Raw genomic sequence first — 55,578 nt, forward strand, 5'->3', positions numbered from 1 at the left:
GGACGTCCCGGTGCGGCTCGCGTAGACGTCGTGGTGGCTGGTCCAGCGCCACTCGCCGCTGCCGTTCTTGAACCAGTACTTCGACCCGTCCCAGCCCTGCTTCCCCGCCGCGGCGTGCGCGGATCCGGCGCCGGCCGTCAGGCCGACGACGCCGGCGCCCGCCAGCACGGTGGTGGCCAGACAGGTGCTCCGCACGGCCCGGTGTATTCGGCCGCCGCCGGCCGCCGCCGCGGAGCCGGCGGGGCGCGGCCGGACGGCGCAGTTCGGGCAGCCGCAGCCCGCGATCGCGGGGATGCTGCCCAGGCGCTCCTCGAAACCGATCAGACCGGGATCGCCGTCGGGGCCGCCTGAGCCGGTGGTGACGGCGGGTTCGGCGTACGCGCCGGTGGCTATCCTCATGCGGGTCGTCCTTCCTTCCGCCCGGCACGGGCGGCCGGGGACGGTACCGAGGCGGCCACTCCGGCCGGGGCGACGAACGCGACCAGCAGCTGCTCCATCAGCGCGCTGCGGGCGGACTCGTCCAGTTCGTGCGCGGTCGCCCGCTCCAGCCGGCGGACGGCGAGCGCCGCCGCCTCCACCGCGTCGTCCACCAGCACCGTGCGCAGGCCCGCGTCCAGGTCGGCCAGCCGGCGCCGGCGCATCGACTCGGCCACCTCGGGCGCGTAGTCCAGGGCCAGCGGCTGCACCGAGTAGACCTCCAGGCCGGCCGGGACGACCTCGGCGGCCAGCGCCCTGGTCATCTCGTCGGCGAACCACTGCCCGTCGCGCAGCGCGGGACCGGGGGCCGCGTTGCTGTCGCAGGGGAGGGTGGACGCGGTGCGGGTGAGCACCGCCTGGACCTGCTCGCGCAGGTAGCCCTCGTGGTCCTCGATCGCCAGCAGCGCCCGCGCGGTGTCCTTGACCCGCCAGACGATCAGCAGCCGGACCACGATCGGCGTGCCGGTGCGGTCCACCACCTTGACCGGCTCGCTGCGCCAGTGCCGCAGCCGCACGTCCACCCGCCGGCGGCGCAGCAGCGGGTTGACCCAGACCAGGCCGGTCCGGCGGACGGTGCCCCGGTAGCGGCCCCAGCGGGTCAGCACCCGGGTCTCGCCGCCCGCGTTGGCCAGCAGCCCGGCGAGCGCGACCACCACCAGCAGGCCGGCCGCGGCCGCCGCGCCGATCCACCGGGCGTCCACCTCCACCTGGCCGCTCTCCCGGGCGGCGGTGCCGCGCAGGTCGGGCAGCGCGTCCCAGTACGGGATGACGCCGGTGCGCAGCAGCACGAACAGCACGCCGGCCACGCCGGTCAGCACGGCCAGCAGGGCGATCCAGCCGGGCAGCGCGGCGGCGCGCTGCTCGCGCAGCGCCTGGTCGGCGCGCGGCGGGCGCCGGGAGGTGGTGGCGGTCGGGGCGTCGGCCGCCGTGGGGTCCGGCAGTTCGACGGTCTCCGGGGCGGCGGTCTCCACCGGGTCGCGCAGGTCCGCCGGGTCGACGTGTGCCGGGCTCGGGACGACGGCCAGCGGGGTGGTCGCCGGCCCGCTGTCGGCGGGGCCGCCCGGCTTGACGGTCCGGACGGTGGTGGCCCTGGCCAGCGGACTGGAACCGAAGGCGGAACGTTCCGGCAGTGCCGGCGGAAGCGCCTTGGGCAGGTTGTCGGGTCGCTGCGAAGAATCGCGGGTGACGTCCATGCACGGATCCTCTGGGTCGGTGTGTCGCGCAACGGGCGGCCCGGATCTGACGGGCAGTGCCAGGGTCAGGCTAAGTTCATACGTCATCAAATGCGACATTTGACCGAGGTGTGTCGACATTTACTGACGAATCATCCAAAGCCGACCTGACGCGCAGGCACATGAGCGGACGGTCAGGACAGTTCGGCGCTGGTCAGCGCCGAGAAGCACCGGCCCTGCGGGCGACCACCCGACGGGTGATCAGTCCGAGACCGGTGAGCACCAGCAGGACTCCGGCGAGTCCGCCGCGCCAGCCGGCCTCCCCGGGCCGCCCGGACGCGTTCCGCACCGCCTCCGCCGGCGGAGCCGCCAACGGCCGGGCCGCACCCTGGACGGACTCGGCGGACTCGGCGGACTCGGCGGGCGCGGCGGGCGCGGCGGGCGCGGCGGCCTGGGCCGCGTCGGCGGGCCCGGCGGATCCGGCCGGCGAGGACGGGGACTTCCCCGCGGGGACGGCGGCCGGCGAGGTGCCGACACCGGTGGCCGGGGCCGGGGAGGAGGTGACGGTCGCGGTGGTCGAAGGGATCGGGGGAGCGGACCTGGTGGAAGCGACGGACCCGCTGGTCACCTGGGCCGTCGCCAGGGTCGAAGCGATCGGACGCGCCTTCGGAGCCCCCGACGCCGCCGCCGACGGACCGGCCGCCGCCGAGGCCGTCGTCACCGGATCCACCGTCATCGTCCGGGCTCCGGCGGGCGGACCCGCGATCGGGTCCGCCGCGACGGACCGACTCGCCGAGGCCACCGCCGAACGGAGAGCGCTCGGGCGCGGTTCGGCGGGCTTCGACGGCTCCGCCAGCGAACTGGGCGCCACCGGGCTCGGCGGCGCCGGACTGGGGGCCGCGTGGCTCGCCGCGGGGCTCGCCGCCGGACCGGACGCCGTCGACGGCGTCGACGCCGTCGGACTGGACTGGGCCGTGGCCGGCCGTGTCGGGCTCCCGGCCACCGGGCTCGACAGCCCCGAGGCCGCAGCCGAGGCGGTCGAACCGACGGCCGGCGGGCTCTGCACCACCGGGCCCGGCACCGCCGGCCCCTGCGGCACAGGGCCGGGCACCGCCGGACTCTGCGCCACCGCCGGACTCTGCGGCACCGAGCTCGGCGGCACCGCGCCTGGCGGCACCGGGCTCGGCACCGTCGGATCAGGCACCGCCCCCGCGGTGGCGACCCGCACCGGCACCGGTTCCGCCGAGACCACGTTCCCCGCCGGGTCCGTCGCCGTGACGAGCAGCCACTGGTCCCCGTCCGCCAGGTCCCGGTTGGCCGTGCAGCTCCAGCTCCCGTCGAACGCCGCCGTGGCACCGCACAGCACCGTCCGCCGTTCCGCCTCCGAGTCCGCCCCGCCCTGCACCGTGACCAGCACGTTCGAGCCCGGGCCCGCCCGGCCGGCCAGCTTCGGCCGGCTGCCCCGCACCGTCTCCCCCGGGGCCGGCGAGACCAGCACCGGCCGCTCCGGCAGGCCGGTGTCGACGACCAGCTCCACCGCCGGCCCGGGCGTCCGGTTCCCCGTCACGTCGACCGCGACCGGGCTGAGCAGGTGCTTCCCCTCCGTCAGGTTCTCGACCGGCAGGCAGGACCACCGGCCGTCCGCCGGCACCCCGATGATGCACAGGTCGTCGCCCGAGGCCTGGTCGACCACCCAGACGGTGCTGCCCGCCTCGCCGGTGCCGGTGAGCCGGAGCCCCGGGTCGTTGGTGTACGCGGGGACGGTGAGCGCGGGGGTGCCCGGCGGCACGGTCTTCACGCTGACCCTGACCGGCTCGCCGCGCAGCACCACGCCGCCGCTGGTGGTCTCCACCGGGGTGAGGGCGTGCGGACCGGCGGCCAGCGCGCTGCCGGGGCGGCAGGACCAGTCGCCGCCCTGCCGGACCACGGCCTCGCAGAGCGGGGTGTCGCCCTCCCGGACCTCCACCGTGGCACCGGACACCGCACCCCCGCCGCTGATCCGCGGGCGGGCGTCGGCGAGGACGGCGCCCTCGACCGGCTCGGCGATCTCGGGCCGGGCGGCGCCGACGGTCAGCGCGATCCGCTGGTCGGAGACCTGTCCGGAGTCGGCGAACCCGCCGGAGGAGACGAGCTGCCCGGCGTCGCGGCCGATCCGCAGCCGGGCCCAGGTCTCGCCCGAGGCCGCACCGGACGGGACGGTCCACTCCAGGGTGGCGGTGGCGGCGCCGGGCGGGACCTCGGTCTGCACCCGCTCGGCGGGGTCGAACCTGCCGGTGTGGCCGAAGTCGATCCAGCCGGCCAGGGTCGCGGGCTGGTCGCCGACCGCGACCGGGACGGTGAGCCGGTAGTAGCGGCCGATCGCGGCCTCGGCGGGGAAGGCGATCGACGGGTCGGCGCCCTGGTACTCGGCGCGGCCGGGCCGGGGCATGGACTGCGGGTCGGCGAACGGGCTGCGCCGGCCCGCCCCGTGGTCGAGCCGGACCAGCGGCCCGCTGCCCGGGGCCTCGACGGCACGGCCGCGGTCGGCGCCGCGCGCCCCGCCGGCCGCGTCGGAGCCCTGGGCCGCGCCGGAGCCCTGGAACCTGTCGGCGCCCTGGGCCGCGCCGGAGCCCAGGAAGAGGTCGGAGACCACGTGCGAGGCGTTGCCGTAGTCCTGCGGGGCGGTGCCGAGGCCCTCGTCGACGGTGACGGTGTAGGCCTGGTGCAGGACGGGCGGGGCGGTGGTGCTGCCGGCCCGGGCGACGGAGCGCTGCTCGACCCGGAACACCGCGGTGCGGACCGTCCCGGCCAGCTCCAGCGAGCCCTCCGCCGCGGAGCCGGGATCGCCGTCGGTGGCTCCGTCCGGGCTCGCGGGGGCGAGGGCGTTGCCGTCGAGCGTCCAGCCGGGCCAGTCGGTGCGGTCGACCAGGACGGGGGCGGCCGGCGAGCCGCCGGTGAGGGTCAGTCGGGTCGCCGTGCTGGTGGTGCCGGAGTCCCCGGTGGCGAGCGCGGCCAGACCGCTGAGGTGCAGCCGGGGATTGCGGACCGGCCGGGAGAAGTCCAGCCGGAGCGTTCCCACGGTGCGCCAGGAGCCGTCCGCCTGCGGACGGTCGGGGGTGATGCCGAAGGTCTGCGCGGGATCTCCCGCCCGCATGCCGTCGGTATAGCGGACGGCGGGGCGCCCCGCATCGGAGCGGTCCGCGAGTTCGCCCGGCTCGGCGGTGACGCCCGTGCCGGGGGCGGCGTCGAAATCGAACCGGACCGAGAGTCCGGAGGGCAGCACCGCCCGGTGCTCGGCGGACCAGGCGTCGGGGGACTGCCGGGCCATCGAGAGCGGGGCGTTCCACATGGTCAGCAGCCCGGTCGCGAGGACGGCCAGGGCGCCGGCCGTACGGGAAAACTGTCGGCTCATCCGGCTCTCCTTCGCGGTCGGCTGCCGGGGTGGTGGGCAGGCTGCACAGATCCGACAAAAAGGAACCACGGCCCTGAGCCGGGCATACTGCGACACCTGTGCTTTTGGCCGAGTCCCACCCGATCGGCGGTCATCCGGGCGGCAGGACGGGATGTACCCGAAACAGCTGCATTTCATCCATTAGGCGGCAATCGACACCACCCGAACGGACGCGGGATCGGGACGTCCGGACCCATCCGGGAGACTCCGGCCCCCGGGACGGCACCATCCACCGGAGAGCCCTGTTCGCATCACGTCCCGGGCACCCCGGGAAATGCGAGAAGCCCCCGGCCGGTGGCCGGGGGCTTCTCGATGGTGCGCTCAGCAGGATTCGAACCTGCAACCTCTTGATCCGTAGTCAAGTGCTCTATCCGTTGAGCTATGAGCGCAAGGAACGGGCGAACCCGATCTTGCGGAGATTGGTGCGCTCAGCAGGATTCGAACCTGCAACCTCTTGATCCGTAGTCAAGTGCTCTATCCGTTGAGCTATGAGCGCTCGCCCTGGTGAACGTTGTCTCCGGGGCGTTGCGGGGACAACATTACATGACCTGCGGCGTAGGACGAAATCGGTTGATCCGGGCCCCCGCCGGGCCGCTGCCGACCCCCTCCGACCCCTCCGGGCCGCTGCCGACCCCCTCCGACCCCTCCGGCGACGTCCGCCCCGCCTTCCGCTCCCGCCCGGCGGCCCGGCGGCCCGGCCCGAACCGTGCCCGGGAACGCGAAGAGCCCCCGTCGACGAGATCGTCGACGGGGGCTCCCGACTGGCGGAGGCTGAGGGATTTGAACCCTCGATCAGGAATAACCCCGAAACCGCATTAGCAGTGCGGCGCCATAGACCGGACTAGGCGAAGCCTCCCCACATGGAGCGTACCCGCGCGAGCGGAGCCGTTCCGTGTGTCAGTGATGATGCCACAACCGTGGGGCTCGGCACCAACCACCGCCAACGTTACTAGGCGGGTCGACCCCGCCGCAAAGAAGAATGAGATACTGCCGTCTCCGAAGGAGCTGCCCCGAGCCGAGGAGACCTGTCGACGTGAGCAGCAGGCCGATCCGAGGCGCTGCTCGCCTCGCCGCCATACTCGACGCCCTGCCCGACGCGTTGCTGCTGGTGAACAGCAACGGCACCGTCGTGGACGCCAACAGCGCGGCGGTCCAGGCGTTGCAGGCGCCGGGCACCTCACTGGTCGGCATGGGCGTGCTGGGTCTGCTGCCCGAGTTCGACCCCAGCCGCATCCCCGGCTCGATGCGCCCGGCCACCCGCGACGACGAGGCCCTCGACCGCCCGGTCCGGATGACCGCCCACCGCACCGACGGCACCACCTTCCCGGTCGAGGTCTCCGGCAACGACTTCGCCGACGACGGCGACGGCCGCGGCTACGCGCGCTCCCCGTACGACTCGTACCGCGAGAACTCGCCCTCCTCCTCCGACCTGCTCCTGCTGCTGGTCCGGGACCTCTCCGGCCGGCTCGGCGTCGAGGCCGAGCTGCGCCGCCAGCACAAGCAGACCGAGATGATCCTGCGCGCCGCCGCCGAGGGCGTGCTCGGCGTGGACCTCGAAGGCCGCTGCGTGCTGGTCAACCCGGCCGCCGCGCACATCCTGGAGTACCGGGCGAGCGAGCTGGGCGGGCGCGAACTGCACCCGCTGATCCAGCACTCCCGGGCCGACGGCACCCCGCTGGCGCTGGAGGAGTCGGCGCTGCTGGACACCCTGACCTCCGGACGCAAGCACCGGGTGCGCGGCACCGTGCTGTGGCGCAAGGACGGCCGCCCGGTCACCGTCGACCTCACCACCGCTCCGGTCCGGGACGGCGACCAGCTGGTCGGCGCGGTGATGACCTTCACCGACCGCAGCCGCGAACTCGCCCTGGTCGCCCGCAACGAGCACCTCACCGCCGTCCTGGAGAGCGAGCTGGGCGGCGCGCTGAACGCGCTGAACCAGCGGCTCGACGCGCTCGCCGCCGACCCGGCCGGCCAGCTCTGGCCGGAGGCCAACTGGACGCTGCGCCGGCTGGCCGCCGAGTGCCGCCGGTTCGGGAAGCTGATCGACGGGGTGCTCGACCACCAACGCTGCGAGGCCGGCGAGGGCGCCGACGGCGAGGCCAAGGACGGCAGGGACGCCAAGGACGGCAAGGAGCCCAAGGCCGGCAAGGACGGCAAGGACGGGCGGAAGGCCGCGCCCCGGGTGCCGGTCGGCCTGGACAAGGTAGTCCGCCGGGCCGTCGAGGAGGCCGGCGAACTGGTCGGACCCGGCCGGGTGCGGTTCTCGGTGCACACCGCCGCGGTCGAGGTGATCGCCGACGAGCGGCGGCTGGCCCAGGCGCTGGCCCACCTGGTCGCCGACGTCAGCGGCATCGGGCTGGCCCTGGAAACCCCTGACGCCCCCTCCCCCGGACTGGCCGTGCCCGGGCTGAACGGCACCGCCGCACCCGCGCAGCCGCCCGCGCCCGAGCCGCCGACCGTCGTGCTGGCCGCCGCCCAGCGCGGCGAGGTCGCCCGGGTCGAGATCCGCGGCCCCGGCGTCGGCGGCAGCCCCGTCCACCTGCCGATAGCCCGCGCGGTGGTCGAGCGCCACGGCGGCGTGCTCCAGCCGCACGAGCTGCCCGGCAAGGCCGGCACCACGTACGTCGTCGAGCTGCCGCTGGACCCGGCCGCCGCGAAGGCGGCCGCTGAACGCGCCGCCGCAGAGGGCCGCTCCGACCGGCCCAAGGAGACCGACAGCGCCGTCCTGCCCGAACTTCCGGGCATCCCGCAGCTGCCCAGCAGCGGCGAGACCGCCGAGCCCGCTGCGGCCGGCGACCAGCCCGGCGCCGAGGCCCCCGAAGCGCCCGCCGCGGAGCGGACCCCGGCCGAGGAGCCGCCCGCCGAGCGGCGCGGCCGCCGTGGCCGCCCGGCCGCCGAGACCCCGGAGTCCGGCACCCCCGGCGCCCCCGGCATCCCCGGCACTCCTGGCACCCCCGGCACCCCGGATGTTCCGGCCGACCAGTGGCCGAACGCCCCTGCCCGGGTCGAGCGGGCCGTCCCCGAGCAGTGGAACGGCACCGGCAACGACCCGGTGTACGGCCGCCAGGGCCTGCCCGGGCCGGACGGCGCCCAGAGCGACCCGTGGGGCAAGGACGACGGCCGTTCCGGCCCCGCCTACGCCGTGCCCGTCGAGGGCCACCGCGCGGCGTCGAACCGCCCCGCCGGGCGCGAACCGCTCGCCCTCGGTCCGGCCCCCACGCCCGCCACCCCGGATGGCACCCCGCCCGCCGACGCCCCGGCGGCCGAGGCCGCCCAGGAGCAGGCCCCGGGCGAGACCAAGCACCGGCGCCGCCGCGCGCTGCCCTCCACCGAGGAGTCCTCCGGCGGCTTCGCCCTTCCCGGAACGGCCGACACCCCGGTCTACCCCGGCCTGGAGCACGCCCTGCCGGCCGGCCCCGCGCCCGCGCTGCCCGAACCGGCCGCCGCCGCGCCGACCGGACGCCGCCGCCGACTGGCCGTCCCTCCCGGCCCCGGCCCGGACGCCCTGGTGAACGCCTCCGGTCCGGCGGGCCAGGTCGGCCAGGTCGGCCAGGCGCAGCCCTCCCCCGGCACCGCGCTGGCGCCCGCCCGCGCCGCACTGCCCGCCGCCGAGGAGCCCGCCGGCCCGCGCCCGGTCGGCACCGGCCTGGGCGAACTCGCCCCGCCTCGCCAGCTCGGCCCCGCACCGCTGCCGGCCGCCGCGCCGCAGCCGCCCGTACCGGCCGAGGCCGCCCGGACCGCGCCGCGCCCGATGGCCGAACTCCCGCCCGCCGACGAGCGGCCCGCCGCCGAGCAGCCGCCCGCCACCGCCGGCGAGCTGGCCAACACCCGTCGGCTGCTGGTCTGGCCCGAGCCCGACCCGGCCACCAAGCAGGCCCTCCAGGCGCGCGGCTACCTGCCGGTGATCGTCCGCTCCCGCGAGGAGGTGGACGCCCAGGTCCCCGGCTTCCCCGCCGCCCTCTTCGTCGACCCGCTGACCGGCCCGATCACCCGCACCGCACTCCAGTCGCTGCGCACCGCGGCGCTCAACCGCCGGGTCCCGGTGCTGGTCACCGCCGGCCTCGGCCAGGCCACCCGGGACGCCGCGTACGGGGCCGACCCGGCCGTCCTGCTGCGCGCCCTCGCACCGCGCGACGGCGAGCACCACGCCCCGCGGGTCCTGCTGGTCGAGGGCGACCCGGACATCGCCGCCGCCATGATCAGCAGCCTGGAGCGGCGCGGCATGCACGTCGAACACGCGGTGGACGAGAACGACGCGGTGGCCCGGGCCAGCAGCGTCCAGCCCAACCTGGTGGTGATGGACCTGCTGCAGATCCGCCGCCGGCGGGTCGGCCTGCTGGACTGGCTGCGCGCCAACGACCGGCTGCACCGCACCCCGCTGGTCGTCTACACCTCCGTGGACCTCGACCCGCGCGAACTGCCCCGGCTGCGCACCGGCGAGACCGTGCTGTTCCTCGCCGAACGCTCGACCAGCGAGGACGTCCAGTCGCGGATCGTCGACCTGCTCGGGCGGATCGGCACGATGGGCGAGGCGGGCGTCGCCGCCGCGGGCTGACCCCGTCGCGGACCGGCTCTCCGGTACGCACGCGCAAGGGCCGGCCCCGTTCCGTACGGGGGCGGCCGGCCCTCTCACGCGGTCACTCCTTGCCGAGCACCGTGACGTCCAGCTCCTGCGCCGCGTAGCCGGCCCGGATCACCTTCTTGTCGAACTTGCCGACCGAGGTCTTCGGCACCGACTCCACGATCGACCAGCGCTCCGGCAGCTGCCAGGAGGCGATCCGCTCGCCCAGGAAGGCCCGCAGCTCCTTCAGGCCGACGGTCGCGCCCGGGCGCAGCACCACGGTGGCCAGCGGGCGCTCGCCCCACTTCTCGTCCGGGACGGCGACCACGGCGGCCTCGGCCACGTCGGGGTGGGCCATCAGCGCGTTCTCCAGCTCGACCGAGGAGATCCACTCGCCGCCGGACTTGATGACGTCCTTGGCCCGGTCGGTGAGGGTCAGGTAGCCGTCGGCGGTGATCGTGCCGACGTCGCCGGTGCGCAGCCAGCCGTCCTCGGAGAACTTGTCGTCCGGGCGGACCGGGTCCTGGTCCGCCCCGCCGTAGTACGCGCCGGCGATCCACGGGCCGCGCACCTCCAACTCGCCCGCCGAGACGCCGTCGTGCGGCATCCGCTCGCCGCCCGGGCCGATCAGCCGGGCCTCGACGGAGGCCGGGAAGACGCCCTGGGTGATCCGGTACGGCCACTCCTGCTCGGGGGTGAGGCCGCCCGGCGGCTGGGCGAAGGAGCCGAGCGGGGAGGTCTCGGTCATGCCCCAGGCGTGCAGCACCCGGATGCCGTGGCGCTCCTGGTAGGCCTCCATCAGCGACGGCGGGCAGGCGCTCCCGCCGATGACCACCATGCGCAGGCTGGAGGTGTCGTAGTCACCCGCGTCGAGTTCGTCCAGCAGACCGGCCCAGATGGTGGGGACGGCGGCGCTGACGGTCGGGCGGACGGCGGCGATCATCTCGGCCATCGGCTTGGGCTGGAGGAAACGGTCCGGCATGAGCAGGTTGGCGCCGGACATGAAGGCCGCGTGCGGGATGCCCCACGCCTGGACGTGGAACATCGGCACCACCGGCAGCGCGGTGTCGCGCGGGGTGAAGGCGAAGTTGTCGCCGGTGTTGACCTGGAGGCAGTGCAGGTAGACCGAGCGGTGGCTGTAGAGCACGCCCTTCGGGTCCCCGGTGGTGCCGGAGGTGTAGCAGAGCACGGCGGCCCGGCGCTCGTCGATGTCGCGCTGCCACGGGTACTCGGTGGGCCGCCCGGCGATCAGCTCCTCGTAGTCGTGCACGCCGCCCGCGAAGCCGGCCAGCACCGAGCGGTCGCCGGGGCCGCTCACCACGATGTGCTTGAGGGTCGGCGCGAGGTCCGGGAGCACGGCGGCGAGCAGCGGCAGGACGGAGCCGTTGACGACGATCACGCGGTCGGCGGCGTGGTTGATGATGAACGACAGCTGCTGGGAGGGCAGTCGCAGGTTCAGCGTGTGCAGCACGGACCCCATCGAGGGGACGGCGAGGTACGCCTCCAGGTGCTCGGTGTTGTTCCACATCAACGTTCCTATAACACTCGCATCGGTGCACCCGAGCTCGTCGCGCAGCGCGTGCGCAAGCTGTGCGGCGCGAGCGCCCACCTCTGCGTAGGTCCGGACTACCGGGCCGGTGCCGTCCCACGTGGTCACGGTCGACCGGCCGTGGATCGTGGACCCGTGCTCAAGGATTCGAGCGACGGTGAGCGGAACGTCTTGCATCGTGCTGTACACGGGTCCTCCTTGACCGGCCGGCAGGCGCCGAGATCACTACTAGCTAGTAGCTCGATCCCATGGCCTGATTCTGGCGCGCCGTGGCGGCACTGTCAGCAGGCCGGGCCCGAATGAGACCCGTTTCTCTGTTTCGCCCGCTACGCGGCGAGATCGTGCGTAACCGTGCCGTCCGGGGCCGCGGCCCACGGGTCCGGAAGCCAGATCGGATGCACCTCGACAACGACCTCATCCGCAGACTTTCGGACGAGCGCAACTCGCCGTACAAGCTTTCGGATGATCGCGTTGCGCTCGGCGACGAGCAGCGTGTCCCACTCGGCCATCAGACCAACGACCATGGGGCGGAAGTCGCTGAACGTCGGCTGTTCCACGACCACGGCAGTCCGTTCCAGCTCGCGCGTGTTCTTCTCCCGAGCCTTCTTGAGGTCCGCGACTGCTAGATCGTAAACGTCGTCCGGGTAGTTCTCAGGGTTCATGTTCTTGTCGACCGCAATGCGGGTGAGTGCCGCTGTCAGCCGCTTGCCTTCCCTTTCGAGTTCCGCACGCCGATCGCTTGCGCGCTTGCGCGCGACTTCCGATTCCCTCGCGCGGCGAACCTGCGACTCTGGCGATTCGTCAATTCCCTTGGCGTGCTTACCAAGGAACTCCATCACCTCTCCCTCAACTATCGGCCGCATCAGGTAAACGCCCTTGCAGGCATGCCCCGCAGACTTCGCCCGACGTCCGCACCGGTAGGCCCATCCCGGAATGGATATCTTCTTGCGCGTAGCAGAGTTGAGCGTGCAGCCGAGGCGGCATCCACCACACGCCATGGTGCCGGTCAGCATGTAGATGCCGTCTCGCGAACGCGGCGTCGTCTCCTTGACGAGCTTCCGTCGCTCGACGTACTGCTGCCAGATTTCCGGGCCGATGAGCTCCTCGTGTGCACCCTCGATGAACTGGTAATTCGGGCAACTCCCGTTCGTCTTGCGCCCGTTGCACTGGCACTTCGGGTCATGCACGCGGAGCAGGCCGGCCGCGAAGCCTGAGTCCATGTACCGCTTGACCGTCTCCGCCGACCACAGTGCCCCCCGAGTGCTGCGGTACCCAAGGGAGTTGAGCCAACCGGCGAGCTTGGTGAACCCCTTGCCGGCCACGTACCGCAGGTACAGCTCGACGACGTCGGGGCCCACGTCGACGTCTGGCTCGTAGCGTTCCTGTTGGAGCTGCTCAGTCTTGGGGTTGTACCGGCGGTGCCAGATGTACCCGAAGCGCGGACGGCCGGTTGCAGGCAGGCCGGCCGCCCGACGCAGTGCGTGTGTTTCGCTCCACTGCTCGCCCGCCCGGTCGCTCTCGTAGGCGGAGAACTCGAAGATGATGCCGCGGTAGAGCCGCCCGATTGCGGTTCGGGCATCGATGGGCTCCGTGGCGGAGACCAGTTCTCCGCCGGTGTTCTCAACTCGCTTCAGGTTGACGGCCACGCCGTCGCGGGTCCGGCCGAAACGTGAGAACTTCCAGACCGCAATGCCTACGGCCTCTTTGCGTTCAACGGCCTCGATGCCCTGCATGATCTTGCGCTTGAAGTTGCGGCCGGTTGCGTCGAGATCGGTGATCCACCGAACGATGCGCTTCCGGTGCCGGCGGGCCCAATCAAGGATTGCGGCCTGCTGGATCTCGGGGGAGATCTTCTCCTCTTTCCACGTCGATACGCGGATGTACCCGATGAATGGTTCGAGATCGTTCTCGATGAACGTCTCTGCGGCGACGAGCGGCGTCAACGTGCCGCCCTCCCTCCCTGGTTTGCGCCGCGGGTCGGTGGTGCGTCTGTGACCCGCGGCAGGTACACGACGTTGTCGGCCGGCTCATGCGTGCCCGGCCGGGGATCGGATGGCTGAGGTGGGGTCAGTAGCCCTTGGGCAATGTGTTCGAGCGCCAAGCGGTACCCGTCGTTGTGGATCTCGGCCCGCTCGTCCTCGCGCAGTTCGGTTGCGCGCTTCTGCTGAGTGATGATGACGGCCGGCAGCGCGAGCAGCATGAGCCCGAGTCCGACCCATGCAATGTCGCGGTTCTCGCCTGGCAAGCACAGTGCAACGCCCGCCAGCAGCATCCCGGCAGCCTTAACTGCCAGGGCCCCCACGGCTCCCATCGTCCATCGCTGGCGCTCGAACACGCCTTCCCCCTCGTTCACACGTTCTCTTCTACGGCTCCATGCGGCGCACCTCCTGTTGGCGGTGCATCGCTTCCTGCTCCTGCATCGTCCGGACCATCGAGACGAACAGCGCGACGGCGGTTTCGCTCTGGATGCCCAGTTCTGCGGCGGCGTCCTGTGGGGTCATGCGCGGGCCGTCCGGCTGCGGGTTCGTTGCTCTGCCGATCGCATCGGCAGTGACGATTCCGGCCCGGACCATGAGCTCGCTTAGCTCCACGCGCAGTACGGGAGCGATCTTCGCGAGCAGCGCGGCCTCGTACTTGCCGCGCCCGGCCAAGAGGCGCGAGACCGATGATGCGGAGATACCGGCGTCAGCTGCGAACTTGGTCCGCCCGCCACCGCGGGCGCCGAGGTCATACCCAAGGTCGCGAAGGCGCCTGTCTAGCCACTGGGGGAAGTGGTCTTCCGCCTCGGGGGTGGCGTTGGTGCGTTGCTGCATGCGTGAAATCTACCGCGCTCGGCAGGTACGCGGCGAACCGGTGGCCTGTTTTCACGCATGAAAAGTTCCTGTTCAGACGGTGCGCGATCCATCCCTGCAGCTTAGACGCTGTGCTCGAACATGCATCCGATTATGTGCGGCGCGCCACACGGTGGCCTAAACCTCCTTCCATGACAGAAAGATCCCTGTTAGCTTCCAGATGCGGCAGATCATCTACCGCTTGTGACAGATAGGGGGTCCGTCATGTCGTACAGGCACGAGCAACTCGTCGCCGCGGCGCGAGCTGCAGGTGACCACACCGACTCAGACATTGCAGACCGGTTGAAGGTTGCACGAACCACGGCATGGCGTCTTCGCACGGGCAAGACCACGCCCGGGGCCTCGACCCTTGCCAAGATCGAGCAGGCTTACGGGCTCACGGCCGCCGCCCTGCTCCGGACGGAGGCCGCATGAATGAGGCCCCGATCAGCCGAGAGCAGGCGTACGCCGCGGCTCGGCTCATCCTCGACACGGCGCGCGCACGCCGCGACGCGCTGCCCATCCGGGCCGCCGCCCAGGCCGCAGCCACTCCCGACCGCTCCGCCGACGAGATCGAGCTGATTCTGCGTCGCCTGCACGCGCGAGCAGGCTCGACGCTGCCGGCCCGGATTGCGGCCTGAGAGGTGCCCGATGATCCGCGCTGAACTTCACCCGGACGGGTACACCGTCCGCCTGGACGTCACGGACGGCGCCGAGTGCCTGCTCGACCGGGTCGCGCTCGCCTACGCGGCCGACGAGCAGCTCGTCGGCGAGCTGCTGCGCGAGCTCGCCGCGGCCGCCGCCCACCACCGCACCCGGAAGACCGACCCCCGCGGCGACGACGTCGCCCTCGACTGGTCCGGCGCCGCGCTGGATGCGTCCCGGGCCCGGGCTCGGGCGGGGGTGCGCCGCGCGCTGCTGCGGTGGGCCCACCGGCGCCGCCCGGCCGGGGTGCTCCGGCGCCGCCGGGCCGCGCTCGTCGACGAGCTTCCGCGCGACGGCCTGCTCGCCGCCGACCTGTCCTACCGCGCCGCGGCCGAGCTCGGCCGACAGCTGCAGCAGCTCGCCGAGCACACGGTCGCCGGGCGACACCTACTCGAACTGGAGTCCGGTTCATGACCGGGCGGTGGTGGTTGGCCGCCGCCAGCAGCGCGCCGGACGTCGACCAGGTCCGCGACCTGTGGCGCGCGGCGCGGGCGGCGGGTGAGCCGCGGTGGTACCTCTCTCTGATCGCGCGCATCGGCCGGCAGGCCGCCGCCGGGACGTCGAGGGGCCGCTCGTGAGCCGCCGGCGGCCGGCCGTCGAGGGACGGATCGAGCGTCCGGTGCAGCTCGCCCTCGACGGCAGCGCGCAGCCGTACCCGACCACCCCGCCGCCGGTGCGCCGGCGGCCGCGGCGCCGGCCGGTGGTCGAGGACGTCGTCGACCCGGTGCCCGGGCAGCTCGACGCGCTCGACACCGACGGCTCGTGAGCCCGTTCTGCGGCGCCGGCCCGGGCCCCTGTGGTCGGCCGGCCCGCCCGTACCCGTGTGGGCCGCGCTGCGCCGCCCACTCCCCCGCCGCCATCTCCGGCCGCACCGATCCACCGTCCACGCCCAACACCCAAGGGAGGGAACACCGTTGAGCCATCTTGCCCGTGAGTGGGTGTGGGAGTGCTCGGACACGCGCGGCACGGCCCGCCTGGTCCTGCTCGCCCTGGCCGAGCGCGCCGGCGAGTCCTGCGTCGCGTTCGGCTCGACCCGCGCCCTGTCCGAGCGCGTCAACTCCTCCGAGCGAGCCGTGAGCGACGCGATCAAGGCCGCGATCCGGCTCGGCGAGCTGCAACTCGTCGAGGGGCGGCGCGGCCCCTACGGCGCGCGCGTCTACCGCCTGCCCAAGGCCGTCGGCTGGACCCCCGGCACGCCCACCGAGGGGGGTGAAGATTCTTCCGCTCCCGCCGATGGGGGGTGCGAGAACTGCACCCCTGGGGGTGCAGATTCTTCGGGGCGGGGGTGCAGTTCCTGCGGGGCCACCCCCGAAGATTCTGCCCCCCAGAACCAGAGGGAACGAGAAGTAACGGGAGGGAACCAGAGGAGCACGCGCCCGCGCGCGGGCTCTGCGCCTGTGGGTGGTGCTGTTGCGGTCTCTCTGCCTGCCGACTGGCAGCCCGACGACGAACTGCTCGGCTGGGCCGCGGTCGCCGGCCACCTGCAGCGGCTCGGCCCCGACGGCCTCGACCACGCCACGGCGAAGTGGGCGCGGCACCGGGCGACTGCGCCCGCGCGGACCCCCGCGCAGTGGCGCGCCGACTGGCAGCAGTGGATCAGCCGGGAACGCCCGACGAGCCGGCCGCCGTTGCGGGCCGTGCCCGGGGGCGCCTCCCGCCCCTCACAGCCGGCCAACCGGAACGCCGCGCTGTTGCAGGCCGCGCTTGACGACCTGCAGGCCCGCGGGGGTGCCCGATGAACCCCGCCGAGGTGGCCGCGCTGCTCGCCTACGCCGGCGAACTCGACCCCCGCACCGCCAACGCCGACGCCGAGGAAGCCGCGGCGCAGCTGCGCCGGTGGTGCGAGCTGCTGCAGGACGTGCCGGCCGTCGCCGTCGAAGGGTGGGACGCGTCCGCGGTCGTGCGCCGACACATCGCGTCGTCGCCATGGCCGATCATCGCGGCGGACGTCGCCCGGCCGTGGGCTGCGCACCGCCGGGCCCTGCTCGCCCGGCACACCGACCCCCGCCCGGCCGTCGACCCCGACGACGACCGCGCCTACCGGGACGCGATCCGGGAGCAGCGCGCAGCGGTGGCGACGGGGCAGGCCGCGCCGAACAGCACGCGGCAGCTGACCGGCGGGCCGGCCGCTTCGGTGGCCGCCCGGATCGGCCGGGCGTTGCCCGCGGCCGCCGCCGAGCAGCTCGCCGAGTACCGGCCGGTGCGGGCGGCGCGGGAGGCCGCGGCCGCCGCCGGGCGCCCGGATGCGCTGGCCGTCGGGTGCGACTGGTGCCACGCGCCGGCCGGTGAGCCGTGCCGGCGGCGCACCCTCGCGCCCGGCGCACAGGCCGGTACCTGGTCGAGGCGCCGGACCGTCCACCCGACCCGCACCGACAAGGCCGCCGCCGGCCGCCGACAGGAGAGTGCCGCATGAGGTCCCGCCACCGCCCCGGCGCCCGCCACCCGATCCCGACCGCCGCCTACCGGCTCACCGCCACGTGGCCGGGCCGCGACCAACGGCCGGCCCTGTTCGAGACGTCCGACCGCGCTGCCTTCCGGCGGGTGGCGCGCACGCACGCCGCCGCCGGCGCCGTCGTGCTCTGCGAGGAGTCCCTCGGGTACGGCCGGTGGCGCGTGGTCGACCGCCTCGACGGGCCGGCCCTGCTGCGGGCGCAGCGTGAGGCCGAGCTCGCCGCCCGCCGGGTCGAGGCCGAGCAGCTCGCCGAGCGGCGCCGCGAGGAGCAGCGGGCCGTCGAGCTCGCCGCCGTCGAGGCCCTCATGGTGCAGCCACCGATCCCCCGTGACGGCGGCCGCCCGCGGGCCCGAACTGTCGCTCGCGGTAAGGGAATTCGATGATCCTTCCGCCGCGACCGGTCGATGCGCCCCCCATGCGCGCGGGTGTCCGCACCTGCCCTTCCGAAAGGTCACTACCCGTGTCCGTCCTGCCCTCCCGCTACCTCGTGCACGAGACCCGCGCCGAGCGTGCCCTGCCCTTCCCCGTGTCCCTGCCCGTCGTCGCCGAGCTGCTCGACACGGTGCGCGCCGAGCTGCGCGCCGCCGGCCGTCCCGCGTCGGACGCCGAACTGTTCCTCGACCCCATCGAGGGCCGGCTCGTCGTCGCCTACGTCCTCGACCCGCGGGACATCCCGTGAGCGCGGCCCCCGCCGACCGGGCGGACGTCGAGCAGCTGCTGCACCTGGTCGACCGTGCCGCGCGTGGCGCCCTGCCGCCCGGTGAGGCCGAGCTGCTGCGCGAGGGGATCGGCGAACTCGCCCGCTACCGGGAGTGGTGCGCCGAGTGGAGCAGCCGACACCTGCGACTGCGCCGCACCGCCCGGCAGCGCCTGCTCGCCCTGCGCCGCGCGCTGGCCCGGGCGCAGCGCGGCCGGCTCGTCGAGGCCGAGCTCGCCCGCCTGCAGGCCCGCCTCGACGCCGCGGCGCAGCCGGCCGTCGTCGAGCAGGCCGAGTACGAGCAGCTGCTCGCCGCCGAGCTGCTCGGCGGGTGGGCACTCGCCCGTGGCCGCGCCGCCGTCGAGCTCGCCGCGGCCGGCCTGCAGGTCGCCCCCGGCCCCCGCTCCGCCGCCGCGCCCGCCGGCCGACCGGCCACCTAGACCGGGCCCGGGCGCCCCCGTACCACGACAGAGGGGCGCCCGGCCCCACCAACTCACCACCGCACCAACCGACTTGGGAGCGCAACGTGTACCCGTCCACCCGCATCCGTCACGCGGTAGAGCAACTGCGCACCGTGCGCGCACACTGGGGGGCGCTGCTCGTCGCGATCGAGACCGCGCCGGCCCCCGCGTGGCCGCCCGCCCAGCTGTCCACCCACCTCGCCCGGCAGGCCGCCGACGACGTCGAGCTGCTCGTCGACGACCGGGTGCCGCTCACCCTTCGCCAGCACCCCGCCCCCGCCAACCTGCACGCCCTCGACGCCGCGGTGCGCGTCGAGCGGCTCGTGTTCGACACCGCCGACACGCTCGCCGCCGCGGTGCAGCGCCCGATCGAGCGCCGGCCCATCTCCACCCCCGGCCGGCCGGTCGTGTGGGCCCTCGACGAGGCGGACGCGGGCGACCCGCGCCGGTGGCACTACGCGAGCCCGACTGACCCCGGGAGCCGCCGGCACGGCCTGCACTGGGCCGCGCTCTACGTCGAGGGGCGCCTGCTCGACGAGGACACCGAGCCGGAGCAGCGGGCCGGCGCCCACACCCGAGGGCCGGCCCTGTTCGGTCTGCTGCCCGAGCAGCGCGCGCACGAGGTGGTGCGCGTTGCCGGGCAGGCCGAGCGCCTCGTGCTCGGCGCGCTCGGCCTCGACCGCAGCGAGACCCCGGTCGAGGGCCGGCCCTGCCCGTGGTGCGGCGGCGAGCTCACCCTGCACACCGACCCGCGCACCGCCCCGAGCGTCACCTGCTCCACCGGCCGCACCTGCCCCGCCCCCGTCGACCTCGACCGCCGCGGCCGGCGCGCGTGGCATGCGGCCGAGCTCGTCGAGCTGCTCGCCGCCCTCGACCGCCCCGCCACCGGCCGGGCTGCGTGACCCCGGGGGCACGCCCCCGACGGCGGGCCCGGGCTGCTGCCCGGGCCCGCTTTCGTCGCCCCCTTGCCACGATGGACTGTAATCATTACAGTAACCATTACTGCAGCGATTGCAGGGCCGGCCGCTACCCGGCGCCCCACCACCACCAGGGAGAGCACCCCATGCGCTACGCAACCACCCAGCCCGGTGCGGAAGTTCTGCACATTCAGAACGAGAGCGTCACCCGCACCTACTGCAAGCGGACCGCGCTGCACGTCGTCCACCCAGAGACCGCGAACAAGGGGCTGTCCACCGGCGCCCTGCGCGTGTGCAAGAACTGCGACCGCATGCTCGGCGACCGCCGGCGCGCCGCTCGGTCGCTCGCCGATCAGCCCCTGCTCAACCCCCCGGCCGCCCCCGCCCGCAAGCGCCCGGCCGTCGAGCCGACCCTCTTCGACACCCCGACCACGCCCGCGCCGGCCGCCGCCGAGCAGGCGCCCGCCAAGCCGCGCCGTCGTCGACTGGCGCAGCCGGCCGCCCTGCCGGTGGCCGCCAACGCGTTCGAGCAGGCCGTGCTCGGCGTGCACGAGCAGCGCCCGGACCGGTACGCCCTGCAGGTCTGCGAGGACCCGCGCAGCGTCTGCGAGCGCGGCGCCTGCAGCCTGCACTCGACCCGCGCCGTTGGCCGCCTCGACGAGGTGCGCCTCGCCGGTGGCATGTTCCGCCACGCGTGGGCCGCCGCCGAGGACGGGACCCGCATCCCGATCACCGGTCAGCCCGTGCCCGCGGCGGCCGAGCAGGCGCCCGTCGAGGCCCTGCCCGACGGCCCCATGCGCGTCCGGGTGCGGATGGGTATCCCGCGGGCCGAGCTCGACCGGATCAAGGCGCAGGCGGACGCCGCCCGCGCGAAGTTCGAGGCGGAGTCCGCCGCGCGGCGCGCCGCGGAGTGGGCGAAGTACGGCCCGAAGGACGAGGCGCAGCAGGCGCCCGTCGAGGGCACGGTCGTCCTACACCGTGGGGAGGCCCTCGGGGAGGCCCGCGGGTGCCTGCCCAAGCACGCGGACCACCCGGACGTGCGGGCCGCGCTCGACGTCCTCACCAACCACGGCAAGCGGCAGACGCTGCGGCTGGCGGCACTCCGGGGCGACGACGTCGAGGACAACCCGCACGCCGCCGGCGTCGTGGTCGAGCCGCGCGGGGGCGGCCGGGTCGCGCTGTACTGGTACATCGACGGCAAGCACCGCGACGACCAGGGCGAACCGTGGCGGGTGTCGCTGGAGATTCTCCGCGACCGCATGGCGGCCGGCGGGTGGCTGATCGAGGCCGGCACCGTCTACGCCGTGATGGCATGGCGGCCGGACGAGCAGCCCGTCGTCGAGGAGCCGGAGGAGATCGAGCAGGCGCCGCGGTGCCGCGACTGCTCCGGCCGCGGGTGCCACTGGTGCTACTGGACCGGCGAGAACCACCTCAGCTAGGGCCGCGCGCGACCGCCGGCGCCACGGTGCGCCGGCGGATCGGCGAGAGTAGGCAGTGACAGCACGCCGGCCGGTCGAGCAGCAGCTCGGCCGGCCCCACGGAAGGAAGCCGGAGCCGATGCCCGAGCAGGCCGCGCCCCAGTTCAGCTACGAGGACGCCGAGCGCATCCGGCGCGAGTCGGAGCAGCTCGACGAGCAGCTCGCCCGGATCATCGGGGAGGCCCGGGACGCGGGCCGGTCGGCGGCGCAGATCGCGCGCGATCTCCGCTACACCGAAGGCCGGATCTACCAGATTCTCCGCAATCTCCGCACCGCGGCCGAGCAGGCGTGACCGCAGGTCGGCCGGCGCCGCTACAACGCCGACCGACCCCGCGGCCCCAAGGGGCCGCACACCCGACAGAGAGCACCTGTCAGGGGCGCCACCTACCCTACGGCGGTAGGGCCCGGCGCCCGCACCGAGCGCTAGGGAGGCGCCCACCATGACCGAGAAGCCCGACCCCGTCGTCTACGTCAAACGACCGGCCGGGGCACCGATGACCGAGCAGGAGCAGCGGGCCAGCGCCCGCACCTTCGCCGAGAAGCTTGGCGCACTGCTCGACGACCACGACGCCGAGACGGCACTCGCCCGGCTGCGCACGGCACGGGAGCACGCCGCGGCGGGCCGCCCGATCGAGGGGCATCTCGCCGCCCTGGTGATCGAGGCGGCCGTCGACGGCCGCCTGCCCGCCCGGGTGATCGCGGCCGAGCTGGACGTCGCCGAGGACCGGGTGCGCGCGGTGATCGACGGGCACATGCTGTTCGCGTACCGGGTCGACCTGCAAACCGCGGACGGGTGGGATAAGGCGGACTACTCCGAGCTCGTACCCGTCGAGATCGTCGACGCTGACCCGGAGCGCAACGCGCAGCGGTTCGCCGAGGCGACCGTCGAGGAGGTGCTCGCGGACTACGCCGCGGACGAGGACGTGACGGCCGCGCGCGTGCTGGTCTGGCCCGGCCGCCCCGGGCGCGACGCGGACGCCGCCGCGGTCGTCGAGCGGACCCGCAGCTAACCCCTTGCGCCGTTATCGATCTGTGACCTAGAGTTGGAGGCGCTTCCGGCGTGCCCGGAAGCGAACTCCAGACCAGCGGCCCGCCACCATCCCCCCGGTGGCGGGCCGTTCTGCGTGCCCGGGAGGTGATGCCCCGTGCGCGAGCCCATCACCGACCAGGACCGCGAGCAAGTGCGCCGCCTGCACGCCGACGGCCTGTCCCGCAACGCCATCGCGCAGGCCATCGGGCGCAGCAGCTCGACCGTGTCGAAGATCGCCGGCGAGGAAGGGCTCGCCTTCACGGGCGGCGCCCGGACGGCCGCGGCTACCGCGGCCCGGCAGGAAGACCTCGCGGCCCTGCGTCGGGACCTGACGGCCCGGTTGTACCGGCGGGCCGCGGCGAACTTGGACCGGGTCGAGGCCGGCGAGTATGTACGGGTCGAGGTGCTGCCGACCGGCGACACAGTCGACGTCGTCACCGAGCACCCGCCGGCGCAGGACGAGCGCCACCACTCGCAGGCCATCGGCTCCTATCTGACCAGCGCGGCCCGGCTCGCAGAGATCGACGCCGGCACGTCCGGCCACGAGGTCCGTTCGATGCTCGGTGATCTCGCCCGGGGCCTGCGTGCCGCCTTCGCCGACGAGGACGAGGCAGCCGCCGGCGGGGGGTGAGCCATGTCCGCCCCCGCCACCGATCTCCCCCTCTCCCGCAAGCAACTGCGGTCGGTCGCCCGGGCCACCGCCCGCATCAACGTGTGGCACGGCGCGGTGCGCTCCGGCAAGACCGTGGCGAGCCTTCTCGCCCTACTTCTGGCGATTGCAGAGGCGCCGCCGTCCGGCCTGATCATCATCTGCGGCAGGTCACTGCAGACGATCGAACGTAACTGCCTTGAACCGTTGAGCGATCCGGCGCTGTTCGGGCCGGTCGCTGGGCAGGTGCGCCACACCCGCGGCGCCACCACCGCCGTCATCCTCGGGCGCACCGTGCATCTGATCGGCGCGGCGGATTCCCGGGCCGAGGGCCGGCTGCGCGGGCTCACGGCCTACTTGGCGTATGTCGACGAGGCAACGCTGATTCCCGAACCGTTCTGGGTGCAGTTGCTCGCACGACTCAGCGTGGACGGCGCGCGCGTGCTGGCCACCACCAACCCCGACAGCCCGCGGCATTGGCTCAAGGTCGGATACCTCGACCGGGCGGCCGAACTCGACTTGCGCGCTTGGCACTTCGGGCTGCACGACAACCCCTCGTTGCCACCGGCCTACGTCCGGTCGCTGAATGCGGAATATGTCGGCTTGTGGCGCAAACGGATGATCGACGGCGCGTGGGTGATCGCTGAGGGATCGATTTACGACTGCTGGGACGAGCAGCAGCACGTCGTCGACGAGCTGCCGCCCATGGTCCGGTACTGGCTCGGCGTGGACTACGGCACGTCGAATGCCTTCGCCGCGATCCTGCTCGGGTTGGGCGAGGACGGCCGGCTGTACGCGTGCGCGGAGTGGCGATACGACAGTCGACAGAAGCGCCGGCAGATGACCGATGCCCAGTACAGCGCGGCCCTTCGTGGCTGGCTGGCCGGGCTCGGCGTCGACCCCGAGTGGACGTTCGTCGACCCCTCCGCCGCTTCCTTCCTCGCGCAGCTCTGGGAGGACGGGCACCCCGGAGTCGCCCGGGCCAAGAACGAAGTTGTGGACGGCATCCGGTCGACGTCGACCGCGCTCGCGGCCGGTCTGCTGCTCGTGCACCGCTCGTGCGAGGGCCTGCGCGCCGAGCTGCCGGGGTACGTCTGGGACCCGGCCGCAACCGCCGCCGGCGAAGACCGCCCGCTCAAGGTGGCCGATCACAGCTGTGACGCACTGCGGTACGTCGTGCACTCCACCGCCGCCGAGTGGCGCCACCTGGTCCCCGATCTGCTGGTGGAGGAGGTGAGCCCCGATGCCGCTTCCTGAGCCCAACTCTGTTTGGCCGCCTCGCCGTTGGGTGCCCGAGCTCGCCGAGATCGCGATCGATGACGCGTGGTACTCGGGCGACCCGAAGCGGCTCGCCGCGGTCTACCAGGGGCAGACCCGTCGGCGCGACGGCCGGCGCCGCCTGTGGGGGCGCGACCGAGCGTCCACCCCCGACCGGCGCGAGTCCCGCCTGCACATCCCCATGCCGGCCGACGTCGCCCGCCGCTCCGCCGGCCTGCTGATGGGCGAGCCCCCGCGGGTGACCGTCACCGACACCGCCCTACAGGCCCGCCTCGACGAGTTGCTCGGACCGCGCGCCGAGCGGACCCTGCTGGAGGCCGCCGAAGTGTCCGCCGCGCTCGGCGGGGTCTACCTGGTGGCCGCGTGGGACGCCGAGATCGGCCCCCGCCCGCTGCTCACCACCGTGCACCACGACGCCGCCCTGCCCGAGGTCCGATACGGGCACCTGGTCGCCTTGACGTGCTGGGAGGAACTGGAGCGACGCGGCTCGACCGTGCTGCGCCGGCTGGAGAGGCACGAGCGCGGCCGGATCGAGCACGCCCTCTACGAAGGCACCACCGACAACATCGGCCGCCGCGTGCCCCTCACGGACCACCCGACCACGGCCGCGGTCGTCGACAGTCTCGGCCCGTCCGGCGCGATTGAGACCGGCATCCCCGCTCTCACCGCGGCCTACTGGCCCAACATCGGCCCCAACCGTAGCCACCGCGGGTCACCGCTCGGCCGATCCGACCTGCAGGGCCCGGCACGCGACATGTGCGACGCGCTCGACGAGGTGTGGTCGAGCTGGATGCGCGACATCCGGCTCGCCCGCGCCCGCCTCATCGTCCCCGCCGGCTACCTGCGCAACCGCGGCCCCGGCCAAGGCGCAGCGTTCGACGACGACCAGGAAGTCTGGTCGACGCTGGACATCCCGCCGACCGACACGGGCGCCGGCATCACCATGAGCCAGTTCGCCATCCGGGTGGCCGAGCACAAGTCGACGTCCGACGCGCTCGTGCGACAGATCGTCGAGGCCGCCGGCTACAGCCCGAGCACGTTCGGGCTCGACGGCGGTCCACCGGTCACCGCGACGGAGACCCTGGCCCGCGGACACGACAGCATGGTGACCCGCAGGACGAAGATCGGCTACGCGGCCCCGGCCGTCGCCGACATCGTCGAGGCGCTGCTGCAGCTCGACCGCGCGCTCGGCTGGTCCCGCCTCGCCCCGGAACGGCCAGTCGTCGTCTTCGGGGCGGCGGTCGCCCCGGATGCCCAGACACAGGCGCAGACCCTCTCCCTGCTGGGCCAGGCACAGGCCGTCAGCACCGAGACCAAGGTCCGCATGGTCAACCCGGAGTGGGATGCCGATGCGGTCGCCGCCGAGGTGGCCCGCATCCACATGGAGACAGGGCAGGCCGTGCCCGACCCGGCGCCCAGCTTCGGCGGGTAGATGGTCGAGGGGGTGATCGCGCCATGCCGGTCTCCCCCTGGATGGCCGAGGATCTCGCGGACCGTGTGCGGGCCCTGTACGAAGACGCCGAGCAGCGCCTGCTCGGCATCGTCGCCCGGCAGATCGCCGACGGCCTCGAAGCCCCCGGCTGGGCCGTCACCAAACTCGCCGACGTGCAGCCCCTGCGCCGCGCCGCGCAGGGCGTCGTCGACGCGCTCGGCACCGCCATAACCACCGAGGTGCACGACGTCGTCGCCGAGGCTTGGAACAGGGGCGCCCGGTCGGGCCTGGCCGAACTCGGCGCCCTGGCCGACGTCGACGCCGCGCGCATCGCGGAGTCGACCCCGGCCGGCCGCGCGGTCGACCGGCTTGCCATGGAGACGATCGAGCTCGTTACCGCCACCCATCGCGGCATTCTGCGCGGCGTCGAGGACGGATATCGGCAGGTCGTCTCCGAGGTGGCCGCTACGCCGTTGCTCGGCATCGACACCCGCCGCCAGGCAACCCAGCGGGCTATGGAACGCTTCGCCGACCGCGGCCTACGAAGCTTCGTCGACAAGTCCGGCCGGCCCTGGCAGATGACCAGCTACACCGAGATGGCCGTCCGGACGGCCGTGGGCCGGGCCGCCGTCGAGGGGCAGGCCGACCGGCTGCGCGCCGCCGGCGTCGACCTGGTCAAGGTCTCGACCGCGCCGCGCGAGTGCCCGCTCTGCCGTCCCTGGGAGGGCAGAGTGCTCTCGCTCGACGGCCCGGACGGGCCGCGCGAGATCGAGGTCGAGCACGCCGTCGACGACGGCCGCACCGTCCGCGTGCGGGTGGCCGGCAGCGTCGAGCAGGCCCGCCGCGCAGGGCTCCAACACCCCAACTGTCGCCACTCGTTGAGCGCCTACACCCCGGGCGTCACCACCGCGGAGCCGCCGGAGCCGTCCGACGGCACCGGGTACGAGGCAGGCCAGCGGCAGCGCGCGATTGAACGGCAGATCCGCAAGCACAAGCGCCGGGCCGCGGCGGCCGCGACGCCCGAGGCCCGGCAGGTTGCCGAGCAGCGCGTGCGTGACTGGCAGCAGCGGATGCGCGAACACCTCACCGCCCACCCCGACTTGAAGCGGCTCCGCTACCGCGAGGCACCGGGGGCGGGGAACCTTCCCGACCCGCGCCGGCCGCTCAACCCGGATGCGGTCGAGGCCGCCCGGGTGCGCGCCGGCGACCACGTCAGCCCGCGCGAGATGAGCGACGAGCAGCTCGGCGCCGCCCTGCGGCACGGCAGCCTCGACGAGCGCGACCGCGCCCGCATCGAGGCCGAAGCGAACCGCCGCGACGAGCAGGCCCTGCTCGACCGCGTGCGGCCCGGCGGCCGGATGGCCGAGCACCTGGTCGAGTTCAGCGACGACGAGCTCGCCCGCGCGCTGCCGCTACTCAGCGACGCCGACGTGCTGCGGGTGGCGGCCGAGCTGGACCGGCGCGATCTTGACGCCGCCCTGCCCGGAGCCCGCCGCGACTTGATCGCGCTGTCCGAGCGGCAGCTCGCCGAGCGTGCCCGGCACGCTACCGGCGACGAGCTCGCCGCCCTGGCCGCCGAGGCTGACCGGCGGGCCCTGCTCGCCGAGTTGTTCCCAGGCGGCCGGCTGCTGGCGGACCTCTCGCAGGTCGCCGACGACCGCCTCGGGTGGGCGCTGCGCTACGTCGACCCCGCCGGGGCCGAGCGCATCGCCGCCGAGCTCGACCGCCGCTACCCCGCCACCCCGCCGCCGGCCGCCGCCGGACACGGTGTCGAGGCGCAGCTCGCCGACCGGGCCGCCCTCGACGATGCGCTGCGCCCGGGCTCCCGGGTGGACGACTGGTCGTGGGTCGACCAGGCGCCCGACGAACACCCGTGGGACCGCCTTCCGGCGGCCGAGCGGTGGCTCGCCGAACGGGAGTGGGCCGAGACCGGACGAAGGGGCGCGTTCACGGCCAAGCAGGTCCGGCAGATGTACGACGAGTACGTCTATGCGCAGTGGCTCGACGCCGAGGAGTGGTGCCGGGGCGTGTTGTTGACCAAGCGGGCCGAACTCGACGGCGTCGACCCCCTGAGCCTGTTCTCTGGGCCGGCGCACGTCGCCTACGCCCGGGCGTCCGAGGAACTGCGCCGCTACTGGTCCGAAGTGGCGCCCAGAATCACCCTCGCCGAGTACACCGAGCAGCTCACCGGCGTACGGTCCGCCGCCGCCGACACCGCCCGCAAGACCAGTTCGGACGTCTCCAACAAGTTCTAGGGGGTGACGAGTTGGGGTTCCGCGCCGACGTCGTGCGCGCCGCCGCCGCCGGCCGCGATGCGGCCCGCTCCGGACGACCGATCACCGTCTGTCCCCACCCGCATGAGTCCCTGCTGCGCGCGGCGTGGGTGCGCGGCTACGCCGCCGCGCGCCCGATCAGCCGCCCCCTGTCCGATCCTGCATGACCTCATCCCGAAGGGAACCGACGTGAACCTCGCCAACCGTCACTCCGGCACCGTCCACCTGGGCCGGCAGTTCCGGTTCGACCACCTGCCCGAGCACCTGCAGGCCGTCAGCCGACCGTGTCACGAGCTCGCTGCCGACATGATCGCCACGCTTCCCGACGGGCCCGAGCTGACCGCGGGTCTGCGTCTGCTGCTGCAGGCCAAGGACTCGTTCGTTCGGGCCGCCGTCGACGCCGCGTAGGCCACCACACCACATCCAGCAGGGCCCGCACCCGTCCCGGGAGCGGGCCCTTTCCCATGTCCGGAGGGACCCACCCCATGACCACCGCACCCGCCGGCGCCCCCGACACCGGCACGCCGAACAGCGACCCGACCGCCCCGCCCGCTGCCCCGGTCCCCACCGACCCGCCGGCCGCACCGCCCGCAGCACCGCCCGCCCCGGCTGGCCCGACCGCTGAGCAGCTCGCCGACGCCCAGCGCCAGGCGACCGAAGCCGCCGAGCAGCGCGACACGCTGCAGGCCGCCCTCGACGCGATCAACAAGGCCATCAACCCCGACTCCGGCGGCACTGACTCCGACCCGGCACAGCTCGCCGCCGCCGTCGCGGACCGCGACCGGCAGCTCGCCGAGCTCGGCGCCCAGCTCCGCACCGCGCACGTCGAGCTCGCCGCCCACCAGGCCGCCGAGGCAGCCGGCGCCCGCCCCGACCGCCTGCTCAACTCCCGCAGCTTCGCGGCCGCGGTCGCCGACCTCGACCCCACCGACCCGAAGTTCGGCGAGCAGCTCACCACCGCCATCACGGCGGCGGTCGAGGCCGACCCCGAGCTCTACCGCGCCGCCGGCGCCCCTCCGGCCCGCTCCGGCGGCGAGTTCCGCGGCGCCCCCACCACCCGTACCGAACCCGCGTCGCTGCTCGAAGCGATCTCGGCGCGGCTCGCCAAGTAAGGAGGCCGCCCCGTGGCTATCACCCTGGCTGACGCCAAGCTCAACACACAGGACGCCGTCGACCTGCAGGTTATCGACGAGTTCGCCAAGTCGAGTTGGCTGCTCGACAACATGCTCTGGGACACCGCCGTCAACCCCGCCGGCGGCGGCGCGACCCTCAGCTACGGCTACACCCGGCTCGTCGCCGAGCGCGGCGCCGCCTTCCGCCCGCTGAACACCGAGTACGCCAAGGGCCAGGCCAAGCGCCAGCGGTTCAGCGTCGACCTGTCCCCGCTCGGCGGCGCGTTCGAGATCGACCGCACGATCGCCGAGCTCGGCCCGGCCGCATCTGCTGAGGTCAACTTTCAGATGCTGCAGACCATCAAGGCGGCGAACGCGTTCTTCTCCGAACAGGTGATCACCGGGAAGCGGGTCAACACCCCGGGCGCCGAGCAGGGGTTCGACGGCCTCGACCGCGCGCTCGCCGGCTCCGTGACCGAGATGGGCGCCGGCGCCTCCCTGGACTGGACCGGCACCACCCTGGGCGCCGACACGGCCAAGGTGCACGCCGCGCTCGACATCCTCGACGAGTTCCTCGGGCTGCTCGACGGCGTTCCGTCCGCGCTGCTCGGCAACAAGAAGACCATCGCGCGCGTGCGCTCGCTCGCCCGCCGGGCCGGCTACTACAGCCGCACTGAGAACTCGTTCGGGCAGACCGTCGAGGCGTACAACGGGATTCCGTTCGTCGACCTGGGCGCGGTCGCCGGCAGCAACAACCCCGTCATCCCGATCGAGTCGCGCGACGTCGACGGCGCCGGCCCCGGCGGACAGATCACCGGCCTTACCGACATCTACGCCATCCGGCTCGGGATCGACGGATTCCACGGCGTGACGACCACGTCCGGCCGGCTCGTCCGGCAGTGGCTGCCCGACTTCGACCGGGCCGGCGCGGTCAAGGTCGGCGAGGTGGAGCTCGGGCCGGTGGCCACCGTGCTCAAGGCGACCCGGGCGGCCGCTGTACTGCGGAACGTGAAGGTGCAGTGATGCCGTACGCGATCACGTCCCCCGACGGGGACCACGACGAGACGATCGCCGGCGTCCACTTCACCGCCGGCCGGGCGACGGCCGACGAGCTATCGCCCGGTGCGCTGCTGTACTTCCGCCGCCACGGCTACGACGTCGAGCAGCTCGACGACGCCGACGAGCAGGGCCCGACCGGCAACGACCCGTCGGCCCCGCCCACCACCACGAAGGGGCGCAGCCGCGCCAAGGAAGAGACGACGCCGCCCGCGCCGTCCCGGTGATCGGGGGTGGGCATCGTGGCACTCACCTACGCCACCCCCGCACAGCTCGCCGCATGGCTGGGCGCTCCCGCGCCGGCGGACGCCGAGCGGCTGCTCGCCCGCGCGTCCGCCGATGTCGACGCCGCACTGCTCACCGCCTGCTACCCGGTCGACTCCGCCGGCGCCCCCACACGCCCCGAGCACGTCGCCGCGCTGGCCGATGCCGCGTGCGCGCAAGTCGAGTACCAACTCGCCGCGGGAGAGGACGGGACCGGCGCGGCCGCGCGCTGGTCGAGCGTGAGCGCCGGTGTGATCAGCCTCTCGGCGAGCAGCTCGGCACCGGCCGGCGCGCTCGATCTGGCGCCCCGGGCACTGCGGGCTCTGCAGCAGGCCGGGCTCACCGGTCACGGGGTGGGCGCCCCATGGTGACCCGCGTCCCCCGGTGGCTGCTGCGCCACCGCATCGTGATCGAGCCGTACGTCGGAGAGTCCGCGTACGGGCCCGTCTACGGCCCGCCCCACGACGTGCCGGCCCTGGTGTCCGAGGCGGCGCGGCTCGTGCGCGCCCCGGACGGCCGGCAGGTCGTCAGCTCGGCGCAGGTCGTGCTCGACCTCGATACCGACGTGCCGGCCGGCTCCCGGATCACCCTGCCGACCGGCCGCGCAACGGTCCCGATCACCGTCTCGACCGTCGACGCGCCGGGCCTGCCGGTGCCCGCGCACAAGGAGGTGACCTGCGAATGAGTCGCCCCCGTGCCCGGATCGAGTGGACCGGTGACGCTGTCCTGCGGGCCGAGCGCGCCGGCGCCGCGCGCGGCCTGCTCGCCGCCGCCGAGCATGTGCTGCAGAAGTCGCGTGAGGTGGTGCCGATCGAAGAGGGCACGCTCGCGCGCTCCGGCGTCGCCAGCGTCGACGAGCAGCAGCTCGTCGCCGGAGTGTCCTACGACACCCCCTACGCCAGCCGGGTTCACGAGGACCTCAACGCCCGCCACGACGCCGGCCGGACGGCGAAGTACCTCGAACGCCCGGCCGCCGAAGAAGCCGCAGCGGTCGAACAGATCATCGCGGCCGCGGTCCGGCGGGCGCTGCGTGGCTGACGTCCTCGACTCCCTCGCCCGCTACCTGCAGGCCGCCGGCCTGCTCACCTACGACCCCACCGGCGTCAAGGGCGACTGCTTCATCGAGCTCATGCCACCCGCGCCCGACCGCGCGGTGCAGCTCTCCCTCTACGGCGCCGGGGTCCCCGACCCGCTCAACGGATGGGACGAGCGAAGCCTGCAGGTGCGCGTACGGGGCACCGCCGATCCCCGGGTGTCCCGCGCCCGCGCCGAAGCGATCCTCTCCGCGCTGCACGGGCTCGCCGGCATCGAACTGCCCGACGGGCTCTGGCTCGTGCTGTGCATCGCGCAGCAGACCCCCGCCCCGCTCGGCGTCGACGCCGCGGGCCGGCACGAGCACGTCGTGAACTTCCGCCTCGACGTCGAGGCGCTCAACCCCCGACCTACTTAGGAGGTGACCCCATGGCGACTCCCGGAACCCCCCGCCCGATCGACGCCCGCGGCTGGCTCTTCGAGGTGCAGGACCTGACGGCCAGCACCGAGACATGGCTGCGCGTGGGCCTGCTGACGTCCTTCTCTCACTCGCCGGGCGAGAACGAGGAAACCGAGGACATCACCACGTTCGACGACGACGGCCACTACTCGCAGGACATCATGCAGCGCGGCGCGTCCATCTCCCTGGAGTCCAAGTTCGCCGCCGACAAGAGCGGCGCGCGCGACGCCGGGCAGGCGTACGTCGACGAGAAGTGGGTGCCCCGTCTCGGCGCCGAGTCGCACAACCCGGTGCGCTGGCGCCACCGCACCCAAACCGCATGGGTGGTCTGGGACGCCACAGTCAGCCCGGGCGAGCAGGGCGGCGGAACCACCGAGAAGACCAGTTGGAGCGCGACGATCACCCGGTGTGGCAAGCCGTCGACCACCGCGGTTACCCCGCCGCCGGCCGGGGGTGGCTCGTGACCGACGACGAGCTCGACCTCGACCACCAGGACCAGCCCGGCGGGGGGTTCGCGGACTTCGATGCGTTCTTCGCCGAGCAGGCCGCTACCGGGCCTGCAGAAACGTTTCAGCTCTACGGCCGGACCTACCGGCTCCCCGATGCCCTGCCGCTGATGTTCACGCTGCAGATGGAGCGGCTGCAGGCGTCCGACGACCCGGACGACGTGCGCGCGATGCTGCGGACCCTGGTGGGCGAGGATGCCCTCGACCACTGGGCAGCGGCCGGCATGACCGACAAGCAGCTCGGCATCGTGCTCATCTACGCGGCCGCGACCGTGCGCCGGCCCGGCAGCATCACCCTGCAGCGCGCCGCCGAGCTCTACGACCAGCAGAACGCGACCGCGGGAAAAGCCCCGACGCCGCCGGCCCCGAACCGGGCGACCCGCCGGGCGAAGACAGGGCGGCGGCGGGCGGGCTCTGGTCGGCGGTCCTGACGCACTGGGCCGCCGTCGAGGCAGACCTCACCCGCACCTACCACCTCACCGCCGAGCAGATCGTCGCCCTGTCCGAGCGACGGTTCGTGGTCCTGCTCGGCGGGCTCGGCGAAGACTCCCGGTTCCGGGAGCTGTGGGCACGCACCCCCCGCACCGTCTCGACGGCGGCGGAGATCGCCGCGATCACGGGCCTACCCGCCGAGGGCTGAGCGTGGGCTGCAACTGATCGAACACGACGACCTTCCGGCAGCGGATCATCCGCAGTTGGTTGCGCTCGGCGAGGGGGTGAGCCGAGTTGGCGCTCACCGTCGGCGAGCTGCTCGCCACCATCACCGTCGACGACGCCCCGGCCGAGGCTGGGCTGCGCCGCACCGAGCAGGGCATCCGCCGTACCGCGCAGGTCATCGAGGACGAAGCCAGCCGCGCCGGCCAGGCCGCCGGGCGCGAGCTCGGCGAGCAGCTCGCCGAGGAGTCCGAGCGCGGCGCCGAGCGCGCCGGCTCCGGCATCACCAACGCGCTCGGGGCCGTCAAGGGCGCCTTGATCGGCGGCGCGATCGGCGCCGCCCTGATGGCCGGGCTGTCCGAGGCCGTCGAGCAGGACAAGGGAACTGACCTCCTTGCGGCTCGGCTCGGCGCCACCCCGGAGCAGTCCGAGCGGCTCGGCAAGGCGGCCGGGAAGCTGTTCACCGGCGGATACACCGAGTCCGTCGAGGCCGCCAACGAAGCTCTCCAACACCTGTGGCAGCAAGGGCTCGTGCCGGCCGACGCGACGGCCGAGCAGCTGCAGCAAGTCGGCGGCCGCGCGCAGCAGGTCGCCGACATTCTCGGCGAGGAAGTCGGCCCCGTCGCCAAATCCGTTGGGCAAATGCTCAAAACGGGAATGGCCAAGGATGCCAACGAAGCTTTCGACATTCTCGTAAGGGGAACTCAGCTCGGCGCAAATAAAGCCGAAGACCTGCTAGACACTTTCAACGAATACCCGACTCAGTTTCGGGATCTGGGCATTGATGGAAAACAGGCCATGGGCCTTATCCATCAGGGCCTGGAAGCGGGCGCGCGTGATGCCGATGTCGTCGCGGACGCTTTCAAAGAACTAAATATTCGGGTCAAGGATGGCAGCGCTGCCGATGGACTCAAGTCCATTGGCTTGAACGCGGACAAGATGGCCGCCGCTTTCAACAAGGGCGGGCCGGAGGCGAATGCCGCGCTTGATCAGATCATGGATCGGCTGCGGCAGGTCAAGGACCCGTCCGAACGGTCCAAGCTCGCTTTCTCGCTTCTGGGAACTCAGGCCGAGGACCTTTCGAAGGCGCTTTTCTCGCTCGACCCGTCGAGCGCGGTTGCAGGGCTCGGGGCCGTCGACGGCGCGGCCGCCAAGGCGGGCGACACCATGCGGGACAACGCGTCCACCCGGTGGACGCAGTTCACGCGCGGTCTGCAGCAGGGCGCCGTCGAGGTGCTCGGGTCCAAGGTGGTGCCGGCCCTCATGGCGGCCGCCGACTGGGTCGGCACGCTCGGCCAGAAGTACGAGGCCGGCAAGCGGTTCGTGAGCGAGCACAGTCTCGCGTTCAGCATCGCAGCCGGCATCGTGACGGCAGTCCTGCTGCCGACGCTCATCGCGCTTGCGGTGCAGGCCACCGTCACCACCGCTACGACGGTGGCCGGTTGGGCGGCTCAGGGCGCGGCCGCGGTGCGCACCGGCGCAACCTATCTCCTCACCAACGCGGAGATGATCGCGGGTTGGGCGGCGCAGGGCGTCGCGGCCGTTGCGGCCGGCGTCCGGGTGGTCGGGGCATGGGTGCTCATGGGCACACAGAGCCTGCTGCAGGCCGCCCGCATGGCGGCCGCGTGGGTTCTCGCGCTCGGCCCCGTCGGGTGGATCATCGCCGCCGTAGTCGGCCTGGTCGCCCTGGTGATCAGCAATTGGGATGCCGTCAGCAGCGCGACGGCCGCCGCGTGGAATTGGATCGTCGGCTTTGTGAAGTCGGCGGCCGGCTGGCTCGTCGATGTGTTCCTGAATTGGACTTTGATCGGGCTCCTGATCAAGCATTGGGATTCCATCAAGTCGGGCGCCGTCACGGGCTGGAATGCAACCGTGGATTTCGTCCGCGGCATTCCCGGGCGCATCGTCGAGTTCTTCCTGAACTGGACTCTCGTCGGGCTGCTAATACGGCACTGGGATTCGATCCGCTCGGGCGTGGCCGAGAAGGCGTCCGGACTCGTCTCGGACGTCAAGGCGCTGCCCGGCCGCATCGCCGAAGGGCTCGGTAATCTCGGCTCGCTGCTGGTCGACAAGGGGCGCGACATCGTGCGCGGCCTGTGGTCCGGCATTCAGTCCATGGGCGGCTGGCTCAAGGACACCTTGATGGGCTGGGCCAAGAATCTCATTCCGGGCCCGATCGCGAAGGCGTTGGGTATCCACTCGCCGTCGCGCGTGATGGCCCAACGGGTTGGCCGCTGGATTCCCGCCGGCATCGTCTCGGGGATCGAGGGCGCGCAGCCCGAACTCGCCGCCGCTATGCGGGACTTGGTCGAGGTACCGGACACCCCCGCCCTCGCGGCGGCCGCGCGCACGCCGCACCCCGCGGTGGCCGCGCAGCTTCCGACCACCGCCTACAGCACGGCCGGCGCCGGGCCGTCCGGCCCGCTGCTGCACATCGAGCAGTTCAACGCCGGTGGCCAGTCGCCCGAGCAGCTCGCGGCCGCGCTCGGGTGGGAGCTCAAGGTGAGGGGGTGATCCGATGGGCGCGGGCGACCGCGTGCTCGCCCCGGGGCACATCCAGTTCGGCGAGTTCCTGCTCGGCCCCGGCACCCCCTACCGGTGGCGGAAGCTGAGCGGCTGGTCCGACTCCCCCGCGTGGGACTCGGGCACCACCAACCGCCCGGCCGGCCACGGCGCCTACCCGGGTGCCCTCTGGGCGCAGCCGCGCACGATCACGGTCGACGACATCGTGATCCGGGCGCCGGCCGCCCGGATCGGCGCCGTCGTCGGCGCGTTCGAAGCGGGCGCAGCGTCGATCGACGACGAGCTGCCGCTCGTCGTGTGCGTCGACGAGCGCGGCCCGCTGCTGGTGTGGGCGCGGTGCCTGCGGTGGTCGGTGCCCACCGGCCGGGGGTACCGGGTCGGCACCATCACCGGCTGCTCGTTGCAGTTCGAGGCGACCGATCCCCGCCGCTACGGCCTCACCGAGCGGCACGCCGATACCGGCCTGCCGATCGACGAGCAGGGCCTCGACTGGCACCTCGACGCGGCCGCCGAGCGCGGCCTCGACTGGCACCTCGCCACCCCGCCCGGCGGCGTCCCGCCGTCCGAGGACGGGATCACCTTCGGGTCCGGCGGGTCCACCGGCATCATCACCACCACCAACGCCGGTCGGGCCCCCGCGCCCGCGGTGCTGGTGTTCACCGGGCCCGTGGAGCTGCCTTCGCTCGTCGACCTGCGCACCGGCCGGCGGTGGGAGTACGACATCACGCTCGGCCCGGGCGAGCAGCTCGTCGTCGACGGCGCGGCCGGCACGGTCACCCTGTCCGGCTCGTCCCGCATCCACACCGTGACCGACCGCTCGGCCCCCGAGCAGTTCCTCGTCGTCCCCCCAGGCGTCTGCGACTTCGCGTTCGCCGGCGCCCTCGACACCGTCCCGCACTCCGCCGCCCGCGCCGAACTGCGTTGGCGTGACGCCCACTGGTAAGGAGGCACACCGCATGCCCGTGCGCGCCGCGTGGCTCCCGCCCACCGGGCAGACCCGCACCGACACCCGACTCGCCCCCGTCGGCACCATGACCCCGTCCGGGGCGACGACCACCGCCCCCGGGGTGATCCCCGGCGGCACCCCTCTCTCGCTCACCCCTGCCGCCCCGATGCAGGCGCAGCTCGGCGCCGGCCGGGCCGTCCTGCAGGGCACCTCCCTGCAGGGTGCCTACCCGGTGACGCTCACCCTGCCCGAGACGCTCACCTTCGCCCCGGGCCATACGCAGTGGGACCGGGTCGACGTCGTGCTGCTGCACGTCTACGACGGGCTCTACGACCAGAGCGGCAAGGCGCTGGCCGTGGTCGAGGTCCTGCAGGGCACCCCGGCCGCCGATCCCGCGCCGGCGCCGCTTCCCGCGTGCTCGCTGCCGTTGTGGGCGGTGCGGGTGCCGGTGGCTGCGTCCGCCGGTACCGGCGGCATCCCTTGGGCCACGGCCGTTACCGACCTGCGCGTCTACACCGTGGCCGCTGGCGGCGTCCGGCCCGACGCGAGCAGCGACCCGGGCGCCTACGTCGGGCAGCTGCGCGACACCGGCACGCGGGTCGAGCGGTGGTCCGGCGCCGGATGGGTGCCTTACCCGTCCGCGCTCGGCGGCATCGTGCCCAACACCGGTCCTGCTATGGGCAGTTACGTCGGACAGTGGCGCGACGGACCCAACGGGCTGGACCGCTGGGACGGTACGCAGTGGGCGCCGCTTGGCCGTTGGGTGCCGTACACCCCGTTCTGGTCGGGCCTGGACGTTCACGGCGAGGTGACGGCCGGCGGCCGGTACTGCCGGATCGGCCGGCACGTCGACGTCGTCGCGTGGCTCAAGTGGGGCCCTGGCAGCTCGCTCGGGTTCGGGAACATCCGGGTGTCGCTCCCGGTGGCGTCCGCGGACGTCGGGGCGCCGCACGGGTGGCAGGGCACCGGCCGCCACATCGACGCAGAAACGTACTGGCGCGAGCTGATCCCTGTGTTGGACGCCGGCGACGGCGGGGCCCAGGTGCTCGCGGCCGCGTCCGACGGGCAGTGGATGAACCCCGGACAGCTCGGCTACCGGTGGAACCGCGACGGCGCGTCCATGCGCGTGCAGTTCAGCTACGAGACCGCCTAGGGCCGCCGGCCCCGGGCCCCCCGGGGGTGGTCGAGCTGCCGCCTCTCGCCACCCTCTACACCCCGTACCGCGTGCTGATCTGCGACCTTCGCAGCGATCAGCTTCTCGACGTCCTGCCGCTCTGGGGTGTCTCGTTCGACGAGTTCCTCGGGAAGACCGGGTCGCTCCGGGCGACGGTGCACCTGGTCACGGCCGAGCTCGCCGCCCGCGCCCGCGCCGCGCTCATCCCTGGCCGCACCGGGCTGTGGGTCGAGCGCGCCGGCGCGATCTGGTGGGGCGGCATCCTGTGGACCACCAGCCTTGCCAGCGACGAGCACGGCGCGCTCTCGCTCGCCCTGCAGGCCGCCACTTGGGATTCGTACCTCAGTCACAGAATCCTGTTCGACTCCCACCAGGCGACCGCCGTCGATCAGTTCGACATCGTGCGCAACCTCATCTCCTACACAGCGGCGCAGCCCGGGGGCGACATCGGGATCGAGGCCGGCACCGAGCTGTCGGGGGTACGCCGCGACCGGACCTACAGCCGGTACGACCAGCCGTTCATCCGCGACCTGGTCGAGCAGCTCTCACGCGTCGAGCGGGGGTTCGAGTGGCGGATCGCCTCGACCCGCGACCCCGACACCGGTCGGCGGATCAAGCGGCTGCAGCTCGGCCACCCGGTGATCCGGGCCGGCGCCGCCGAGGTGGTGCTCACCCGGCCCGGCCCGATCCTCTCGTACACGTGGCCCGTCGACGCCACCGGCAAGGCGAACACGTGGCAGGCCCGCGGCGCCAGCGTGAACCGCAACCAGACGGCCGACTCGCATCCGCTGCTGTCCCCGCTCGTCACCAGTTCGGCGGACATCGCGGCGGGATGGCCGCGGCTCGACGGTTCCGCGGATTACAGCACGGTCGAGCAGCAGGAGACGCTCGACGCGCACGCCCGCGCGGACGCCGCCGCCCACCTCGCCCCGCAGACCGTGCCTTCGATCACCGTGCGCCTTGACGGCCAGATCAGCCCCGCCCTGCTCGGCGCGACCGCGCGCGTCAAGATCACCGATTTGTGGTGGCCCGAGGGCATGACCGCCCGCCACCGGATCATCGGCATCTCTGTGACGCCACCGGAGCGCGGCCGGCCCGAGTCCGCCCAACTTCTCTTGGAGGCAACCTAGTTGGCTGCGATCCCGCAGGATCTCCTCGACCGCATCCGCACCCTCGAACGCCAGGTGCGCGAGCTCTCCGGCCGGGCACAGACCCGGCCCGCGCTTGACCGCATCCAGCACGGCCCCGTCGTGATCGGCGAGGGCGGCACGCTCACCGTGCAGGACGCCGACGGGACCCCCATGGTCTACATCGGCGACCTCGACATGCCGCGCCCGAACGGCGATCCGCAGTACGGCGTGCTGATCAGCAGGGAAGACGGGTCCCTCGCGCTCGCGATGTTCTCCGGCGGCACCGTTCCGCAGGGCCTCGACATCTACGACAGCCGCGGGAACACCATCTTCACCGAGGACCGGGTAAACGGCGGGCTCGCCGTTCCCTACCTGCACACCCCGTTCTACCCCGATGGGGACCTCGACACGTACGCGCGCACGCAGGCCGACAGCCCCTACTCGCTGTGGACCGCCCCGCACGTCCGCTACCACCCCATGCTCACCGTGGCCGCCTACGCCGCGGCTGACGTCGGCACCACCGGCGCCGTGCAGGTCTTCATCGACGGCCAACCCTGGGGCGAGCAGCACAACCTCAACTCCGGCGACTGGATCTACGTCACCGACGGCCCGAAGCTCTGCCCCGGCAAGTACGGCGACATCAGCCGAGTTGAAATCCGGGCATGGCGCACCGGCGGCGCCGGCTACGTCTACACCTGCGCCGCCGGCGCCATCGGCACACAGACCCGCTAGCACCCCAACTCGACTTCTCCCCAACACCGTTCGCCCCGCGGCCCGCCGGCCCCGGGGCTTTCCCATGTCTGGAGACACCCCTATGTCGTGGTACCCCGGCGCAGAGCGCATGGAGCTGCAGCCCGAGAGCGACGCGCAGCCGGCCATCGTCCCCACGCAGCTCATCGTGCACAGCATCGCGGCCGAGTGGACGCCGCGGCGCATCTATGAGTATTGGCACGACAGCACGAATTTGGAGTCGACGTTCGGGCTCGGCTACGACGGTGAACTCGCGCAGTTCATCGGCACTGAGACGCGCGCCGACGCATCCGCCGCGGCCAACCGCCGGCCGGACGGCACCGGCGCCGTGAGCATCGAGACCGAGTCCAACAGCGAGCACACCGACCCGTGGACGCCCGAGCAGGTCGAGCAGCTCGTCGCCCTGGGCGTCTGGCTCCACCACCAGCACGACATCCCCCTGCGCATCTGCCGCACCCCGGACGACCCCGGCTACGGCTACCACCGGCTGTTCCGGTCGTGGTCGACCACCGGCACGGCCTGCCCCGGCGACGCCCGCGTCGCGCAGTTCCACAGCATCGTGTTCCCCGCGATCGTCGCCCGTGCCAACGGCGCCCCGGAGCCGGGACCGGACCCCTCGCCGGCCCCCGACCCGCAGCCGACCGGCCCCGCCCGCTACCGCGTCACCATCGGCGGGCAGGAGTACGGCTACGGCGCCCACGGACCGCAGGTCCGGCAGGTGGGCGAGGCTCTCGTCGCAGCCGGCTACGGCCAGCACTACACCGTCGGTCCGGACGAGGATTGGCGCGACGCCGACACCGAGAACTACGCCGCGTGGCAGCGCTCCCTCGGGTACAGCGGCAGCGCTGCCGACGGCGTCCCGGGCGAGGAATCCCTGCGCCGCCTGTTCGCCGGCGCGCTGCCGGGCGAGCAGGCCGTCGTCGACCTCGACCAGGTGATCGCCGCCGCCCGCCGCGACCCTGGACTCCCGCAGGGCGGGACCACCTACCCCGACGCCGTCCGGCCGGTCGAGGCCGCGCTCGCCGCCGAGGGCCTGCTCGACGGCCGGTGGACCGGCGACGGCTCGTTCGGCTCGCGCACCGTCTCGGCCTACGCCGCGTGGCAGCGCTCCCTCGGATACCGCGGTACCGCGGCCGACGGCATCCCCGGCCGCGCCTCCCTCGAACAGCTCGGCGCCCGGCACGGCTTCACCGTCCGCTAACTGACCCGCCCGGGGCCGGCCGGCCCCGGGCGCCCACCAACAGGAGGCACCCCCTTGACCGACGCCACCCGACGCACCATCCGCACCGGCCTGCAGGCCCTGCTCGGCCTGCTCGCCGCGCTCCCCCTGCTCGTCTCCACCGCCGGCATCCCGCAGACCCTGCCCGGCATCGCCGTCGCGCTCACCGTGGCCGGCGCGATCACGCGCGTGATGGCGCTCGACGTAGTCGAGCAGCTGCTGCCCGCGTGGCTGCGCACCCCGAAGGACGGCACCACCGAGTGAGCGACCCCACCGGCGCCGGCCGCCTCGACGACATCCTGCTGTGGGCCGGCGCGGTGATCACCCTCTCCGCCGCGCTCGGCCTGCTCTGGCGAGCCACCCGAGGCGCGCGCCGCCTCGCGCAACGCGTCGAGGACGTCGTCGACGACTGGACCGGCGTACCCGACCGCCCCGGCGTCCCCGGCCGACCCGGCGTCATGACCCGGCTCGACAAGATCGAGCACCGGATCGCCGCGGTCGAGCACGAGCTGCACCCCAACTCCGGCAGCTCGCTCCGCGACGCCGTCGACCGCGTCGACCAGCGCACCGCCCACCTCGACCCCCCGTAAACAGCACAGCGCCCCCGGTACCGGCATGATGCCGGTACCGGGGGCGCCTTTGTCGTTGGAGAGGTCAGATGGTGCCGAAGTCTCCGGCGCGGACGGCAGTGACGAAGGATTGCCAAGCGGCAGCAGGGAACACCAGGGCAGGGCCCTCGGGGTCCTTTGAGTCGCGCACAGGGACGGCCCCGGGGAGGCTGTCCGAGACCTCGATGCAGTTGCCACCGCTCCCGTTGCTGTAACTACTCTTCCGCCACCGAGCGGCCGCCTTGTCGGACTGCATCGTTGAACTCCTTCAATACCGCTTCGATCATCGCGCAGGAGTCTCTCGGAGATGCCGCCTGCGCCCTCAGCAGATCGTAGAACGCACGCCGGACCTTCACCTCGTCCGGGTCATCGAAGAGGTAGCCCTCCCGGGATGACTCCTCATAGGCGATGACCTCGCCGTCAGGTTGAGTGAGCAGCGAGAGCGACCCGCCCATCTCGGAGTGTTCCCCCGACGAATACGGCAGAACCTGCACGGTGACATGCGCCAACCGGCTGACGTCAAGCAGTCGTTGCAGTTGAGCCGCCATCACCTGTGGGCCACCGATCGGACGACGGATCGCCCCCTCGTCGAGGATGAACCAGTACCGCGCCTCTGGTTGTGCCCGGTTTAGCCGGTCCTGCCGACGCATTCGGGTGTCGAGCCAATCGCCGATCTCTTCGTCTGCGGCGAACGGTTGACCAGCGCGCAGCACGCGCGATGCAACCTCGAAGGTCTGCAGGAGGCCCGGGATGGTGACCGTGTACTCCTCATGCAGAACCGCCACCTCGGCGAGCTCCATGAACTGTCGCCACCTGTCGGGGAACTGCTCCCGGGCCGCAAGGGGGTACAGCCGACCAAAGTGCCCATCGGTCAAGAACGCCTTGTCGAGCAGCTCGGACAAGTTCGGCGGCGGCTTGGAGATCCCACCCTCGATCCGGGACAGGTAGCCCTTAGAGAACTTGACGATGCTCGCGAGGCTGTCAAGCGACATGTTGCCGTTCATCTCGCGATAGCGCCGGATCTCAGAGCCGTAGAAGTGCCGGGGCGAGAGCTCCGGGGTGAGTTCCCTCGGCTGGAAGGCCACTGCGTCCACCTCCGCATGTTTCGAGTCCGGCTGGAAACACGCCGCACCTAGTCAGCGTACCGCCGCCGCGTCACGCTGGAGGCACAGTCGGTGAAGGAAACCGGAGCGCCAAAACAAGGCGGATACAGAGATATGACGCGCAATCAGATCATCCTCTCGGGCGAGATCGACGGGGCGAAACGTGCCCTCGACACTCCGCTCGGAGACGCCCCCGCGGTGGCCGCGGTGGTGCTCTCCCCCCTGTTCACCGTCAGGGTCGACGAGAGCGCACAGATCACCCCGCCCGAGTACGTGCTCGTTTGCGTCGCCGAGGACGAAAAGGGCGTGCGGTGCGGGGCCACATCCCACGTCATGGGACGGGTCGAAGCGTTCAACGCGTGGGTGACGGAGCACGTGGCTGCCACCAGCCCGGACCACATGTCGTACCGGCTGCAGGCGGACTTGCCTATGGAGGCGATGCCGGTGATGGTCTCGCCCTCGGCGAAGTCGCCGTGACGTCCCTGGTGTCCGCCGTGACCGTAGCGGCGGGTGACCGTCCGCTGCCGGCTCAACACGGTGACGGGGCCGACTGGGCGCCGGGGGTCTGCTGGCTGTACTGCAGGCAGGCCGCGCCCGTGGTGTGGATCGGCTGCGTGACCGCCCCGGGCGGAGTGACCGCGCCCATGACCGCGTGCGCCAGCTGTCTGGCCGAGCTCACCGATCGGGCCTGGCAGTACGCCGGACAGCGGGATACCCCTGTCCGCACCGGGGCCCGGCATGCCCGACCCCGACCGCGCCGCCCCTTCTGGCGCCTGCCCACGCTCGACCGAGAGAGGTACCCGTGACGATGAAGTCCCTGCTCCGCCGGCCGGGTTCTGCGGCGAGCCTCACTCGCAACGCCCCCGGATACGCCGCCAACCTCGCCCGGCTGACCTCGCCGGACGGCTGACCCTTAGACCCGCCCACGTAGGTCACGCTCAGATCCGGGATCTACGTGGGCTACCCGGTACGGCGGTTTGAGCATGGCCGCTGTACCGGCGCGCGCAAACGGGGAAGTCGTGCCCCCCAGATGCGCGCAACTGTGCCCCCTGTCCTGTCCCGCAGTCACAGGACAGGGGGCACGGCCCACGACTCCCGGCGGCGGATGCGCAGAGGTGCCGCAGACCACGCCGGGCGCGCTCCGGGGAAACGAGCCCCGTCGAGCGCTACGCCGCCCCTCTGCCCTGTGCGGGTGCTCTCAGGGCAGAGGGATCGGCCCAAGACTCCCGCCCCGGCCATGCCGGCCGTCCACCATTGCTGAGCCGAGCCGGGGCGGGTTCCACCGCTGAATCCGACCGACTGAGGAGAACCATGGACACGACCGCGAACCAGGACGGATGCATGTGCGGTTGCGGTGCGCCCAGCAACGCGCAGTGCTACCGCTGGGTTCGATAGTGCGGACCGCACACGCCGTACTGCTCAGCGTCGGAGCGTTGGCGGGAATCGGCGTCGCCCGCCTGGTGGTCGGCCACCAGGATCTACACCGTCAACTCGTCCTCGAAGCAGCGAACATGCATCAGCGGCTGATGCAGGACGGCGTGAACCACCCCGAGCGGTATGCCGAGCACCCGACCCTCGGACTGCTTCCCGAACAGGAACGCTCCGCCGCCCTGCACATGAACCGGCTGATCGCACTGCTGTGCGCGAAGTACCAGGCCCGGGTCATGACGGACGACGAACTGCTCGACAACTTGGCAGCTCTGACACATGACCCCTCGGCACGCGCCTACTGGCAGCGGGCGGGCGCCCGCTGGACCAGCGAGACGGCCGTAAGCGCCCCGCGCGTCCGCCAGTTCGGCATGTTCCTCGCGAACACCTTCGATCGCGCGGCAGTCAGGCCGTGACCACCCACACCATCATCCAAGGGGAACCTATGGCACACAGCGACAACCCGCACGACCAGGAACCGCGGCGCCGTCTGGGCTGCGTGACGGTGCTCGACCGGGGGGACACCGGTGCCGTCCTCTTCGTGAAGACGACCTACCGCGACGAGCTCATCCTGCCGGGCGGCGCCGCCCACGCCGGCGAGTCGATCACCCTGGCCGCCGCGCGGGAACTGCGCGAGGAGACCGGCCTGCGCATGGAGCCGACGCACTTCCTGGCGCTCGACCAGGTGCCGGAGAACGAGCAGACCGGCGCGAACGAGGGGCTCAACGTCGTGATCGACGGCGGGACGTTGAGCGCCAAGGAAGCCGACGCGCTGTCCATCCCCGCCAAGGCCCTCAAGGAGATCGAAGCTCTGGTTTGGGTGCGCCCGCGCGACTTCGACGAGCTCGCCCCGTACCAGGCCCGGCGCGTCCGGCAGGCCCTCGACGCCCGCGCGTCCGACCGCCGGCTGCCGCTGTTGTTCTTCGGCGAGCCCGTCGCCTCCTAGCCCACAGACCCCCGTCCCGGTGCTGGACCGGGACGGGTCGCGCCACCGCCCGAAGGCTGTTCCGGGTCGGTGTCCTGGCGCGAAACGGTCCCGCCCGTACGCGCACACCCCCGCAGCGGACGGGCGGGACCTCCCCGACAACCTTCCAGCCCGAGGCCGTCGTGCCTCCCCAGACTCCCGCCCTCCCGGGCGGGCCCTGCGCCGGCAGCAGGACACCACCAACACCCGGCCGCGCAACAACGCCCGGCCACAACACGAAGGGAACAACATCATGACCGCTGTGCCCGTCCCGCACTACAACCCCGAGTCCATGCCCGGCCTCAACTGGGTGAAGTCCAGCCGCAGCAACCGGGACAACCTCGACGACTCCATCGGCCTCGCCGTGACCCCCGACGGTGGGATCGCCATCGGTATCACCACCGACCCGGAGCAGGTGCCGCTGATCGGCACCAGGAACAAGCTGCGCGCGTTCGTCGAGGGCGCCAAGGCCGGCGAGTTCGACGACCTCATCGCCTGATCAATCCGTAGTAACGTCGGCTCCCCGCGGCGGCGCGCAGCCGCGGGGAGCCACCCCGATTGCGCGCTGGAGAACTCGAATGTCCGCACTGCGTCGACTGGTTGGCGATCCGGACCAGTTCCTCACCCGGTGGCCCGACCGCCCCACCGTCTACACGGTGAACCGCGACCAGCTCGCCGAGCTGTTCGACCGCAGCGCCGCCCGACGCATCGTCACCGACCCGACCATGCGCCCGTTCGACCTCGGCATGGTTCGAGACGGCGCGCCCACCCCGACACAGCCGGACGCCGACCACCCCACCGACACGTTGGTGCTCAACGGCCTCCACCTCACGTGGCCGCCGCTCCAAAACGCCGCCCGCCAACTCGGTTCGCAACTCGGCCACCCGATCACCGCGAACGTGTACCTCACCCCGCCGGCCTCGACCGGCTACGACTTTCACTGGGACACCCATCACGTCTTCCTCGCCCAAGTCGAGGGGACGAAGGTGTGGAAGCTACATCCCCCGGTGTTCGTCGACCCGCTCGAACAGCACCGATGGACCGCCGTTGGATTCACCCCCGAGGAACTCGACCGGGTCAAACGCGACTCCGAGACGATCGCTCTCACGGCCGGCCAGACCCTGTTTATCCCGCGCGGCTGGGTCCACGCTGGCAGCACCACCGAGGACGAACACTCCCTGCACATCACCCTCGGAGTGCAACTGCTCACCCTGCACTGGGTAGTGCAGCAACTCGTCGGCCAGGCCGCCAACGACCTCGACGTGAGGGCGGCGCTCCCGCCGACGCTCGGCGCGTACCCGATCGAGAGCGTTATCGAGAACGCCCGGACGGCGCTCCGCAGCTACCTCGACGCACTCGACCTCGACAAGGTCGGCCCGGCCATCCAGAACGGCCGGGAACTTGCCGTACTGCGGGCGTACCGCTGACCGGGCCATCGTCGGTGACCCGCGGCCGTCACCGACGCACGTGCAACCGTTGCGGCGCGGAAGCACCCCGCTTCTACGACCACGAGAGCCGACAGAACTGGTGCGCCGACTGCCTCGCCAAAACCCTGCTCGTCGGCCGGTGCTACTGGTGCAAGCGTGCCGAACCGACGATCCGGGACCTCGACACCGGATACGCATGGTGTACCGGCTGCGCCACCGACACCGTTCTCAAGGGTGACCCGATCGATCATTACGAGGAACTCACTCCCGAAGGCGCCGAGTACACGCGACTGCTGCTCTCCAAGGGGCAGCGCCGTACCAACCCCGGCGATGAAGACTGACGGCACCACCGAGTCGGCCGGAATCGGCCCCGCAAGCTGACAGGCGGGCGGGGCCTACTTCTCCTCGCCGAGCGCACCCGTGATGAAGCTTCCCATGCCGTGCTCGGTGCGAACGACGCCGAGCCGGCGCAGTTCCGCCATCGCCTTGCCCATGGTCACCCGAGTGACCCCGAACTCGATCTCAAGATCGGTTGCCGTGATCCGCTGGCCCGGCACGTAGAGACCGCGCGCAACCCGGTCGCGCACCTCTGCAACGATCTGCGGCCACTTCGGGCGGCTGGCATCGAACTGAAACACAGGAGGACCGTACACGCGGGGAGTCGAACATACCGTGACGAACCATGTAGATGTCTGTAGACACCTATAGCGAACCCCTGTACTTTCAGGCACAAGAAAGCCCCGAGGCCGCGCGAACGGCCCCAGGGCAGAGTCAACAGCTATTGGGAGCTGCGACGTGCGACACCTTACCGCCCTGCTCGAATTCCTCAGGACGATTCTCGCCACCGGCACCGGCCGCCGCGGACGACCGTCCCCCCTCGCCCCGATCCGCCTCGGAATCCTCTCCCTGCTCACTCGCGCCATCGAGACACAGCGCGAAGCCGCTTCCGAGGCGCAGCACCAGCCCGCACGCGAACCGATCCGACCGAAGATCACCGGACAGTACTGCGCCCCGTGGGCGCAGCGAGCGAACCCGTGGGCTCAGCAAGAGGTTCTGTATCAGGGGCCGACCGTTCGGCCGTTCATCGACCGTGACGGGTGGCGGGCCGAGCTCGACGAGATCGAGCGCCAGTACTTGCGTCAAGAAGCACTGCTAGCGGCCGCCGAGGGCCGGCCGGACACCGGTTACAGCTACCCGGGTGCACACGCCCTCGGGGCGGTGGCGTAATGGCCCCGGCGACCACCACAAGGCCGAAGTGCGGCGCCCTGCGTCGCCCCCTGACTTCCCCCTGCATGCTCGACCCGTTCCACCGGAACAACCACGCGAACGCCCTCGGCGAGGACTGGCCCCGCATCGGCCCGATCTACTGCACCCGGTGCAAGCGGGAAGCCACCAGCCCAGCTCTTGTAGGCCACCAGGAAGCCGCGAGCGGCCCCGGGTACTCCATCTGGGCATGCTCGCCGAGCTGCCCCGAGTAGGGCCTCGCAAGCGGCCCCCCGCCCGGAACCCGGGTGGGGGGCCGCTTGCTGTTCCGCTGCCGTGGCCAGTGCCGCACCGATCACGTTCCCACAGGTCAGGCTGCGAGTGTTTCAGAGACGTTGTTCCACATCAGGGTGGCGACCCGGTCGTCCCCGGTCACCCCCAGCTCGTCGCGCAGCGCGCACGCGAGCTGCGCCGCCCGCGCGCCGACCTCGGCGTAGCTGCGGACGACCGGCCCGGTGCCGTCCCAGGTGGTCACGGTCGAGCGGCCGTGGATCGTGGACCCGTGCTCCAGGATTCGGGCGACGGTGAGCGGTACGTCCTGCATCGTGCTGAACACGGGTCCTCCTCGACCTGAGGGCACTGGGGGCTGCTCCTGCGGCACCTACCGGGCGGTAATGCGCGCGGACGTGCCCGATTGTGCCGCCCCCACCCCCCGCTGTCAGCATCCCGACCCCGTTGCACGGATCACGGATGCGTCCCGGTTCCGCCCTCCGGCCCCGCGAGGGCGGGGAGTCGTCGGCAGCCCATCGGCCGCCGGGGCCCGGTGGCCGGCGGTCAGGGGAGGTCGGGGCGGGTGAGGCGGAGGGAGTTGGCGGGGTCGGGGGCGTAGGCGGGGTCGAGGGTCCAGCCGTGTTCGGTGGCGAGGCGAAGGGCCTGCTGGGCGCCGGCACCGCGGTAGGTGGCGCGGTTGAGCCGGATGCGGTGCACCGGGGTGGTGCCGGGGGTGCGGGCGGCGGCGGCGCGGAGGCGGGTGGCGTCGCGTTCGAGGATGCGGCGGATGTGGCGGTCCCAGGCGGCGGGGCTGTCGGTGAACTCGGCGCGGAAGGCGCGCGGGCCGACGGTCCAGCGGGCGCCCCAGCGGTCCCAGTGGTCGGGCTCGGGGCGGCTCACCCAGCAGGTGAGCAGGCCGTACACCGGGACGTAGAGGATCTGGAGCAGGAAGACGAACGGCAGCAGCGGCGCGAAGCGGACCGGCTGCGGGCCCCACGGGGTGCCCGGGGCGGCGGGCGGGTCCTGCGGGGAGGGGGCGTTCAGGGCGGCCGGGGCGGGGAAGTGGCGGGCGAGCCGGACGTGTCCGGCGTCCGTCCCGGCCGCCACGCCGTGCCAGCCGTGCCGCTCCGCGAGCCGGACCACCCCGGCCGCGCCGAGCCCGCGGTAGAGCCGCAGCGGGAGGCGGATCTGCACCACCCGGCCGAGGTCGGCCTGCACCTCGCCGTCGCCGGCCGCGTGGGCCGCCTCGGCGGCGGCGATCCGGCGCGCCAGGATCGGGGCGACGTAGCGCTCCCAGTGCTCCGGCCGGCCGGACAGCTCGGCCCGCAGCCGGCGCGGCGGGACGAAGCTGCGGTTGACCTTCAGCCAGCCGTCGGAGCTGGGGCCGCTCCCGTTGTAGTCCGCGAAGATCAGGACGACGAAGAGCAGCACCAGGCCGAGGACCCAGAGCGGGGCGTAGATCCACTGGAGGAGGAACTGGAGCAGCACGGCCGCCCGGTTGCGGCGCGGCGCCGGGCCCGGGAAGCCGCCGGGGCGGGCGGCGGCGTACAGCGGTCGGGGAGCAGGGGGCTGGGGCTGGGGCTGGGCCGGGTACGGCTGCGGCTGCGGCGGTGGCGCCGGCTGCGCGTACGGGTTCTGTTCGTACGGGTTCTGCCCGTACGGCGCCTGCCCGTACGGCGCCTGTCCGTACGGGACCTGCGGCGGCGGCGCGCCGTACCCGCCGGTGCCGCCGTACCCCTGACCGTTCGCCATGCCGTTCCCCCCGTGCTGGATCGAGGGGCCACCCTACCGGCAGGTCTCAGTGGGCGGTCGGGCCGTCCACGTGGTTGCGGTCGACGGTGAGGGTGGCGCCGCCGAAGGTCTCCTCGATGTTCCCGTGGTACTGGTGGACGCGCTGGTGGAGGCTCCAGAGGTCGGGGGCGAGGCCGCCGGAGCCGTCGGTGTCGGCCTGGTCGTCCCAGCGGGCGTACCAGAGCGCGTCGGGCATCGGGGAGCTGCCGGCCCGGGCGGCGGCGGCGAGGTCGGCGATGCCGGAGTCGAGGCTGGAGTAGAAGCCCGAGCGGTAGCCGGCGGCGTGCAGGCCGGCGGTCCAGCCGAGGGTGAAGTCGACCACGGCCTGGCCGCAGACCGGGTCGCGCGGCGGGTAGGCCTCGATGTCCAGGTAGACCGGGCTGCCCTCGGCGAGCCCGAGCGCGCGCAGGGCCCGGGCGGCCTCGTCCGCCTCCGCCCGGCCCTGTTCGGCGGCCTTCGCCGGGTCGATCCGCTGGGGCTTGTGGCCCGGGTCGGCGCACGGCGCCTGCAGTCCGACGTGCACCGGCAGGAACCGCCAGCCCAGCGCCCGCGCCTGGCGCACCCATTCGGCGGTGAGCCGGGGCTGCTCGCAGCCGCGCTGGGAGCCGCTGGTGTAGATGCCGACCGCCCCGTACGGGGAGGCCTCGCGCCACGCCTTCAGGGTGCCGAGCGACGGCGCGGTGCAGGCGTCGAAGGCGGGGCCGCTCCAGGTGTCGTGGTCCCGGGGCGGGCCGGCCCGGTCGGGCAGCTTGACGGGCCGGATGCGCGGGGCGGCGACGGCGGCCGGGACGGCGGCTTCGGCGTTCACGCCCGTCCCGTCGGTGGCCGACAGGAGCGCGAGGGCGGCGGCGAGGACGGCGGCGGGGCGGAGATAGCGCACCCCGCCTTGATACTGACGGACCGTCGGAGGCCTGCGGCAACCACGCCGCAGCGCCCGCGCGAGTCCACCCTTTCGGCCGTACCCGTCCGCATCCGTCCCGTTTTTTGTAACGAGCTTGCCCGTTCATCACTCCTTACGGCAAACTCACGAACATGCCCACCTCCCATACCAGCGAAACCCCCGCCGCCTCGTCCTCGGCCGCCGCCGTCGCCGAGGCCCTTGCCATGCCGCCCGCCCCCAAGGGCGAGCCTGCCGGCGAGCGGGGAAGCTGGCGACGAGGTGGGGCGTCCGGCCCCGCGGCGCCACCCGAGGTCCACCCCGGCCGATCGACCGGCCGGTTCGGCAAGATCCTGCGGCGCCCGGAGCGGATCCCGGCGCCGCTTCTCTGTCTGACCGCGATGTTCCTGGTGCAGACCGGCATCGCCCTGTCCAAGCCGCTGTTCGGCCCGCTCGGCGTCAGCGGCACGACCTTCCTGCGGCTCGGCTTCGCCGCCGTCATCCTGCTCGCCGTCACCCGGCCGCAGCTGCGCGACAAGCGCCCGCGCGACCTCGCCGCGGCCGCGCTGCTCGGCATGGCCTCGGCCGGGATGACCTTCCTGTTCGCCGGGGCGATCGACCGGCTGCCGATGGGCACCGCCGCCACCATCGAGTTCCTCGGCCCGCTCACGGTCGCCCTGGTCTTCGCCCGGCGCGCCAGCCACCTGCTCTGGGCGCTGCTCGCGGCCGCGGGCGTGGTGCTGCTGACCCTGCTCGGCGAGGGGGACGGCGGCGGGTCGCTCGACCCGGTCGGCCTGCTGTACGCCTTCGGGGCGGCCGCCTGCTACGCCCTGTACATCCTGTTCACCGACAAGGTCGGCGCGACCTTCCAGGGCTTCCAGGGCCTCGCGGTGTCGATGACGGTCGGCGCGCTGACGCTGGCGCCGTTCGGGCTCGGCCCGGCCTGGGACGGGCTGACCGCGCCCGGCGCCTCGCCGCTGGCGCTGCTCGCCGCGGTGGCCGGGGTGTCGCTGCTGCTGCCGGTGATCCCGTACGCGCTGGAGATGACCGCGCTGCGACGCATGCCGCAGCGGGTGTTCAGCGTGCTGGTCAGCCTGGAGCCGGCGGTCAGCGCGCTGGTCGGGCTGGTGGTGCTGGGCCAGCTGCTGGGCGTGCCGCAGCTGGCCGGGATCGGCTGCGTGGTCGCGGCCAGCGTGGGCGCCACGCTGACCGGGCGGCGATAGCCGCGCGGGGCCGGGGCGGGTGCGCCGGGGTGCCTGCTCCGGGAGGCCTTCGCGGCGGACGCCTCAGGGCCAGAGCAGGGTGCGCGACCACTCCGGGCAGCTGACCGGACCGGTCCGGGTGTAGCGCAGCCGGATGTGCCGGCGCTGGGCGTCGCCCTGCCAGAACTCCACCTCGTGCGCCCACAGGGTGTAGACCGCGTGCCCGGGCGCGACCGCGTCCGGGTGGGTCTCCAGCCGGCGGCGGGCGGCTCCCACCGCCTCGTCGTACTCGTCGAAGGAGCCCAGCGGCTCGCTCTGCCGCCCGACCAGTGCGCCGACCCGGGCGGCGGGCGAGCGGGTGGCGAACTCGGCGGCGGCGACCAGGTCGGCGGCCCGCTCGACGGTGCCGCGCACCCGGACCTGGCGGCCCAGCTGCGGCCAGTAGACGGTCAGCGCGGCGGCCGGGTGGCCGGCGAGCTGACGGCCCTTGGGGCTGTCGGCGGCCGCGGAGAAGTTCCATCCGGTGCCGGCCGCGTCGACGTCGCGCAGCACCAGCACCCGGGCGTCCGGCATGCCGTCGGCGTCGACGGTCGAGAGGGTGAAGGCCTGCGGGTCCAGCACCCCGGCGTGCAGCGCGGTGGCGAGCCAGTCCACGAACAGCGGGCCCGGCTCGGCGGGGGCGGCCTCGTGGTCGAAGGAGGGCAGCGGGCGGGCCATCGGCGGACGGCCGAGCAGCAGTTCGGGAACGGACCCGGGACCGGACCGGTGCTCGTGGACCGGCTCGGGGGACGGCTCCGGGCGCGCGTTCGCCGCGTTCACCGCGTTCGCCGCGGGCTCCGAACCGGGCTCCGGTGCGGGCCTGGCCTCGCCCGGGCCCGTCAGGCCCTCCTCCTCCGCCGCCATCGCGCACCCTTCCTTCCGATTGCCGCGGTCGCCACCCCGGCCGGGCCGGTCCTTCCGGGCCCGGGCACGTGGTGCGCTGTCGGAGCGCAACCGTACCGCCGTGGACCGACGGCTCCGGGCGCGGGCCCTCCGTGGACGGATCCGGGCCGGTCGGCGGGCGGTTCCGGGGTCGTCACGCCGGGCGGCACGGGCCGGTCGGCGGGGATTCCGGGGCCGGCGCGGGGCGCTCCGACGCCGGACGCACTCGTGGGCGGTGCCGATGGCGGCACCGCCCACGAGACCGGTTTCGCGGTGACCCTTTCCGCCTGCCGGTCGAATGCGTTGTTCCCTCTGGTGTGCTGCGTTGGTGCTGTGCTGCGTTGGTGCTGTGGTGCGTCGGTGCTGTGCTGCGTCGGCGTCGGTTCCGACCGCTCCGACCCGGTCCGGGCCCGTCCGCGGCTGCTCAGCTCAGCCGCGGCCACCCACGTCCGGCGCCCCCGCCTTCCGTGGTGCCCGGTGCCGTCTCTCGGCGGTGCGACCGATCGACCGACCGACCGATCGATCGACCGACCGGCCGTGCGACCGGCCGTGCGACCGGTCAGTTGAAGGTCGGGGCGACGACGACGTTGACGTCCTTGTTGCCCTGACCTCCCTGGACGTTCCCGGCGTTGTCCTTCACCGCGATGGTGTTGTCCTGGTTCGAGCCGCCGGAACCGGTGGCGGTCTGCTGGGTGGAGACGTAGTTGCCGTCGACCCCGCCGAACACGTTGCCCGAACCGGTGTCGGAGACCACCCCGGCGTTGGAGCCGCCCTCGGCGCCCGCCCCCTCGTCGGCGGCGGCAGCACCGGCACCGGCCAGCAGCAGACCGGCCGCGAGTGGGCCGGCGAACAGAAGCCCGGCTGTTCGCCGGGTGGGGATGCGAGCCATGAATGCCTCCGAAGAGCTGTTCATCGTGCAGTGGTCGATCAGGGTGCGCAAGGTTCGTCGACCGGACGAACACCTGCGGGCTGCGACGCCGGAAGACAGCCTTCCGCAACAAATCGACAAAGCACCAGCTCACGCCGTGGATTTCCCCCGTTAGCGTGATATCCAGCCGAGCCGCGCATGACGCCCGGGAAACCGGACAGCGCGCCGACACACCTCATCTGACCTGGGACTTCACCCGAACGGTCAGCGATCATGGCGCCTCGGGGAGCGGCGCGACGACGTCACACGATCCGCCGGTCGCACCACCCCGGCGCGCACGGACCCGTGAATGCGCCCCTGAAAAGTTCGATCACCCTTCCATGTCGACTTTTCCCCGCCATTCACCGACCATCGGAACGTCACACCACGACGGCACGAGTGAAAGCCCCGCCGGATCCGGGGAGATGACTCCGTGGAAATCAGATCATCTTGCCGGGATTCAGAATTCCCAGCGGATCGAAGACCGCCTTCAGCTGCCGCTGGAGGTCCAGCGCCACCGGGCCCAGCTCACGGGCCAGCCAGTCCCGCTTCAGCAGCCCCACCCCGTGCTCCCCGGTGATCGTGCCGCCCAGCTCCAGGCCGAGCGCCATGATCTCGTCGAAGGAGCGCTGGGCGCGGGCCGTCTGCTCCTCGTCCGAGGCGTCGAAGATGACGATCGGATGGGTGTTGCCGTCCCCGGCATGACTGACCACCCCGATGGTCAACCCGTGCCGCTCGGCGATCACCGCGACACCGTTCAGCATCTCCGCCAGCCGGGAACGCGGCACGGCCACGTCGTCGATCATCGTGGTGCCCAACCGGTCCAGCGCGGGCAGGGCCATCCGCCGGGCACCCAGCAGCATGTCGGACTCCGCCTCGCTGTCGGCCGGGACCACCTCGGTCGCCCCGGCCTCCCGGCACAGCTGCGCGACCCGCTCCAGCTCGGCCACCCGGTCCGGCCCGTCGAAGGCCACCAGCAGCAGCGCCTGGGTGGACTCCGGCAGGCCGATCCGACCCAACTCGTTGACGGCCCGCACCGAGACCGCGTCCATCAGCTCCATCAGCGACGGGGTCAGCCCCCGCGCCATCACCTCGCAGACCGCCGCCCCGGCCGCGTCCGCGCTCGGGAACTCCGCCGCCAGGGCCAACTGGGGAGCGGGCGCGGGCCGCAGCGACAGGACCGCCCGGACCACCACCCCGAGCGTCCCCTCCGAGCCGACGAACAGCCTGGTCAGGTCGTACCCGGCCACGCCCTTCGCCGTCCGGCGACCGGTGGACAGCAGCCGCCCGTCCGCCAGCACCACGTCCAGCCCGAGCACGTACTCGCTGGTCACGCCGTACTTCACGCAGCAGAGCCCGCCCGCCCCGGTGCCGATGTTGCCGCCGATCGTGCAGGACTCCCAGCTGGACGGGTCCGGCGGATACGAGAGCCCCAACTCCTCGACGGCACGGGAGAGTTCGGCGTTCACCACACCGGGCTCGACCACCGCGATCCGGTTCACCGGATCGATCTCCAGGATCCGGTTCAGCTTCACCAGCGACAGCACGACGCAGCCGTCCACCGCGTTCGCCGCGCCCGAGAGCCCGGTCCGGGCTCCCTGCGGCACCACCGGGACGCGCAGCTCGGTCGCGGTGCGCAGCACGTGCTGCACCTGCTCGACCGTCTCCGGGAACACCACCACCGCGGGCTGCCCGGCCGCGCAGAAGCCCGCCATGTCGTGGCGGTACGCGGCGGTCACGTCCGGGTCCACCACGACGGCCCCGTCCGGGAGGCCCTGCGCCAGTCGGTCCGTCAGATCACTCATCGCCGCCTCCACTCGCCGCCCGCCTCCACCTCCGCACTCTGCCCGGACGGCAGGAGCCGGGCAAGTGGGCCGAGGGGCGGGCGGGGAGTCGAGGCGGACAGGCGGGAAAGGGGCGCCGCCCGGACGGCACCAGCCCTGGCAACATGCGCCAGGGCGCGGCCGGCGTCGGTGCGCCGGCGGCGGCCATGCCGGGCGACGCCAGGACCCTCGACCCGGTCGAGGGCGAGCGCGGCTAGCGCCGGACCACCGGCTCCTGCAGCTCGGTGACCCACCCGGCCTGGTCATCCGGGCACTCCAGGTACAGCTCGCGGGCGTAGCCGGCCGAGCGGTAGCCGTTCTCCTCGATGAACCGGGCCAGTTCCTGGCTGGTGCCCAGCACCTCGTCCATCGGGCCGCGGTGCACGATCGTCGCCGCCTCCTCGATCGGCGGCAGGTCGAGCAGCTCGACACCGTGCTCGCCCGGCCGCACCGACGGGCCGACCGGGACGGCCACCAGGACCAGCACCGCGCCGTTGCCCTCCGGCGCGTCCTGGTAGCGGGCGACGGACGGGCCGGTCGCCTCGATCCCGGCCTCGTCCAGCCTCCGGCAGAGCTCGGTGAACAGCGGCCCGATCACCGGCCCGATGTCCTCCGGCTCGTAACTCGCGGCCACACCGGCCAGTTGGGCCACCCGGACGGACGGCACCCGCTTCACCACGACATCGTGTGCGGACATGGTCCCCTCACTTTCGATCGTCCGGAGCCTCGCCTCCACCCGGGCCAGCCGCAGCTCGTCGGCGGCGATCGCCTCGGCGAGCTGGGCACGCCGCAGCCGCAGCATCCCGCGCAGTTCGGCCGCGTCCACCCGCTCGTCC

62 protein-coding genes, 3 tRNA genes and 2 pseudogenes (1 of these 67 only partly in view) are annotated in these 55,578 nt (G+C 73.1%); 47 read left to right on the forward strand and 20 right to left on the reverse strand.

The window, feature by feature from the left end; genetic code table 11:
- The 6 genes and pseudogenes from ACFWP2_RS27165 to ACFWP2_RS27190 all read right to left on the reverse strand — a co-directional run.
- A pseudogene (locus tag ACFWP2_RS27165) lies at positions 1-399 on the reverse strand (hypothetical protein); the annotation flags it as partial.
- Positions 396-1,670 (reverse strand): SPFH domain-containing protein, encoded by a 1,275-nt coding sequence (locus ACFWP2_RS27170; RefSeq protein WP_380456059.1) that lies wholly within the window; start codon positions 1,668-1,670, stop codon positions 396-398. The pseudogene ACFWP2_RS27165 and the gene ACFWP2_RS27170, both read right to left, overlap by 4 nt.
- A gap of 193 nt (positions 1,671-1,863) precedes the next feature.
- Positions 1,864-5,040, reverse strand: a complete 3,177-nt coding sequence (locus ACFWP2_RS27175) for an Ig-like domain-containing protein (protein WP_380456063.1) — start codon at positions 5,038-5,040, stop codon at positions 1,864-1,866.
- Positions 5,041-5,392: 352 nt separating this feature from the next.
- A tRNA-Arg gene (locus ACFWP2_RS27180) sits at positions 5,393-5,468 on the reverse strand.
- A 31-nt stretch (positions 5,469-5,499) separates the two neighbouring features.
- Positions 5,500-5,575: transfer RNA gene (locus tag ACFWP2_RS27185), tRNA-Arg, on the reverse strand.
- A 266-nt stretch (positions 5,576-5,841) separates the two neighbouring features.
- A tRNA-Ser gene (locus ACFWP2_RS27190) sits at positions 5,842-5,935 on the reverse strand.
- Positions 5,936-6,112: 177 nt separating this feature from the next.
- Between ACFWP2_RS27190 and ACFWP2_RS27195 the strand changes: the two genes are divergently transcribed.
- A complete protein-coding gene (locus ACFWP2_RS27195; protein ID WP_380456067.1) occupies positions 6,113-9,634 on the forward strand; it encodes a PAS domain-containing protein in 3,522 nt (1,173 codons plus the stop codon).
- A gap of 82 nt (positions 9,635-9,716) precedes the next feature.
- On the opposite strand, the gene ACFWP2_RS27200 is transcribed toward ACFWP2_RS27195, so the two are convergent.
- The 4 genes from ACFWP2_RS27200 to ACFWP2_RS27215 form a co-directional block, all read right to left on the reverse strand.
- A complete protein-coding gene (locus ACFWP2_RS27200) occupies positions 9,717-11,378 on the reverse strand; it encodes a long-chain fatty acid--CoA ligase (RefSeq protein WP_380456070.1) in 1,662 nt (553 codons plus the stop codon).
- A 137-nt stretch (positions 11,379-11,515) separates the two neighbouring features.
- Positions 11,516-13,132, reverse strand: coding sequence for a recombinase family protein (locus ACFWP2_RS27205; protein WP_380456073.1), 1,617 nt, complete (start codon positions 13,130-13,132; stop codon positions 11,516-11,518).
- Positions 13,129-13,524, reverse strand: coding sequence for a hypothetical protein (locus tag ACFWP2_RS27210; RefSeq protein WP_380456076.1), 396 nt, complete (start codon positions 13,522-13,524; stop codon positions 13,129-13,131). The genes ACFWP2_RS27205 and ACFWP2_RS27210 overlap by 4 nt, the downstream gene beginning before the upstream one ends.
- A gap of 28 nt (positions 13,525-13,552) precedes the next feature.
- A complete protein-coding gene (locus ACFWP2_RS27215) occupies positions 13,553-14,002 on the reverse strand; it encodes an XRE family transcriptional regulator (protein ID WP_380456079.1) in 450 nt (149 codons plus the stop codon).
- Positions 14,003-14,245: 243 nt separating this feature from the next.
- On the opposite strand from ACFWP2_RS27215, the gene ACFWP2_RS27220 reads away from it, so the two are divergent.
- The 37 genes from ACFWP2_RS27220 to ACFWP2_RS27400 all read left to right on the forward strand — a co-directional run bounded on the left by ACFWP2_RS27220 (position 14,246) and on the right by ACFWP2_RS27400 (position 40,808).
- The gene (locus ACFWP2_RS27220; protein ID WP_380456082.1) at positions 14,246-14,455 is read left to right on the forward strand and encodes a helix-turn-helix domain-containing protein; all 210 of its coding nucleotides are present in this window, start codon (positions 14,246-14,248) and stop codon (positions 14,453-14,455) included.
- Entirely contained in the window at positions 14,452-14,661 is a 210-nt protein-coding gene (locus ACFWP2_RS27225) for a hypothetical protein (protein ID WP_380456085.1), read from the forward strand. The genes ACFWP2_RS27220 and ACFWP2_RS27225 overlap by 4 nt, the downstream gene beginning before the upstream one ends.
- Before the next feature lie 10 nt (positions 14,662-14,671).
- On the forward strand, positions 14,672-15,139 hold the full coding sequence (locus ACFWP2_RS27230) for a hypothetical protein (RefSeq protein WP_380456088.1): 468 nt from the start codon (positions 14,672-14,674) through the stop codon (positions 15,137-15,139).
- A complete protein-coding gene (locus ACFWP2_RS27235) occupies positions 15,136-15,303 on the forward strand; it encodes a hypothetical protein (protein ID WP_380456091.1) in 168 nt (55 codons plus the stop codon). The genes ACFWP2_RS27230 and ACFWP2_RS27235 overlap by 4 nt, the downstream gene beginning before the upstream one ends.
- Positions 15,300-15,491, forward strand: a complete 192-nt coding sequence (locus ACFWP2_RS27240) for a hypothetical protein (protein WP_380456094.1) — start codon at positions 15,300-15,302, stop codon at positions 15,489-15,491. Before ACFWP2_RS27235 ends, ACFWP2_RS27240 begins: the two co-directional genes overlap by 4 nt.
- A gap of 148 nt (positions 15,492-15,639) precedes the next feature.
- The gene (locus ACFWP2_RS27245; RefSeq protein ID WP_380456097.1) at positions 15,640-16,464 is read left to right on the forward strand and encodes a helix-turn-helix domain-containing protein; all 825 of its coding nucleotides are present in this window, start codon (positions 15,640-15,642) and stop codon (positions 16,462-16,464) included.
- Entirely contained in the window at positions 16,461-17,138 is a 678-nt protein-coding gene (locus ACFWP2_RS27250; RefSeq protein ID WP_380456099.1) for a hypothetical protein, read from the forward strand. The genes ACFWP2_RS27245 and ACFWP2_RS27250 overlap by 4 nt, the downstream gene beginning before the upstream one ends.
- Positions 17,135-17,560 carry a hypothetical protein gene (locus ACFWP2_RS27255; protein WP_380456102.1) on the forward strand — a complete coding sequence of 142 codons (426 nt, stop codon included), beginning with the start codon at positions 17,135-17,137 and terminating at the stop codon, positions 17,558-17,560. The genes ACFWP2_RS27250 and ACFWP2_RS27255 overlap by 4 nt, the downstream gene beginning before the upstream one ends.
- A 77-nt stretch (positions 17,561-17,637) precedes the next feature.
- Positions 17,638-17,856 carry a hypothetical protein gene (locus ACFWP2_RS27260; protein ID WP_380456104.1) on the forward strand — a complete coding sequence of 73 codons (219 nt, stop codon included), beginning with the start codon at positions 17,638-17,640 and terminating at the stop codon, positions 17,854-17,856.
- Complete coding sequence (locus ACFWP2_RS27265) at positions 17,853-18,314, forward strand: hypothetical protein (protein WP_380456106.1); 462 nt, start codon at positions 17,853-17,855, stop codon at positions 18,312-18,314. Before ACFWP2_RS27260 ends, ACFWP2_RS27265 begins: the two co-directional genes overlap by 4 nt.
- Before the next feature lie 86 nt (positions 18,315-18,400).
- Positions 18,401-19,237 carry a hypothetical protein gene (locus tag ACFWP2_RS27270; RefSeq protein WP_380456109.1) on the forward strand — a complete coding sequence of 279 codons (837 nt, stop codon included), beginning with the start codon at positions 18,401-18,403 and terminating at the stop codon, positions 19,235-19,237.
- 161 nt (positions 19,238-19,398) lie between these two features.
- On the forward strand, positions 19,399-20,691 hold the full coding sequence (locus ACFWP2_RS27275) for a hypothetical protein (protein WP_380456112.1): 1,293 nt from the start codon (positions 19,399-19,401) through the stop codon (positions 20,689-20,691).
- A gap of 118 nt (positions 20,692-20,809) precedes the next feature.
- A complete protein-coding gene (locus tag ACFWP2_RS27280) occupies positions 20,810-21,022 on the forward strand; it encodes a hypothetical protein (protein ID WP_380456115.1) in 213 nt (70 codons plus the stop codon).
- Between the two features lie 148 nt (positions 21,023-21,170).
- Entirely contained in the window at positions 21,171-21,740 is a 570-nt protein-coding gene (locus tag ACFWP2_RS27285) for a hypothetical protein (protein ID WP_380456117.1), read from the forward strand.
- Positions 21,741-21,875: 135 nt separating this feature from the next.
- Positions 21,876-22,391: a helix-turn-helix domain-containing protein gene (locus ACFWP2_RS27290; protein ID WP_380456119.1), complete on the forward strand. Its 516-nt coding sequence runs from the start codon at positions 21,876-21,878 to the stop codon at positions 22,389-22,391.
- Positions 22,392-22,394: 3 nt separating this feature from the next.
- The gene (locus tag ACFWP2_RS27295) at positions 22,395-23,666 is read left to right on the forward strand and encodes a PBSX family phage terminase large subunit (protein WP_380456121.1); all 1,272 of its coding nucleotides are present in this window, start codon (positions 22,395-22,397) and stop codon (positions 23,664-23,666) included.
- 31 nt (positions 23,667-23,697) lie between these two features.
- The gene (locus ACFWP2_RS27300) at positions 23,698-25,119 is read left to right on the forward strand and encodes a phage capsid protein (RefSeq protein WP_380456123.1); all 1,422 of its coding nucleotides are present in this window, start codon (positions 23,698-23,700) and stop codon (positions 25,117-25,119) included.
- Positions 25,120-25,142: 23 nt separating this feature from the next.
- Positions 25,143-27,374, forward strand: a complete 2,232-nt coding sequence (locus tag ACFWP2_RS27305) for a phage minor capsid protein (RefSeq protein WP_380456125.1) — start codon at positions 25,143-25,145, stop codon at positions 27,372-27,374.
- Between the two features lie 32 nt (positions 27,375-27,406).
- Positions 27,407-27,559, forward strand: coding sequence for an Rmf/CrpP fold protein (locus tag ACFWP2_RS27310; RefSeq protein ID WP_380456222.1), 153 nt, complete (start codon positions 27,407-27,409; stop codon positions 27,557-27,559).
- Positions 27,560-27,581: 22 nt separating this feature from the next.
- Entirely contained in the window at positions 27,582-27,800 is a 219-nt protein-coding gene (locus ACFWP2_RS27315; protein ID WP_238950582.1) for a hypothetical protein, read from the forward strand.
- 77 nt (positions 27,801-27,877) lie between these two features.
- On the forward strand, positions 27,878-28,504 hold the full coding sequence (locus ACFWP2_RS27320) for a hypothetical protein (protein ID WP_380456128.1): 627 nt from the start codon (positions 27,878-27,880) through the stop codon (positions 28,502-28,504).
- Positions 28,505-28,516: 12 nt separating this feature from the next.
- On the forward strand, positions 28,517-29,527 hold the full coding sequence (locus ACFWP2_RS27325) for a major capsid protein (RefSeq protein WP_380456130.1): 1,011 nt from the start codon (positions 28,517-28,519) through the stop codon (positions 29,525-29,527).
- On the forward strand, positions 29,527-29,787 hold the full coding sequence (locus tag ACFWP2_RS27330) for a hypothetical protein (protein ID WP_380456132.1): 261 nt from the start codon (positions 29,527-29,529) through the stop codon (positions 29,785-29,787). Before ACFWP2_RS27325 ends, ACFWP2_RS27330 begins: the two co-directional genes overlap by 1 nt.
- A 15-nt stretch (positions 29,788-29,802) precedes the next feature.
- Positions 29,803-30,195 carry a hypothetical protein gene (locus ACFWP2_RS27335; protein WP_380456134.1) on the forward strand — a complete coding sequence of 131 codons (393 nt, stop codon included), beginning with the start codon at positions 29,803-29,805 and terminating at the stop codon, positions 30,193-30,195.
- A complete protein-coding gene (locus tag ACFWP2_RS27340) occupies positions 30,189-30,509 on the forward strand; it encodes a hypothetical protein (RefSeq protein ID WP_380456136.1) in 321 nt (106 codons plus the stop codon). Before ACFWP2_RS27335 ends, ACFWP2_RS27340 begins: the two co-directional genes overlap by 7 nt.
- The gene (locus ACFWP2_RS27345) at positions 30,506-30,862 is read left to right on the forward strand and encodes a hypothetical protein (RefSeq protein WP_380456138.1); all 357 of its coding nucleotides are present in this window, start codon (positions 30,506-30,508) and stop codon (positions 30,860-30,862) included. The genes ACFWP2_RS27340 and ACFWP2_RS27345 overlap by 4 nt, the downstream gene beginning before the upstream one ends.
- Positions 30,855-31,274 (forward strand): minor capsid protein, encoded by a 420-nt coding sequence (locus ACFWP2_RS27350; RefSeq protein ID WP_380456140.1) that lies wholly within the window; start codon positions 30,855-30,857, stop codon positions 31,272-31,274. The genes ACFWP2_RS27345 and ACFWP2_RS27350 overlap by 8 nt, the downstream gene beginning before the upstream one ends.
- Positions 31,275-31,285: 11 nt before the next feature.
- Positions 31,286-31,780: a phage tail tube protein gene (locus ACFWP2_RS27355; RefSeq protein WP_380456142.1), complete on the forward strand. Its 495-nt coding sequence runs from the start codon at positions 31,286-31,288 to the stop codon at positions 31,778-31,780.
- Positions 31,777-32,253, forward strand: coding sequence for a hypothetical protein (locus tag ACFWP2_RS27360; RefSeq protein WP_380456144.1), 477 nt, complete (start codon positions 31,777-31,779; stop codon positions 32,251-32,253). The genes ACFWP2_RS27355 and ACFWP2_RS27360 overlap by 4 nt, the downstream gene beginning before the upstream one ends.
- Positions 32,254-32,548: 295 nt before the next feature.
- A complete protein-coding gene (locus ACFWP2_RS27365; protein ID WP_380456147.1) occupies positions 32,549-34,990 on the forward strand; it encodes a phage tail tape measure protein in 2,442 nt (813 codons plus the stop codon).
- 4 nt (positions 34,991-34,994) lie between these two features.
- Positions 34,995-35,942 carry a hypothetical protein gene (locus ACFWP2_RS27370; RefSeq protein WP_380456149.1) on the forward strand — a complete coding sequence of 316 codons (948 nt, stop codon included), beginning with the start codon at positions 34,995-34,997 and terminating at the stop codon, positions 35,940-35,942.
- A gap of 13 nt (positions 35,943-35,955) precedes the next feature.
- The gene (locus ACFWP2_RS27375) at positions 35,956-37,098 is read left to right on the forward strand and encodes a hypothetical protein (RefSeq protein ID WP_380456151.1); all 1,143 of its coding nucleotides are present in this window, start codon (positions 35,956-35,958) and stop codon (positions 37,096-37,098) included.
- Positions 37,099-37,124: 26 nt separating this feature from the next.
- Complete coding sequence (locus ACFWP2_RS27380) at positions 37,125-38,249, forward strand: hypothetical protein (protein WP_380456153.1); 1,125 nt, start codon at positions 37,125-37,127, stop codon at positions 38,247-38,249.
- Positions 38,250-38,981, forward strand: a complete 732-nt coding sequence (locus tag ACFWP2_RS27385; RefSeq protein ID WP_380456156.1) for a hypothetical protein — start codon at positions 38,250-38,252, stop codon at positions 38,979-38,981.
- Between the two features lie 109 nt (positions 38,982-39,090).
- Positions 39,091-40,200, forward strand: coding sequence for a peptidoglycan-binding protein (locus ACFWP2_RS27390; RefSeq protein WP_380456158.1), 1,110 nt, complete (start codon positions 39,091-39,093; stop codon positions 40,198-40,200).
- A 54-nt stretch (positions 40,201-40,254) separates the two neighbouring features.
- Entirely contained in the window at positions 40,255-40,482 is a 228-nt protein-coding gene (locus ACFWP2_RS27395) for a hypothetical protein (protein ID WP_380456160.1), read from the forward strand.
- Entirely contained in the window at positions 40,479-40,808 is a 330-nt protein-coding gene (locus ACFWP2_RS27400; protein ID WP_380456163.1) for a hypothetical protein, read from the forward strand. Before ACFWP2_RS27395 ends, ACFWP2_RS27400 begins: the two co-directional genes overlap by 4 nt.
- A gap of 64 nt (positions 40,809-40,872) precedes the next feature.
- On the opposite strand, the gene ACFWP2_RS27405 is transcribed toward ACFWP2_RS27400, so the two are convergent.
- Positions 40,873-41,082 carry a DUF397 domain-containing protein gene (locus ACFWP2_RS27405; RefSeq protein WP_380456165.1) on the reverse strand — a complete coding sequence of 70 codons (210 nt, stop codon included), beginning with the start codon at positions 41,080-41,082 and terminating at the stop codon, positions 40,873-40,875.
- Positions 41,042-41,920, reverse strand: a complete 879-nt coding sequence (locus ACFWP2_RS27410) for a helix-turn-helix domain-containing protein (protein ID WP_380456167.1) — start codon at positions 41,918-41,920, stop codon at positions 41,042-41,044. The genes ACFWP2_RS27405 and ACFWP2_RS27410 overlap by 41 nt, the downstream gene beginning before the upstream one ends.
- Positions 41,921-42,043: 123 nt before the next feature.
- On the opposite strand from ACFWP2_RS27410, the gene ACFWP2_RS27415 reads away from it, so the two are divergent.
- The 6 genes from ACFWP2_RS27415 (at position 42,044) to ACFWP2_RS27440 (ending at position 46,089) form a co-directional block, all read left to right on the forward strand.
- The gene (locus ACFWP2_RS27415) at positions 42,044-42,406 is read left to right on the forward strand and encodes a hypothetical protein (protein ID WP_380456169.1); all 363 of its coding nucleotides are present in this window, start codon (positions 42,044-42,046) and stop codon (positions 42,404-42,406) included.
- 860 nt (positions 42,407-43,266) lie between these two features.
- Entirely contained in the window at positions 43,267-43,773 is a 507-nt protein-coding gene (locus ACFWP2_RS27420) for a DUF6082 family protein (RefSeq protein ID WP_380456171.1), read from the forward strand.
- Between the two features lie 29 nt (positions 43,774-43,802).
- The gene (locus tag ACFWP2_RS27425) at positions 43,803-44,303 is read left to right on the forward strand and encodes an NUDIX domain-containing protein (protein WP_380456173.1); all 501 of its coding nucleotides are present in this window, start codon (positions 43,803-43,805) and stop codon (positions 44,301-44,303) included.
- Positions 44,304-44,574: 271 nt separating this feature from the next.
- A complete protein-coding gene (locus ACFWP2_RS27430; RefSeq protein WP_380456175.1) occupies positions 44,575-44,820 on the forward strand; it encodes a DUF397 domain-containing protein in 246 nt (81 codons plus the stop codon).
- 79 nt (positions 44,821-44,899) lie between these two features.
- Positions 44,900-45,748, forward strand: a complete 849-nt coding sequence (locus ACFWP2_RS27435; RefSeq protein WP_380456177.1) for a JmjC domain-containing protein — start codon at positions 44,900-44,902, stop codon at positions 45,746-45,748.
- Positions 45,749-45,762: 14 nt separating this feature from the next.
- On the forward strand, positions 45,763-46,089 hold the full coding sequence (locus ACFWP2_RS27440; protein ID WP_380456179.1) for a hypothetical protein: 327 nt from the start codon (positions 45,763-45,765) through the stop codon (positions 46,087-46,089).
- A 54-nt stretch (positions 46,090-46,143) separates the two neighbouring features.
- Here the strand turns inward: ACFWP2_RS27440 and ACFWP2_RS27445 are convergent, their stop codons facing one another.
- On the reverse strand, positions 46,144-46,386 hold the full coding sequence (locus tag ACFWP2_RS27445; protein WP_380456182.1) for a GntR family transcriptional regulator: 243 nt from the start codon (positions 46,384-46,386) through the stop codon (positions 46,144-46,146).
- Positions 46,387-46,543: 157 nt separating this feature from the next.
- Between ACFWP2_RS27445 and ACFWP2_RS27450 the strand changes: the two genes are divergently transcribed.
- The gene (locus tag ACFWP2_RS27450) at positions 46,544-46,975 is read left to right on the forward strand and encodes a hypothetical protein (RefSeq protein ID WP_380456184.1); all 432 of its coding nucleotides are present in this window, start codon (positions 46,544-46,546) and stop codon (positions 46,973-46,975) included.
- 352 nt (positions 46,976-47,327) lie between these two features.
- Here the strand turns inward: ACFWP2_RS27450 and ACFWP2_RS27455 are convergent.
- The 3 genes and pseudogenes from ACFWP2_RS27455 to ACFWP2_RS27465 all read right to left on the reverse strand — a co-directional run.
- Positions 47,328-47,567, reverse strand: a pseudogene (locus ACFWP2_RS27455) (fatty acid--CoA ligase); the annotation flags it as partial.
- Positions 47,568-47,785: 218 nt separating this feature from the next.
- Positions 47,786-48,973, reverse strand: coding sequence for a hypothetical protein (locus ACFWP2_RS27460; RefSeq protein WP_380456186.1), 1,188 nt, complete (start codon positions 48,971-48,973; stop codon positions 47,786-47,788).
- Between the two features lie 46 nt (positions 48,974-49,019).
- On the reverse strand, positions 49,020-49,892 hold the full coding sequence (locus ACFWP2_RS27465) for a glycoside hydrolase domain-containing protein (protein ID WP_380456188.1): 873 nt from the start codon (positions 49,890-49,892) through the stop codon (positions 49,020-49,022).
- Between the two features lie 152 nt (positions 49,893-50,044).
- Here ACFWP2_RS27465 and ACFWP2_RS27470 point away from each other — a divergent pair, with 152 nt between their 5' ends.
- Positions 50,045-51,112 (forward strand): DMT family transporter, encoded by a 1,068-nt coding sequence (locus tag ACFWP2_RS27470; RefSeq protein ID WP_380456190.1) that lies wholly within the window; start codon positions 50,045-50,047, stop codon positions 51,110-51,112.
- A 63-nt stretch (positions 51,113-51,175) separates the two neighbouring features.
- Here ACFWP2_RS27470 and ACFWP2_RS27475 read toward each other — a convergent pair whose 3' ends face one another.
- Positions 51,176-51,994: a pyridoxal 5'-phosphate synthase gene (locus ACFWP2_RS27475; RefSeq protein ID WP_380456193.1), complete on the reverse strand. Its 819-nt coding sequence runs from the start codon at positions 51,992-51,994 to the stop codon at positions 51,176-51,178.
- Between the two features lie 577 nt (positions 51,995-52,571).
- Positions 52,572-52,901, reverse strand: a complete 330-nt coding sequence (locus tag ACFWP2_RS27480) for a hypothetical protein (RefSeq protein WP_380456195.1) — start codon at positions 52,899-52,901, stop codon at positions 52,572-52,574.
- Between ACFWP2_RS27480 and ACFWP2_RS27485 the strand changes: the two genes are divergently transcribed.
- Positions 52,900-53,055 carry a hypothetical protein gene (locus ACFWP2_RS27485; protein ID WP_380456197.1) on the forward strand — a complete coding sequence of 52 codons (156 nt, stop codon included), beginning with the start codon at positions 52,900-52,902 and terminating at the stop codon, positions 53,053-53,055. The two genes, ACFWP2_RS27480 and ACFWP2_RS27485, sit on opposite strands and share 2 nt — an antisense overlap.
- A 304-nt stretch (positions 53,056-53,359) precedes the next feature.
- Here the strand turns inward: ACFWP2_RS27485 and ACFWP2_RS27490 are convergent, their stop codons facing one another.
- Positions 53,360-54,724: an FAD-binding oxidoreductase gene (locus tag ACFWP2_RS27490; protein WP_380456199.1), complete on the reverse strand. Its 1,365-nt coding sequence runs from the start codon at positions 54,722-54,724 to the stop codon at positions 53,360-53,362.
- Between the two features lie 232 nt (positions 54,725-54,956).
- Positions 54,957-55,578: the 3' portion of a MerR family transcriptional regulator gene (locus tag ACFWP2_RS27495; protein WP_380456201.1), read on the reverse strand. The gene runs 206 nt beyond the window's last position; the window shows 622 of its 828 coding nt (coding positions 207-828); the start codon falls outside the window, past its right edge; it ends in the stop codon at positions 54,957-54,959.

It is taken from the genome of Kitasatospora sp. NPDC058444 (assembly GCF_042721415.1).
Lineage (GTDB): Bacteria > Actinomycetota > Actinomycetes > Streptomycetales > Streptomycetaceae > Kitasatospora.

Bases quoted from the DNA above. Each gene is read 5' to 3' on its own strand.
- ACFWP2_RS27220 (WP_380456082.1), top strand. From the start codon at position 14,246: ATGTCGTACAGGCACGAGCAACTCGTCGCCGCGGCGCGAGCTGCAGGT.
- ACFWP2_RS27320 (WP_380456128.1), top strand. From the start codon at position 27,878: ATGACCACCGCACCCGCCGGCGCCCCCGACACCGGCACGCCGAACAGC.
- ACFWP2_RS27295 (WP_380456121.1), top strand. From the start codon at position 22,395: ATGTCCGCCCCCGCCACCGATCTCCCCCTCTCCCGCAAGCAACTGCGG.
- ACFWP2_RS27415 (WP_380456169.1), top strand. From the start codon at position 42,044: ATGACGCGCAATCAGATCATCCTCTCGGGCGAGATCGACGGGGCGAAA.
- ACFWP2_RS27425 (WP_380456173.1), top strand. From the start codon at position 43,803: ATGGCACACAGCGACAACCCGCACGACCAGGAACCGCGGCGCCGTCTG.
- ACFWP2_RS27390 (WP_380456158.1), top strand. From the start codon at position 39,091: ATGGAGCTGCAGCCCGAGAGCGACGCGCAGCCGGCCATCGTCCCCACG.
- ACFWP2_RS27355 (WP_380456142.1), top strand. From the start codon at position 31,286: ATGGCGACTCCCGGAACCCCCCGCCCGATCGACGCCCGCGGCTGGCTC.
- ACFWP2_RS27275 (WP_380456112.1), top strand. From the start codon at position 19,399: ATGCGCTACGCAACCACCCAGCCCGGTGCGGAAGTTCTGCACATTCAG.
- ACFWP2_RS27305 (WP_380456125.1), top strand. From the start codon at position 25,143: ATGCCGGTCTCCCCCTGGATGGCCGAGGATCTCGCGGACCGTGTGCGG.
- ACFWP2_RS27375 (WP_380456151.1), top strand. From the start codon at position 35,956: ATGCCCGTGCGCGCCGCGTGGCTCCCGCCCACCGGGCAGACCCGCACC.
- ACFWP2_RS27280 (WP_380456115.1), top strand. From the start codon at position 20,810: ATGCCCGAGCAGGCCGCGCCCCAGTTCAGCTACGAGGACGCCGAGCGC.
- ACFWP2_RS27215 (WP_380456079.1), bottom strand. From the start codon at position 14,002: ATGCAGCAACGCACCAACGCCACCCCCGAGGCGGAAGACCACTTCCCC.
- ACFWP2_RS27430 (WP_380456175.1), top strand. From the start codon at position 44,575: ATGACCGCTGTGCCCGTCCCGCACTACAACCCCGAGTCCATGCCCGGC.
- ACFWP2_RS27470 (WP_380456190.1), top strand. From the start codon at position 50,045: ATGCCCACCTCCCATACCAGCGAAACCCCCGCCGCCTCGTCCTCGGCC.
- ACFWP2_RS27480 (WP_380456195.1), bottom strand. From the start codon at position 52,901: ATGGCTCGCATCCCCACCCGGCGAACAGCCGGGCTTCTGTTCGCCGGC.
- ACFWP2_RS27485 (WP_380456197.1), top strand. From the start codon at position 52,900: ATGAATGCCTCCGAAGAGCTGTTCATCGTGCAGTGGTCGATCAGGGTG.
- ACFWP2_RS27170 (WP_380456059.1), bottom strand. From the start codon at position 1,670: ATGGACGTCACCCGCGATTCTTCGCAGCGACCCGACAACCTGCCCAAG.
- ACFWP2_RS27175 (WP_380456063.1), bottom strand. From the start codon at position 5,040: ATGAGCCGACAGTTTTCCCGTACGGCCGGCGCCCTGGCCGTCCTCGCG.
- ACFWP2_RS27420 (WP_380456171.1), top strand. From the start codon at position 43,267: ATGCATGTGCGGTTGCGGTGCGCCCAGCAACGCGCAGTGCTACCGCTG.
- ACFWP2_RS27405 (WP_380456165.1), bottom strand. From the start codon at position 41,082: ATGCAGTCCGACAAGGCGGCCGCTCGGTGGCGGAAGAGTAGTTACAGC.
- ACFWP2_RS27475 (WP_380456193.1), bottom strand. From the start codon at position 51,994: ATGGCGGCGGAGGAGGAGGGCCTGACGGGCCCGGGCGAGGCCAGGCCC.
- ACFWP2_RS27435 (WP_380456177.1), top strand. From the start codon at position 44,900: ATGTCCGCACTGCGTCGACTGGTTGGCGATCCGGACCAGTTCCTCACC.
- ACFWP2_RS27340 (WP_380456136.1), top strand. From the start codon at position 30,189: ATGGTGACCCGCGTCCCCCGGTGGCTGCTGCGCCACCGCATCGTGATC.
- ACFWP2_RS27225 (WP_380456085.1), top strand. From the start codon at position 14,452: ATGAATGAGGCCCCGATCAGCCGAGAGCAGGCGTACGCCGCGGCTCGG.
- ACFWP2_RS27370 (WP_380456149.1), top strand. From the start codon at position 34,995: ATGGGCGCGGGCGACCGCGTGCTCGCCCCGGGGCACATCCAGTTCGGC.
- ACFWP2_RS27330 (WP_380456132.1), top strand. From the start codon at position 29,527: ATGCCGTACGCGATCACGTCCCCCGACGGGGACCACGACGAGACGATC.
- ACFWP2_RS27460 (WP_380456186.1), bottom strand. From the start codon at position 48,973: ATGGCGAACGGTCAGGGGTACGGCGGCACCGGCGGGTACGGCGCGCCG.
- ACFWP2_RS27230 (WP_380456088.1), top strand. From the start codon at position 14,672: ATGATCCGCGCTGAACTTCACCCGGACGGGTACACCGTCCGCCTGGAC.
- ACFWP2_RS27250 (WP_380456099.1), top strand. From the start codon at position 16,461: ATGAACCCCGCCGAGGTGGCCGCGCTGCTCGCCTACGCCGGCGAACTC.
- ACFWP2_RS27255 (WP_380456102.1), top strand. From the start codon at position 17,135: ATGAGGTCCCGCCACCGCCCCGGCGCCCGCCACCCGATCCCGACCGCC.
- ACFWP2_RS27490 (WP_380456199.1), bottom strand. From the start codon at position 54,724: ATGAGTGATCTGACGGACCGACTGGCGCAGGGCCTCCCGGACGGGGCC.
- ACFWP2_RS27345 (WP_380456138.1), top strand. From the start codon at position 30,506: ATGAGTCGCCCCCGTGCCCGGATCGAGTGGACCGGTGACGCTGTCCTG.
- ACFWP2_RS27235 (WP_380456091.1), top strand. From the start codon at position 15,136: ATGACCGGGCGGTGGTGGTTGGCCGCCGCCAGCAGCGCGCCGGACGTC.
- ACFWP2_RS27285 (WP_380456117.1), top strand. From the start codon at position 21,171: ATGACCGAGAAGCCCGACCCCGTCGTCTACGTCAAACGACCGGCCGGG.